This window comes from Streptomyces sp. NBC_00239 (assembly GCF_036194065.1).
GTDB lineage: Bacteria > Actinomycetota > Actinomycetes > Streptomycetales > Streptomycetaceae > Streptomyces.
This window is the reverse complement of the sequence record NZ_CP108095.1, coordinates 283,271-339,514: the sequence shown is the minus strand read 5'-3', so window position 1 is coordinate 339,514 and position 56,244 is coordinate 283,271. Positions and strand designations below refer to the sequence as shown.

At 70.6% G+C, this 56,244-nt stretch carries 47 protein-coding genes and 7 pseudogenes (2 of these 54 only partly in view); 20 read left to right on the top strand and 34 right to left on the bottom strand.

Annotation, left to right across the window (positions count from 1 at the left end; all coding sequences use genetic code 11):
• A protein-coding gene (locus OG764_RS01670) for a hypothetical protein (protein ID WP_328966550.1) crosses the window boundary here: on the bottom strand, positions 1 to 512 show its 5' portion. Its footprint begins 256 nt before the window's first position; 512 of the gene's 768 nt are visible here — the first part of the coding sequence; it begins with the start codon at positions 510 to 512; its stop codon lies beyond the left edge, outside the window.
• A 200-nt stretch (positions 513 to 712) separates the two neighbouring features.
• On the opposite strand from OG764_RS01670, the gene OG764_RS01665 reads away from it, so the two are divergent.
• Positions 713 to 3,364, top strand: a complete 2,652-nt coding sequence (locus tag OG764_RS01665; RefSeq protein WP_328966549.1) for a beta-propeller fold lactonase family protein — start codon at positions 713 to 715, stop codon at positions 3,362 to 3,364.
• 106 nt (positions 3,365 to 3,470) lie between these two features.
• Here OG764_RS01665 and OG764_RS01660 read toward each other — a convergent pair whose 3' ends face one another.
• Positions 3,471 to 4,124 (bottom strand): SDR family NAD(P)-dependent oxidoreductase, encoded by a 654-nt coding sequence (locus OG764_RS01660; protein ID WP_328966548.1) that lies wholly within the window; start codon positions 4,122 to 4,124, stop codon positions 3,471 to 3,473.
• A gap of 43 nt (positions 4,125 to 4,167) precedes the next feature.
• On the opposite strand from OG764_RS01660, the gene OG764_RS01655 reads away from it, so the two are divergent.
• Together OG764_RS01655 and OG764_RS01650 are read left to right on the top strand one after the other, a co-directional pair.
• Positions 4,168 to 4,539: a hypothetical protein gene (locus OG764_RS01655; protein ID WP_328966547.1), complete on the top strand. Its 372-nt coding sequence runs from the start codon at positions 4,168 to 4,170 to the stop codon at positions 4,537 to 4,539.
• Positions 4,540 to 4,783: 244 nt separating this feature from the next.
• Complete coding sequence (locus tag OG764_RS01650) at positions 4,784 to 5,752, top strand: hypothetical protein (protein WP_328966546.1); 969 nt, start codon at positions 4,784 to 4,786, stop codon at positions 5,750 to 5,752.
• A 76-nt stretch (positions 5,753 to 5,828) separates the two neighbouring features.
• On the opposite strand, the gene OG764_RS01645 is transcribed toward OG764_RS01650, so the two are convergent.
• A complete protein-coding gene (locus OG764_RS01645) occupies positions 5,829 to 6,068 on the bottom strand; it encodes a DUF6069 family protein (RefSeq protein ID WP_328972849.1) in 240 nt (79 codons plus the stop codon).
• 50 nt (positions 6,069 to 6,118) lie between these two features.
• Between OG764_RS01645 and OG764_RS01640 the strand changes: the two are divergent.
• The 4 genes and pseudogenes from OG764_RS01640 to OG764_RS01625 form a co-directional block, all read left to right on the top strand.
• Positions 6,119 to 6,334, top strand: a pseudogene (locus tag OG764_RS01640) (heavy metal translocating P-type ATPase); the annotation flags it as partial.
• Positions 6,335 to 6,441: 107 nt separating this feature from the next.
• Positions 6,442 to 7,230 (top strand): alpha/beta fold hydrolase, encoded by a 789-nt coding sequence (locus OG764_RS01635; RefSeq protein WP_328966544.1) that lies wholly within the window; start codon positions 6,442 to 6,444, stop codon positions 7,228 to 7,230.
• Positions 7,231 to 7,371: 141 nt separating this feature from the next.
• Positions 7,372 to 7,839 carry a MarR family winged helix-turn-helix transcriptional regulator gene (locus OG764_RS01630; RefSeq protein WP_328966543.1) on the top strand — a complete coding sequence of 156 codons (468 nt, stop codon included), beginning with the start codon at positions 7,372 to 7,374 and terminating at the stop codon, positions 7,837 to 7,839.
• Between the two features lie 12 nt (positions 7,840 to 7,851).
• The gene (locus OG764_RS01625; protein WP_328966542.1) at positions 7,852 to 8,370 is read left to right on the top strand and encodes an ArsR/SmtB family transcription factor; all 519 of its coding nucleotides are present in this window, start codon (positions 7,852 to 7,854) and stop codon (positions 8,368 to 8,370) included.
• 33 nt (positions 8,371 to 8,403) lie between these two features.
• Here OG764_RS01625 and OG764_RS01620 read toward each other — a convergent pair whose 3' ends face one another.
• The 5 genes from OG764_RS01620 to OG764_RS01600 form a co-directional block, all read right to left on the bottom strand.
• Positions 8,404 to 8,691: a carboxypeptidase-like regulatory domain-containing protein gene (locus tag OG764_RS01620; RefSeq protein ID WP_328966541.1), complete on the bottom strand. Its 288-nt coding sequence runs from the start codon at positions 8,689 to 8,691 to the stop codon at positions 8,404 to 8,406.
• A gap of 9 nt (positions 8,692 to 8,700) precedes the next feature.
• A complete protein-coding gene (locus OG764_RS01615) occupies positions 8,701 to 9,636 on the bottom strand; it encodes a trypsin-like serine peptidase (protein ID WP_328966540.1) in 936 nt (311 codons plus the stop codon).
• Between the two features lie 264 nt (positions 9,637 to 9,900).
• Complete coding sequence (locus OG764_RS01610) at positions 9,901 to 10,659, bottom strand: ABC transporter permease subunit (RefSeq protein ID WP_328966539.1); 759 nt, start codon at positions 10,657 to 10,659, stop codon at positions 9,901 to 9,903.
• Positions 10,656 to 12,122 (bottom strand): ABC transporter permease subunit, encoded by a 1,467-nt coding sequence (locus OG764_RS01605; protein WP_328966538.1) that lies wholly within the window; start codon positions 12,120 to 12,122, stop codon positions 10,656 to 10,658. The genes OG764_RS01610 and OG764_RS01605 overlap by 4 nt, the downstream gene beginning before the upstream one ends.
• A 62-nt stretch (positions 12,123 to 12,184) precedes the next feature.
• Positions 12,185 to 13,120, bottom strand: coding sequence for an ATP-binding cassette domain-containing protein (locus tag OG764_RS01600; RefSeq protein WP_328966537.1), 936 nt, complete (start codon positions 13,118 to 13,120; stop codon positions 12,185 to 12,187).
• A 175-nt stretch (positions 13,121 to 13,295) separates the two neighbouring features.
• Here OG764_RS01600 and OG764_RS01595 point away from each other — a divergent pair, with 175 nt between their 5' ends.
• The 6 genes and pseudogenes from OG764_RS01595 (at position 13,296) to OG764_RS01570 (ending at position 18,492) form a co-directional block, all read left to right on the top strand.
• A complete protein-coding gene (locus tag OG764_RS01595; protein ID WP_328966536.1) occupies positions 13,296 to 13,958 on the top strand; it encodes a response regulator transcription factor in 663 nt (220 codons plus the stop codon).
• Positions 13,955 to 15,106 (top strand): sensor histidine kinase, encoded by a 1,152-nt coding sequence (locus OG764_RS01590; RefSeq protein WP_328966535.1) that lies wholly within the window; start codon positions 13,955 to 13,957, stop codon positions 15,104 to 15,106. Before OG764_RS01595 ends, OG764_RS01590 begins: the two co-directional genes overlap by 4 nt.
• Positions 15,107 to 15,371: 265 nt before the next feature.
• Positions 15,372 to 15,927: pseudogene (locus tag OG764_RS01585) on the top strand (GNAT family N-acetyltransferase).
• A gap of 154 nt (positions 15,928 to 16,081) precedes the next feature.
• Positions 16,082 to 16,582 (top strand): carboxymuconolactone decarboxylase family protein, encoded by a 501-nt coding sequence (locus OG764_RS01580; RefSeq protein WP_328966534.1) that lies wholly within the window; start codon positions 16,082 to 16,084, stop codon positions 16,580 to 16,582.
• 272 nt (positions 16,583 to 16,854) lie between these two features.
• Positions 16,855 to 17,964 (top strand): peptidoglycan-binding domain-containing protein, encoded by a 1,110-nt coding sequence (locus OG764_RS01575; protein WP_328966533.1) that lies wholly within the window; start codon positions 16,855 to 16,857, stop codon positions 17,962 to 17,964.
• A 174-nt stretch (positions 17,965 to 18,138) separates the two neighbouring features.
• Positions 18,139 to 18,492, top strand: coding sequence for a hypothetical protein (locus tag OG764_RS01570; protein ID WP_328966532.1), 354 nt, complete (start codon positions 18,139 to 18,141; stop codon positions 18,490 to 18,492).
• A 518-nt stretch (positions 18,493 to 19,010) separates the two neighbouring features.
• On the opposite strand, the gene OG764_RS01565 is transcribed toward OG764_RS01570, so the two are convergent.
• From OG764_RS01565 to OG764_RS01550, 5 genes and pseudogenes are all read right to left on the bottom strand, one after another.
• Positions 19,011 to 21,728, bottom strand: a complete 2,718-nt coding sequence (locus OG764_RS01565) for a GDSL-type esterase/lipase family protein (RefSeq protein WP_328966531.1) — start codon at positions 21,726 to 21,728, stop codon at positions 19,011 to 19,013.
• A gap of 162 nt (positions 21,729 to 21,890) precedes the next feature.
• Positions 21,891 to 22,637 (bottom strand): annotated as a pseudogene (locus OG764_RS41660) (endonuclease/exonuclease/phosphatase family protein); the annotation flags it as partial.
• A 392-nt stretch (positions 22,638 to 23,029) separates the two neighbouring features.
• Positions 23,030 to 23,713, bottom strand: coding sequence for a hypothetical protein (locus OG764_RS01560; RefSeq protein WP_328966530.1), 684 nt, complete (start codon positions 23,711 to 23,713; stop codon positions 23,030 to 23,032).
• Positions 23,714 to 23,825: 112 nt separating this feature from the next.
• Positions 23,826 to 24,944, bottom strand: coding sequence for a methyltransferase domain-containing protein (locus tag OG764_RS01555; RefSeq protein WP_328966529.1), 1,119 nt, complete (start codon positions 24,942 to 24,944; stop codon positions 23,826 to 23,828).
• Between the two features lie 10 nt (positions 24,945 to 24,954).
• Entirely contained in the window at positions 24,955 to 25,119 is a 165-nt protein-coding gene (locus tag OG764_RS01550) for a hypothetical protein (RefSeq protein ID WP_328966528.1), read from the bottom strand.
• A gap of 541 nt (positions 25,120 to 25,660) precedes the next feature.
• Here OG764_RS01550 and OG764_RS01545 point away from each other — a divergent pair.
• Complete coding sequence (locus OG764_RS01545) at positions 25,661 to 26,143, top strand: DUF2690 domain-containing protein (protein ID WP_328966527.1); 483 nt, start codon at positions 25,661 to 25,663, stop codon at positions 26,141 to 26,143.
• 101 nt (positions 26,144 to 26,244) lie between these two features.
• Positions 26,245 to 27,345 (top strand): hypothetical protein, encoded by a 1,101-nt coding sequence (locus OG764_RS01540; protein WP_328966526.1) that lies wholly within the window; start codon positions 26,245 to 26,247, stop codon positions 27,343 to 27,345.
• A gap of 332 nt (positions 27,346 to 27,677) precedes the next feature.
• Here the strand turns inward: OG764_RS01540 and OG764_RS01535 are convergent, their stop codons facing one another.
• The 4 genes and pseudogenes from OG764_RS01535 to OG764_RS01520 all read right to left on the bottom strand — a co-directional run.
• Positions 27,678 to 29,309 (bottom strand): AbfB domain-containing protein, encoded by a 1,632-nt coding sequence (locus OG764_RS01535; protein ID WP_328966525.1) that lies wholly within the window; start codon positions 29,307 to 29,309, stop codon positions 27,678 to 27,680.
• A gap of 702 nt (positions 29,310 to 30,011) precedes the next feature.
• Entirely contained in the window at positions 30,012 to 31,088 is a 1,077-nt protein-coding gene (locus OG764_RS01530) for a tetratricopeptide repeat protein (protein WP_328966524.1), read from the bottom strand.
• Positions 31,085 to 32,488 carry an ATP-binding protein gene (locus tag OG764_RS01525; protein WP_328966523.1) on the bottom strand — a complete coding sequence of 468 codons (1,404 nt, stop codon included), beginning with the start codon at positions 32,486 to 32,488 and terminating at the stop codon, positions 31,085 to 31,087. The genes OG764_RS01530 and OG764_RS01525 overlap by 4 nt, the downstream gene beginning before the upstream one ends.
• A 164-nt stretch (positions 32,489 to 32,652) precedes the next feature.
• A pseudogene (locus OG764_RS01520) lies at positions 32,653 to 32,760 on the bottom strand (SMI1/KNR4 family protein); the annotation flags it as partial.
• Positions 32,761 to 32,776: 16 nt separating this feature from the next.
• Between OG764_RS01520 and OG764_RS01515 the strand changes: the two are divergent.
• Entirely contained in the window at positions 32,777 to 33,241 is a 465-nt protein-coding gene (locus OG764_RS01515) for a hypothetical protein (protein WP_328966522.1), read from the top strand.
• Positions 33,242 to 33,336: 95 nt separating this feature from the next.
• On the opposite strand, the pseudogene OG764_RS41655 reads toward OG764_RS01515, so the two are convergent.
• The 3 genes and pseudogenes from OG764_RS41655 to OG764_RS01505 all read right to left on the bottom strand — a co-directional run.
• Positions 33,337 to 33,801 (bottom strand): annotated as a pseudogene (locus tag OG764_RS41655) (alpha/beta fold hydrolase); the annotation flags it as partial.
• Between the two features lie 315 nt (positions 33,802 to 34,116).
• On the bottom strand, positions 34,117 to 35,031 hold the full coding sequence (locus tag OG764_RS01510) for an SDR family NAD(P)-dependent oxidoreductase (protein ID WP_328966521.1): 915 nt from the start codon (positions 35,029 to 35,031) through the stop codon (positions 34,117 to 34,119).
• A gap of 254 nt (positions 35,032 to 35,285) precedes the next feature.
• Entirely contained in the window at positions 35,286 to 35,591 is a 306-nt protein-coding gene (locus OG764_RS01505; RefSeq protein ID WP_328966520.1) for a hypothetical protein, read from the bottom strand.
• Between the two features lie 109 nt (positions 35,592 to 35,700).
• Here OG764_RS01505 and OG764_RS41650 point away from each other — a divergent pair.
• A pseudogene (locus OG764_RS41650) lies at positions 35,701 to 35,947 on the top strand (IS5 family transposase); the annotation flags it as partial.
• On the opposite strand, the pseudogene OG764_RS01500 reads toward OG764_RS41650, so the two are convergent.
• From OG764_RS01500 to OG764_RS01490, 3 genes and pseudogenes are all read right to left on the bottom strand, one after another.
• Positions 35,931 to 36,440: pseudogene (locus tag OG764_RS01500) on the bottom strand (HAD family hydrolase); the annotation flags it as partial. The pseudogenes OG764_RS41650 and OG764_RS01500 overlap by 17 nt on opposite strands.
• A gap of 121 nt (positions 36,441 to 36,561) precedes the next feature.
• Positions 36,562 to 37,443, bottom strand: coding sequence for a hypothetical protein (locus tag OG764_RS01495; RefSeq protein WP_328966519.1), 882 nt, complete (start codon positions 37,441 to 37,443; stop codon positions 36,562 to 36,564).
• A gap of 10 nt (positions 37,444 to 37,453) precedes the next feature.
• Positions 37,454 to 38,017, bottom strand: coding sequence for a papain-like cysteine protease family protein (locus OG764_RS01490; protein WP_328966518.1), 564 nt, complete (start codon positions 38,015 to 38,017; stop codon positions 37,454 to 37,456).
• A gap of 749 nt (positions 38,018 to 38,766) precedes the next feature.
• Here OG764_RS01490 and OG764_RS01485 point away from each other — a divergent pair.
• A complete protein-coding gene (locus tag OG764_RS01485; protein WP_328972848.1) occupies positions 38,767 to 41,313 on the top strand; it encodes an RICIN domain-containing protein in 2,547 nt (848 codons plus the stop codon).
• A gap of 142 nt (positions 41,314 to 41,455) precedes the next feature.
• Here OG764_RS01485 and OG764_RS01480 read toward each other — a convergent pair whose 3' ends face one another.
• The 7 genes from OG764_RS01480 to xylA form a co-directional block, all read right to left on the bottom strand.
• Positions 41,456 to 42,289 carry a hypothetical protein gene (locus tag OG764_RS01480; RefSeq protein WP_328966517.1) on the bottom strand — a complete coding sequence of 278 codons (834 nt, stop codon included), beginning with the start codon at positions 42,287 to 42,289 and terminating at the stop codon, positions 41,456 to 41,458.
• Positions 42,286 to 42,819: a SigE family RNA polymerase sigma factor gene (locus OG764_RS01475; protein ID WP_328966516.1), complete on the bottom strand. Its 534-nt coding sequence runs from the start codon at positions 42,817 to 42,819 to the stop codon at positions 42,286 to 42,288. Before OG764_RS01475 ends, OG764_RS01480 begins: the two co-directional genes overlap by 4 nt.
• Before the next feature lie 122 nt (positions 42,820 to 42,941).
• Complete coding sequence (locus OG764_RS01470) at positions 42,942 to 43,865, bottom strand: expansin EXLX1 family cellulose-binding protein (RefSeq protein ID WP_328966515.1); 924 nt, start codon at positions 43,863 to 43,865, stop codon at positions 42,942 to 42,944.
• A 163-nt stretch (positions 43,866 to 44,028) separates the two neighbouring features.
• Positions 44,029 to 45,264 (bottom strand): multiple monosaccharide ABC transporter permease, encoded by a 1,236-nt coding sequence (gene mmsB, locus OG764_RS01465; RefSeq protein ID WP_328966514.1) that lies wholly within the window; start codon positions 45,262 to 45,264, stop codon positions 44,029 to 44,031.
• 3 nt (positions 45,265 to 45,267) lie between these two features.
• Positions 45,268 to 46,815: a multiple monosaccharide ABC transporter ATP-binding protein gene (gene mmsA, locus OG764_RS01460; protein WP_328966513.1), complete on the bottom strand. Its 1,548-nt coding sequence runs from the start codon at positions 46,813 to 46,815 to the stop codon at positions 45,268 to 45,270.
• A gap of 102 nt (positions 46,816 to 46,917) precedes the next feature.
• On the bottom strand, positions 46,918 to 48,030 hold the full coding sequence (chvE, locus tag OG764_RS01455; protein WP_328966512.1) for a multiple monosaccharide ABC transporter substrate-binding protein: 1,113 nt from the start codon (positions 48,028 to 48,030) through the stop codon (positions 46,918 to 46,920).
• A gap of 413 nt (positions 48,031 to 48,443) precedes the next feature.
• Positions 48,444 to 49,616: a xylose isomerase gene (gene xylA / locus OG764_RS01450; RefSeq protein WP_328966511.1), complete on the bottom strand. Its 1,173-nt coding sequence runs from the start codon at positions 49,614 to 49,616 to the stop codon at positions 48,444 to 48,446.
• A 92-nt stretch (positions 49,617 to 49,708) separates the two neighbouring features.
• On the opposite strand from xylA, the gene xylB reads away from it, so the two are divergent.
• Positions 49,709 to 51,157, top strand: coding sequence for a xylulokinase (gene xylB, locus OG764_RS01445; RefSeq protein WP_328966510.1), 1,449 nt, complete (start codon positions 49,709 to 49,711; stop codon positions 51,155 to 51,157).
• The gene (locus OG764_RS01440; RefSeq protein ID WP_328966509.1) at positions 51,154 to 52,365 is read left to right on the top strand and encodes an ROK family protein; all 1,212 of its coding nucleotides are present in this window, start codon (positions 51,154 to 51,156) and stop codon (positions 52,363 to 52,365) included. The genes xylB and OG764_RS01440 overlap by 4 nt, the downstream gene beginning before the upstream one ends.
• Positions 52,366 to 52,394: 29 nt before the next feature.
• Here the strand turns inward: OG764_RS01440 and OG764_RS01435 are convergent, their stop codons facing one another.
• From OG764_RS01435 to OG764_RS01420, 4 genes are all read right to left on the bottom strand, one after another.
• Positions 52,395 to 53,837 carry a GH1 family beta-glucosidase gene (locus OG764_RS01435; protein WP_328966508.1) on the bottom strand — a complete coding sequence of 481 codons (1,443 nt, stop codon included), beginning with the start codon at positions 53,835 to 53,837 and terminating at the stop codon, positions 52,395 to 52,397.
• Between the two features lie 108 nt (positions 53,838 to 53,945).
• Positions 53,946 to 54,839, bottom strand: coding sequence for a carbohydrate ABC transporter permease (locus tag OG764_RS01430; protein ID WP_328966507.1), 894 nt, complete (start codon positions 54,837 to 54,839; stop codon positions 53,946 to 53,948).
• Between the two features lie 4 nt (positions 54,840 to 54,843).
• Positions 54,844 to 55,896: a carbohydrate ABC transporter permease gene (locus OG764_RS01425; RefSeq protein WP_328966506.1), complete on the bottom strand. Its 1,053-nt coding sequence runs from the start codon at positions 55,894 to 55,896 to the stop codon at positions 54,844 to 54,846.
• A 123-nt stretch (positions 55,897 to 56,019) separates the two neighbouring features.
• Positions 56,020 to 56,244: the 3' end of an ABC transporter substrate-binding protein gene (locus OG764_RS01420; RefSeq protein WP_328966505.1), read on the bottom strand. 1,137 nt of this gene lie beyond the right edge of the window; the window shows 225 of its 1,362 coding nt (coding positions 1,138-1,362); its start codon lies off the right edge, out of view; its stop codon occupies positions 56,020 to 56,022.

The window sequence follows — 56,244 nt, the reverse complement described above, 5'->3', positions numbered from 1 at the left end:
CGCGCGGCGAGGTCGTCGAAGGGCCGGTCGACCACGAAGGCCACGCACACCAGCTTGAAGGCCGTCTCCGACAGCTCCGGCGCGGGCTCCTCGACCATCTGGAGGTTCAGGCCGAGGGGGATCCGGCCCTGGGCGTCGGGGATTCCCGCCCCCACCGGATCCTTCCTGGTCACATCGGTGACCGTGGTCTCCACACCTCCGCGACCCGCCAGCAGCGTCAGATCGAGCCGGGCGTCCGCGTCCACCGCGGGGCCGGCCAGCGGCCACCGGGCCGACAGCCGCCACTGCCGGCCGCTCTGCATGTCGTACACCTGGGCGTCGAGCGGCTGGGCCGACACCGAGGTGGGCATGAGGGCGATCTGACGGGTCACCACGGCCGTCACGGGCCCGACCCTGGCCTCCTGGGCGGTGAACGCCGTCTCCAGCAGCCGGTCGCCCACCCCGGGGGTCAGCAGGGCACCGCACTCGGCCGCGTCGAGCAGACGCAGCAGGGTGCGGTCGCGGAACTGCATGCGTCGCCCTCCTTTCGGTCCTTCGCCGCTACGGTCCGGCAACGCTCGTCACCCGGCGAGTTCCCAGATACCAGGGGGCGTCCGGGTTGACGCCTGACGGGCCGACGGTTCACACGTCCTGGGCAATACGTCGGCCCGGGCGGCCGTACCCACCGCCGCGCCGACCGCAGCCGTGGCCGGGCAGGTTCCAGGGTGGGGGGATGGTCAACCAGAGCACCGCCCCGATCCCGCTCGACCTGCGGCCGTTCGACGTGGCGATGTCCGAGGACGGCAGCACGCTGTACGTGTGCAGCGGTGACGAGGCGGGCTGCGTCTTCCTCCTCGACACGGCCACCCACACGGTCCGCAAGAAGATCGACTGCCCCGACGCGAACACCATGGTGCTCGCCCCGGGCGGCCGCCGCCTCTACGTCACCAACCGGGAGGGGCAGGCCGTGACCGTGATCGACACCGCCCCCGGCGCCGAGAAGGTGACGGGCTCGATCGCGATGCCGGGCGTCCCCTTCGACCTGGCGGTCCTGTCCACCGGGACCCGCATCTACGCGGCCATCGACGAGCCCGCCTCGGTCGCCGTCATCGACACGGCGACGGCCAAGGTGATCCGCAGCATCCGGGTGGGCGACTCGGTCTTCGGCCTGGCCGTCTCCCCGGACGACTCACGGGTGTACGTGACGGACTTCGGAGGCGGCAACGACGGCGCGCTCCACGTGATCAGGACCGCCACCGACACCGTGGACGGGACACCGGTCCCCGTGCGGCCGTTCGCCCGGGCGGCGGCCGTCACCCCCGACGGCTCGCGGATCTTCGTGCTGGAGGGGCAGGACGGCACCGTCTCGGTGGTCGACGCCGCGAGTCGCACGGTGATCGACAGCATCCGCGTGGGGAGCTTCCCCAAGAACTTCCGCATGGACCCCGGGGGCAGGCGCCTCTACACGGGGAATGCGGAGGACAACACCGTTTCCGTCATCGACACCGGCACCCTCCGGGTGACCAGGACCCTGCTGGTCGACGGCCCCCCGGCCAACCTCGTCGCGACCCCCGACGGCCACCGCCTCTACGCCGCGGCCTTCCGCGAAAGGTCCGTGCTGCCCGTCGACGCCCGTACGGTCACCCTGCGCACGGGCAAGCGCCCCGAGGCGGCCCTGTTCACCGGCAACGGCCGGCTCTGCGTGACCAACCCCGGGGACGGCACGGTGACGGTGCTCCGCACGGAGCCGGTCGCGGTCACGGTCGGGCCCGAACCGGTGGCCGTCGCCGTGGCCGCCGACGGCAGGACGGCCTACGTGGCCAACGCGCTGTCGAACGACGTCTCCGTCATCGACACCGCCACCGACCGGGTGACCGCGACCATCGGGTCCGTCCCGGTCGGCCCCGCCGGCGTCATCGCCCTCGCCCCCGACGGCCGCAGGCTCTACGTGGCCGGCCCGGACCGGGTCACGGCCGTCGACACCACCACCCGCACCGTCGCCGCAACCGTGCCCGTACCGGGGCTGACCGGGATGGCCATGAGCCCGGACGGGCTGCGGCTGTACGTCACCGACGGGGACCGCCACATGTTCGTCCTGAGCACGAACCCCTTCGGGCTGCTCCCCGGCACGCCCTCGGTCCTCGGGGACAACCCGCTGTCCGGGGCCACGGACGTGGCCGTGACCAACGACGGCAGGCACGTCTACGTCCCGGACACCGCCGTGGACCGGGTCATGGTGATGGACACCACCACCCTCGCCCTCACCACGATCTTCCCGCTGGCGGGCGGACCCCGGTCCGTTGCCATGAGCCCGGTGGAGCGCCGGGCCTACATCGCCTGCGAGAACGCGGGCACGGTGGTGACCGTGGACACGAACAGCCACACCGTGGTGGGCCAACCCCTGCCGCTGCCCTTCGCCATCGGGGACCTCGCGATCAGCCGGGACGGCACCCGGCTGTACGCCCTCGCCATGTCCGGCCCGGCCGTCGTGGTCGTGGACACCGCCACCCACACCAGGCTGGAGGCCCTCCCGACGGGAAACGACCCCTTCGCCTTGGCCCTCGCCCTCACCCCCGACGGACGCCGCGCCTACGTGCCCCACGTGGACTCTTCCACCGTCACCGTGGTGGACACCAACACCACCCGGATCCGCCTCGGCGGGGACCCGACCGGCCTCGCCGCCACCTCCGGCGGCGACCTCGCGTACGTGGCCGTCCCCGCCTCGGGCACGGTGGCCGTGATCGACACCGTCACCGGAGCCACCGCCGGCCCCGCCATCCCCGTCGGCGGCCGCCCCAAGGCCCTCGCCCTCACCGCCGACGACAAGACCCTGTACGTGGCCGGCCCCGGCGCGGTCACCGTCGTCGACACCGCCACCCGCACGGTGCGGGGCGCCCCCATCCCGGTCGGCGACCTCCCCGAGGGCCTGGCCCTCACCACCGACGGCTCACGGCTGTACGTGGCGGACTCCGGGGCCGGCACGATCACCGTGATCGACACCGCCACCGCGGCGGTCACCGCCGTCATGCCGGCCGGAGTGGCCCCCCTGGACCTGGCCCTCACCTCCGACGGCGCCCGCCTCTACGCCGCCGACACCGGCGCCGACGCCGTCCTCGTCGTGGACACCGCCCAGCGCACGGTGGTCACCACCATCGCGCTGCCCGGCAGCCCCCACGGCCTGTCCCTCACCCCCGACAACCACACCCTCCTGGTCACGATCCCCTCGACGAAATCCCTGGCCGAGATCGACACCGCCACCCTCACCGTGCGGGGCACCCCCGTCCGGGTGGGCGGCTCCCCGCACGGCGTCACGGTCACCCCCGACGGCAGCCGCGCCTACGTCGCCAACGCGGCGTCCGACACGATCTCCGCCGTCGACCTGTGACACGGGCGACGGACCTCCTTCACCATGGTCGTTGGCAGGCGACTTGCGTCGCGCCGAGCCGGAAGCCGCCGCGGCTCGACTGCTCGGGTGATGGCCCCCGCGCACATCACCAGGGCACTTCGCCGGTGTCTGCGAAGAACCGGCCGGTCGGGCCGTCGTCGGGCAGGGTCGCGAGTTCGATGGCGATCGCCGCGCCCTGTTGGGGCGTGCGCACTCCGCGGAAGCCGTTGAGGTCGGTCGCGACGTAGCCTGGGCAGCCGGCGTTGATCAGGATGTTCGTGCCGCTCAGCTCGCGGGCGTATTGGAGGGTGACGGCGTTCAGGAACGTCTTCGACGGCGCGTACGCCACGGCGATCGGGCCCGTCGTATGCTCTGCGGCGGGTCCTGACTGCCGGGTGAGGGAGCCGACACTGCTGGACATGTTCACGATCCGTGGTGAGGCGGAGCGGCGCAGCAGCGGCATCATCGCGTTGGTGACGCGGATGACGCCGATCACGTTGGTCTCCACGACCGTCCGGATGGTGGCGGGATCGACCCGGGTGGGCTCCTGCGGCCAATCGCCGGTGATGGCGGCGTTGTTGACGAGGACGTCGAGGCGCCCGGCCCGTTCCTCGACCAGCCGTGCGGCGGCGGTCGCGCTCGCGTCGTCGGTCACGGGCATGACGTTCCACATCTGGCTGCCCGAGAACCAGCGGGTCTCACAGGGCCACCAGAACAGCTGGGTGCCGGCGGCCGGCGCGACGCCGTTGTTGTAGGGCATGGTCAGGCACTTGCCGTTGCTGGCCTTGATCCAGAAGTAGCCCTTGCCGTCGAACGTGTCCGGCTTCGTGGCCGTCGGCGCACGTGCCGCATCCGAACCCGTCCAACTGGCCCGGCTCTGCCCCGTCGTGGTCGCCGCGGCGGCGGACGGCGACCACGTCGCGGAGCGGATCCTCGCCGAGGCCGCCGACCTGTTGGCCGAAACCGTGGCGGCCCTCAGCCCCCGCCGGGGCGAACCCCTCGTCACGGTGGGCGGCCTGCTCGGCCCCGAAGGCCCGCTCCTGCCCCGCCGCACCGCCCGCGTCGCGGCCTGGGACCTGAGCCCGTACCCCGTCGCCAACGGCCTGCCCGGTGCCGTCGCCCTTGCCTGCTCGGGCATCCTCCGCGAGTCCGGCAGCCGTGGGCCGCGCCCGTGAGCCCTCGCGGCGGCCGCGGCGCCGGCGACCGGCTTGATGATGACGTGGACGGGCCTCGGCGGCATGTCCTCTCCAAGGATTCCGGCAGGCCGCCTGCATCAAGGCGCTCGGTGTGTCCCGGGCGCCGACTGCCCGTCCAGGCAACGTGCATGGCCATCCGCCTGCCCGTGCGACCTTGTCCCGCCCGTCGCCGCAGGAGTTGACTGCCCCGGTCGGAGACCGATGCGGGGAGGAAGAGGCGATCATGGCGAGGAACGCGACACGGCGCACGGGCCCGGTCGCCGCGCTGCTGGCTCTGGGCGTGCTGACGGCCACGCTCACCGGCGCGCTGACGGGCGTGGCGCCGACGGGCGCCGAGGCCGCCACGCAGGCGCCGGACACCGCGTACATGGCGTGGCGGGGGACCGGCAACGACCCGAGGATCTACTGGTCCCGCCTGGTGAACGGGCGGTGGACCCTCCAGCAGGGGTTCCCGGCCAGCACCGCCAGGGAGCCCGACCTCGCCTACCTCAACGGCCGGGCCTACATGGTGTGGCGCGGCTACGGAGCCGACAACCACATCTGGTGGTCGCGGTACGACGGCCAGCGCTGGAGCAGCCCGCGGCAGCTGGCCGACCGGCGCACCACCTACGCGCCGGCGGTCGGCGTGGTGAACGGTAAGCTGCTGATGGCCTGGCGCGGGGCCCAGCCCGACAACCACATCTGGTGGTCCACCTTCAACGGCACCTCCTGGTCCGCCCAGCGGGTCCTCGACGACCGGCGCGCGGTGGGGGCGCCGGCCCTGGGCTCGGCCAACGGCAGGCTGGTGATGGCCTGGCGTGGCGCGGGGACCGACGACCGCATCTGGTGGTCCACGTTCAACGGCACCTCCTGGTCCGGCCAGAGGGTCCTCGACGACCGGCGCACCGCCGCCTGGCCCACCCTGGGAACCCACGGCCGGACCCTGGTGATGGCCTGGCGCGGCACCGGACCCGACGACCACATCTGGTGGTCCACGTTCAACGGCACCTCCTGGTCCCCCCAGATGGTGCTGGCGGACCGGCGCACCGCGAACTACCCGGCCCTGGGCAGCGGAGCCGGCCGCCTGTACATGGCCTGGCGCGGCGCGGGGACCGACGACCACATCTGGTGGTCCTCGTACAACGGCTCCTCCTGGTCGGGACAGCGCGGCCTCGCGGACCGGCGGACCAGCGGATCGCCCGGGATGAGCTGAGGCCCGGCCGGCCGGAATCTCCGTACGGGTGATCACGTTCGGGGTGTCGTTCGTGGTCAGACCGGTAGCAGCAAGCTCAGCGGTGGCGGCGGTGGAGCTGCAGGGTGGTGACGACCGCCACGGCGAGGGTGATGTGCATGAGGGACAGGGCTGCGACGGTGCCGCCGTCGGCGCCGGACGAGAGCGGGCCGGCAGTCGGCAACAGTGCCAGCCCACCGCCCACGAACTGCGCGATCCGCAGGAAGACCGGCTTCCACAAGGCCATCAAGAAGGCAGCGCCTGTCCCGACGACCAGCGGGACGACGGAGGCGCCGATGACGCCCCGGACCGTGATCGGATGCTCGGTGCCGCCGTCGACGATGACGAGCGAGGCCCCGCGCGGCCCGGCGCCTGGTCGTGCAGAACCTGGTGATCGCTTCGGTGTTCATCTCCGCCCTGGTGATCTGGGACCTCGCCGGGCACCTGCCCCTCCCGCTCGGCGTCCTCGGCCACGAGGGCTCCACGGTCCTCGTCGGCCTCAACGGCCTGCGGTTGCTGCGCGAGGCCGCCTGGCAGCGGGCCGACCCGGCCAAGAGCGGGTAAGGAAAGCGCTCCACTCGCCTCGCCCTGTGCCCCTGAAGCTCCGGCAGCAGGCCCGCACCCGGGCCGCACGCCGCGACACCGTCCGCGGCCGCGCCTAGCCTGGTGTCATGGCAACGATGCAGGTTGGCGGGGTCGAGGTCGCCTACGCGCGCGTGGGTCACGGGCCGCCCCTGGTTCTCGTGCACGGAGCGGGCGTGGACGGCCGCATGTGGCAGCCGCAACTCGCGGGCCTGGAAGATGAGTTCACCGTGGTGGCGTGGGACGAGCCGGGCGCGGGGCGTTCCTCCGATCTGCCGGCCGGCTTCGGCCTGGCGGACTTCGCGCACTGCCTCGCCGCCGTGATCGAGGCGCTGAGGCTTGGCCCGGCCCACGTTGCCGGGCTCTCCTGGGGCGGGACGGTCGCGCTGGAGCTGTATCGCCACCGCCCGGAGCTGGTCAGGACGCTGATCCTGGCCGACACCTACGCCGGGTGGAAGGGCTCGCTGCCGCCGGCGGAGGTGGCGGCCCGCGTTGAGGGGGTCAAGCAGATGCTCGCGGTGCCCCGGGAGCGGTTCGATCCGACCTTGCCAGGGCTGTTCGCCGGTGACCCTCCCGCCGCGTTCGTGCCGTTGCTCGACGCGATGGACGACGACGTGCGGCCGGAAACCCTGGGAGCGGAGCTGTTCATCATGGCCGAAGCCGACCAGCGCGACCTGCTTCCCGAGATCACGGTGCCGACCCTGCTCCTCTGGGGCGAGCTCGATGTGCGGTCACCCATGACTGTCGCCCATGCGTTCGAGGATGCGATTCCGGACACCGAGCTTGTGGTGCTCCCCGGCGTGGGGCATGTCAGCAACCTCGAGACACCGGAGCGGTTCAACCGCGCCATCCGAGAGTTCTGCCGCGCCCACGCGTGATCGGGTCGAGGACCCTCCGTACGACGCCTCCCTACGACGCGGCCCAGGCTTGACCTCAAGGGGACTTGAGGTTTTACGGTCTCCGTACGAGCTGCGCGGCGTGCAAACTCAGCACCCGAACAGCCATGAGGAGGACATGCCATGACCACCCAGCAGATCTCCGATGCCGACCTCGTCGGACAGCCCGCTGCCTACTGGACCGGCGTCGCCTACGAGGCGCTCATCGCCTACACCCGCGCCCGCCAGGCTGAGAAGGGTTACACGCAGCCCCAGTTCTGGCTGCTGCGCAACCTGTCGGAGAACGACATCTCCCCTGATGGCCGGGGGATGACGCTGTCCGAGCTGCAGAAGGCCATGAGCTCCTACATTCGGCCCGAGGACGACTTGGCGGCGGAGTCCGCAGTGCTCGTGGAGCGCGGCTGGCTGACCCTGGATGCCGAGCACCGGCTGTGGCTTACCGAGGAAGGCGAAAAGGCCCGCGTCGACCTCGCCCGCAATGCACCCGCGATCCGCGCTGCCTTGCACGAGGGCATCGACGACTCCGAGTACATCACCACGCTGAAGGTGCTCCAGCGGCTGATCCGCAACGCGGGCGGGCCGGCCGCCTGAAACACGATTTGTGTGACCGACACCGACCCCGTACTGCGCGCACTCGCCCACCCTCTGCGGCTCCGGATGCTCAGCCTCATGTGGCCCGGGCCCATGTCGACCGCCGAACTCTCACGAGAGCTGGACGTCTCGCACGCGTTGGCCAGCCAGCATCTGCGGCGCCTGGACGCGGTGGGCCTGGTCGAGCTGGCGGAGGAGCGCGTTCGTCGCGGCGGCGGGGAGCGCCGCTACCGCACCGTCCAGGGCACGCCGTTGTCCGACCAGCTCGGCGGGACCCCGATGCTGGCCGAGATCATGGCGAACGCGCTCCGCGAGCGTGCCGGTCGCCGGCTCGAGCGGAGCGAGGGCGTGACCGTCGACGCCGAGCTGTGGGTGGACCCCGAGACCTGGCAGGACGTCCGTCGACGCCTCACCGAACTCGCCGTCGAACTCCACGAGGCCGCACGACCACCGCACGCGCCGGGCACGAACCCCCTGGGCGTCAGCGTGATGGCCTTCCCCTTGGAGGACGCGGCACATCCGGAGAGTTGAGCCGCCGAGGAGGCGGTTGTGTGTGGCGGCGGCTCAACCAAGCCGAAGCTCCGCTGAGGCCGGGGGCGTTCCTCCGGCGCTGACCTCGACCGAGGCCCGGGCGCTTCGTCCGTCGGCCGCCGTGCCCTGCACCGTGTAGACGCCCTCGGTGGACACGGAGAGCGAGAACCGGCCGTCGGCGCCGGTCAGGGCGGCGATGTCGGGGAAGGGCCCGGGTCCGTCGGCGATGGCGACGGCGACACCCGGCACCGGATCACCGTGCGCGTCGAGCACCGTTCCAGTGATCCGGTAGGCACGGCCGCCGCCACCGTCTGCGCTCATGGGCCGGGGTCACGCCTTCCAGAGCTGCAGGTTGGTGAAGACTTCCTTGGTGATGCGGGTTCCGGAGTTGACCGAGGCGCCGCCGTAGGCGTGGACCGCGATGCCGTACCGGGCGCCGTTGTGGATGTGGTAGACGGCGCTGCCGCTCTGCCCGCCGAAGGAGTCGATGTCATAGAAGACCTTCAGGGGGTTCACCGAGCTGATGCCCCGGCCGTCGTACCACTGGCTGCCCGTGGGCTTGTCGCCCGGGTATCCGGAGATGTTGGCGGAGGTCTTGAGGAGATCGGCATCCGGCCAGGCGCCGAATCCGAACCAGCCGGTGGTGGAGCCGAGTTCGGTGGGGATGATGATGGCGCCGTAGTCGAAGTTCTCGTCACCGCTGTTGGTCCAGCCGGTGACAGAGCGGAAGTTCGTGCTGGTGACGGAGCCGAAGGGCAGGGCGGTGCCGTTGCGGCCCGGCATGACCTGGATGCTCTTCACCCAGCCGTCCTGCCCGGGTACGCCGCTGTTCTTGATGTGCACGACGTGTCCCGCGGTGATCAGCGTGTGCGGCCCGATGAACCAACCGGTGCCGATCCACTGGGTGTTGTCGGCTGCGGTGATGAGCAGCGAGGCGTGGGCCCGCCACGGGTAGCTCGTGGTGTCCGTGATCTGGACCCGGTCGTCGCGAGCGTGCACCGTCTCCAGCATGTCCGGGGGCCCGAAGGACGCCTCCCCGATGTCGCGCAGCGGCGCCATGGGCGCCACCCACGTCTCGGCCGGCAATTCCTCGAACAGGCTGCGGGTGTGACCTGCCACCTGTTCCAGGCCGTCGGAGGTGAAGGCCGTGGGGGTGCCCTGCACACCCTCGGAGGGCCCTTCGAAGATCGGCTGTTCCGCAACGACGGTGGTCAGCTCCTCCGGCTGGTTGGATACAGCCGTGTGGGGACCGTTCGCGTTCGGCATGAAGACTCCTTGGGTGAGTCGCCTGAAGGCACGTGAAGGCGTTCGCGAAGGGGTCCCCACGACGCATGCACCTCAACGACACACCAGGTCTGAGCGCGCACCGTCCGGAAGGCGCCCCCACGACCATGTAAAGCCGATCCGCCGTTGATCGCCACGCGACGACCTCCGCCGTGCTGGATTCCAGGGCAGGCCGGCGCCCGCGGAGCGGCTGCTCAGCCGGCGCCACGGTCGACGGAGTCGTGACGCGGCAGAACCGGCCCCTGGCTATGCGTCGCGTGTGCGGAGCAGCAGGCCACCGGCTGTGAGTGCGGCGGCGGCCCACCCCGCGGTCACTCCGAGGCCGGCCCAGGGGCTGAGGGGCAGGCCGCCGAGATCGGTGGTGGCCTGGACGGCGAGCCCGGCACTCATCGGCCCGACCTGCTGGAGCAGACGCTGCCAGTCCGGATCACCGACGGTCTGGGAGACGATGGGGAGGATGTAGAGCAGGCCGAGGACGCCCCCGATGCCGGTGGCCGAGTCCCGCACGGCGGTCGCGACGCCGAAGCTCAGAAGGCCGATCAGAATCAGGTAGAGGACCGTCCCGAAGACCGCGCGCAGCGTCGGCCCGTCGGCCAAGGACAGGGCCTGGTCGCCGAGGTCCGGCAGGACGAGCCGCCCGGCGAGCACCGACCCGAGGACGGCGAGCGTCCCGCCGACGGCCACGACGCCGGTGAGCGTGATGGCCTTGGCCGCGAAGACGGTGGCTCGCCGCGGCACCGCCGTCAGGGTGGTGCGGATCATGCCCGTGCTGTACTCGCCGCTGATGATCAGCACAGCCAGCATGGCGACCAGCGCCTGGCCGAGGTAGCTGCCCGTGAGGGCGAGCCTGGTCGTGTCACCGCCGCAGCCACCGGCCGAGCAGTGCACCACCGAGGTCGCCACGGCACTCAGGGCCACCGTCGCCGCGACGGCGCCGAGCAGCAGCCACAGCGGGCCGGCGACGGTCCGCATCTTCGTCCATTCCGCGTGCAAGGCCCGTCTCATGCGTCCCTCCTGTTGAGGAGGACACCGGCCACGGCCAGGCTCACCGTGGCGTAGCCGGCCAGGACCGCGAACCCGGCCCATGGCGCCAGCGGGTAGTAGCCGTAGTAGGGCGTGTAATTGCTTGCGACCTGGCCATACGGCATGAGCGTCTGCTGGACGGCGAACGCCGCGCCCGGTGTCACCGTGGCCACTGTCTTCGACACGCTTGCGGGCATGAACGGGATGGCGATCAGGATGTAGGGGAGCACGATGGCCAGGACGACGGTGGTGACCGCGGCCGCACTGTGCCGGAGGATGGCGCCGACGGCCAGGGCCAGGACCGAGGCGGTCGCGAGCAGCGCCGCGGTGCCGAGCGCCACCCGCAGTTCGGTCGAGGACGACACCGGGAAGATGTAGACGCCGTTGTCCCGGGCGAGCCGCTCACCGAGCGGAGTTGCGAGGATCGCCCCCGCCAGCCCGGCGGCGAAGGTGACGGCCCACAACACGATCGCCTTGGCTGCCAGTACCCGGCTCCGCCTCGGATGCGCGGCCAGGGTGAGGTGGATCATCTTGTTCCGGTACTCCTCGGTGACGAACAGCGCCCCCACGACGATCACTGCGATCAGCGCGGCGAACGTGCCGGCGAGGACGTCCCGGAGGTGGCCGCCGGTCGGCAGGCTGTCGCGGACGGCGGGCGCTATGTCGCCGGCACCGGTCACCGTGAACCGGGCGTCGGATCCCAGATGCGAACCCGAGGCGTTCTCCGGGTACCCGGCGAAGCTGGGGGATTCGGCTCCCACCTGACCGCCCGTCCAGTGGCCACCGGCCCAGCCCCCCTGGGTACGGAGATCCCCGAAGGTGGCCGTGGACACACTGCCTGCCGTGCCCCCGCCGCCCACGGCCGGCGGAGAGGCGACGAACAGCCCGACCTGCGCGGTCGATCCGAGCCCGCTCACCTGCGCGGTGCCCACCTCGGTCCAATGCGTGCCGTCGGTGGAGGCGTAACCGGTGATCGTGTCGCCCGAGCGGTCCAGCCGCAGCCGGCGGGGGGACTCGGCCGAGACCGGACCGGGAGGTCCGGCCGTGTCGTTGACGTAACCGTCCTGCATCCGCACACCGTGGCTGCCGGTGACCATGATCGCCGCGTACGGCGATCCCTGGCGGGTGCTCTGCTTGATGATGAGCCCGGCCTTCGCCCACGGCACGCTGCCGGGCCGCAGGTCCCCGGGGCCCTTGGGGATGCTGCTCTCGAGCGCGGAGACGGAGACGGTGATGCTGCCGTTTCCGGTGAGCGGCTGGTGCACGAAGTAGAAGCTGTCGGTGACCGGCCCGCCGCCCGGCCCGATCGGCACGGATGGTGAGCCCTTCTGGTCGCCGCCCACCCCGACGAGGAGGGCGAACAGCACCATCATCAGTGCCGCCGCCATCATGCCGGTCACCCAGCCCCGGACCGTCCGGAACTTGGTCCATTCCGCGTGCAGCAAGGGGAGGAATCCGTCCCTCCCGACCCGTTCGCCGGGCCGGTAGGTCGTAATGGCAGGGGCGGTCACCGTGGTACCTCCGTGGGTGTCGCGGCGCGGAACTCGACCGCCTCGCGGGTGAGTTCCTGGTAGACGTCCTCGAGGGTGGCGCGGTGCGGGGATACCTCGGAGAACGGCACCGCGCTCTCGCTGAGCAGCGCCACGATCCGATCCGCCGGCATGTCGGCGACGGTGATGGTGTCACGGCCGGCGGCCGCCACGGTCGCGCCCGCATGGGCGAGCACCCGCATCGCGTGCGTGCCGGCCGTGGTCCGCAGGGCCACCCGGCTCCCGGAGGCGGCCGCGATCAGGTCGGCCACGCCGGCGTCGGCGATGGCCTTGCCGCGCCCGGCCACCACGAGATGATCGGCGGTGTCCTGTACTTCGCTCATCAGGTGGCTGGACACCAGGACAGCGCGGCCCTGAGCGGCCAGCGACCGCAGGAAGCCGCGCATCCAGATGATGCCGTCGGGGTCCATGCCGTTGAACGGCTCATCGAGCATGATGACCGGCGGGTCCCCGAGCAGGGCCGCGGCGATCCCGAGCCGCTGGCGCATACCGAGCGAGAAGCCGCCGGCCTTGCGCCGGGCCGCCGAGGTCAGGCCGACCTGCTCGATGACCTGGTCCACCCGCCGCGCGGTCAGGCCCTGCGAATGCGCCAGCCAGAGCAGGTGGTTACGAGCACTCCGGCCGGGGTGCAGCGCCGCCGCGTCCAGCAGTGAACCGATGTGACTCAGCGGGTGCCGAAGATGGTGGTACGGCTTCCCCTCGATCAGCGCGGTGCCCTCATCTACCGCGTCCAGGCCCAGGATCACCCGCATCGTCGTGGACTTCCCGGCCCCGTTCGGCCCCACGAAGCCGGTCACCACACCGGGACGGACGGTAAAGGACATGCCGTCGAGGGCCAGGGCGGCCCCATAGCGCTTGCGCAGCCCGGCGACGACGATCCCCGGGGCGCTCATCGCGGCGACCTCGCGGTTCGAAATGGATTCATGCCGACGGTTGTACGCCGCACCCGGTTGCAGCCCGGTCTCCGCGGCTGCGACCGGGCTGCGACCCGGTATCTGGCATCGTTGACGGCATGACACCTCGACCCGGCGGCCGTTCCGCCCGCGCGACGACCGGCGGTGAGCGGCGGTGAGGGTCCTCGTCGTCGAGGACTTCGAGGTCCTTGCCCGCTCCATCGGCACCGGGCTGCGCCGCGAGGGCATGGCCGTCGACGTCGTCTTGGACGGGACCGACGCCCTCGACCGCCTGGCCGCCACCCGCTACGAAGTGGTCGTCCTCGACCGGGACCTGCCCGGTGTCCACGGGGACGAGATCTGCCGGCGAATCGTCAACGACCGCTCCGATACCCGCGTGCTGATGCTGACCGCCGCCGACACGATCGAGGACCGTGTCGACGGGCTCAGCCTCGGCGCGGACGACTACCTGCCCAAGCCGTTCGCCTTCGCCGAACTGGTCGCCCGCGTCCGTGCCCTGGCCCGCCGGGCCAGCCCGCCGCTTCCCCCCACCCTCTCCTGCGGGGACATCACCCTCGACCCGGCCCGCCGGGTGGCGTTCCGCGCCGGCCGTCGTCTCGAGCTCAGCCCGAAGGAGTTCGCGCTCCTCGAATGCCTGCTCGCCTCACCCGGCCTGGTTCTGTCCGCCGAGGAACTTCTCGAACGCGTCTGGGACGAAGCGGCCGACCCCTTCACGTCCGCGGTCAAGCACACCGTGCACCGGCTGCGAGTCAAACTCGGCGACCCGCCGGCCATCGAGACCATCCGCGAAGGCGGCTACCGGATCGGGCCGGCATGACCAGCCCCCGGCCGCTGCCCAGGCGGTCCTTGCAGGCCCGACTCGCGCTCTTCTACGCCGCAGGCATCTTCGTCGCGGGGATCGTGGTCCTCGCCATCGTCACCCTCCCCCTGGTCGGCATCCAGTCAACCACTCCCGTCCACAGCAATGCGCCGGGCACGCTCACCGGCACCGGGCGCGGCATCGGCCCGCACCAGCTCCTCGTCGGCTCCGCCGTCGCGCTCGCCATCCTCATCCCCATCGCCCTGGCTGCCGGCTGGTTCGTCGCCGGCCGCTTCCTCCGGCCCCTGCGGGCCATCACCGCCACCGCCAAAGCCATCTCCGCCGGAAACCTCCACCAACGTCTCGACCTCGGGGAACCCGCCGACGAGCTGACCGAACTGGGCTACATCCTCGACGACCTCTTCGCCCGCCTCCAAGCCTCCTTCGACGCCCACCGACACTTCGTCGCCAACGCCTCCCACGAGCTGCGCACCCCCCTCGCCGGCCTGCGCACCCTCCTCGAAGTCACCCTCGCCGACCCCGACGCCGACACCGACACCCTGCGCTCGGCCTGCCAGGAGGCCCTCGGCCTCGGCGGACACCAGGAACGGCTCGTCCAAGCACTGCTCGCCCTGGCCACCAGCGAGCGCGGCCCCACTCGCAGGGACACCCTCGACCTGGCCCAAGTCGTCAAACGGGTGCTCGCCTCCCGCCGCGACCAAGCAGCACAAGGAGGCATCGACCTCGCCGAACACCTCACGCCCTCAGTGACGGCCGGGGACCCGAGTCTGATCGAAAGCCTCATCGCCAACCTCGTCGACAACGCCATCCGCCACAACCACCCGGACGGGCACGTACAGATCACCACTCACACCTCCGGCACGCAGGCGACCCTCACGATCACCAACAGCGGGCCGGTCATCCCCGACAACCAGATCCAGCGCCTCTTCCAACCCTTCCAGAGACTGGCCCCCGACCGGCACGGCCGCCGCGACGGCTACGGCCTCGGCCTCGCCATCGTCACCGCCGTCGCCCAGGCACACCACGCCACCCTCACCACCACCGCCCGCCCCGAAGGCGGCCTGACCATCACCGTCCGCTTCACACACCCATCCCACCCAAACCCCCCACATCAGCAGGACAACTACGCAAAACTCGCGACCTGACGCATACCGAGGTTCCACCAACCCCCCATGCATGCGCGTTGGACCTGAGCCTGCTACTCCGGGGGTGATGACCTTGTGGCGTCACCCACCCATGACCATCTGAGAGAGTTCTCCGTAGCCGCTTGAGATACGGGCCGTACTCGCCGATCGGCAGGTTCGGCCGGATGAATTCTTTTTCCCCGTCCGTCAGTTGCACTCGCCCCCGTCGCAGGAAGGGCGGTATGGCCGGTCGACAGCGTGGTGGAGTTCGCGTTGCCTGGTAGGCATGCCAGAGAGGCGAACCGACCGTCTTCTGCTCCGCCGGTGGCGGGAGTCCGACCGCGAGCCGTGGGCGGCGATGAACGCCGATCCCGAAGTCCGAGAGCACCTGGGGCCACTGCTGACGTGGCATCAGAGCGACGCCGCGATGAGACTGATGCAGGCCGAGTTCGATCATCGGGGTTTCGGGTGGTGGGCGCTCGAAGTCCGGGAGACCGGTGAGTTCGTCGGCCGCGCCGGCCTGGATGAGGTGGACGAGAACATGCCGTTTGCCGGGGTGGACGTCGGATGGCGGCTGTTGCGGTCGGCGGTGGGGGCAGGGGTACGCGACCGAGGCCGCCCTGGCCTGCCTGTCCTTCGCCTTCGGCACGCTCGGGCTGCCGGAGGTGGTTGCGTCGACGACCATCGGCAACCTGCGTTCTCAGGCAGTGATGCGCCGGATCGGCATGACCCGCGACCCCGCCGACGACTTCGAGGATCCGAGCGTGCCGGAAGGACCGCTCCGCGCGTGTGTGCTGTACCGGACATCCACGGAGATGCCCGCGGGCTGCAAGACCAGGTAGGGCTGTCTCCAGCCCGGATGTACCGGCCGGCTGGTAGACAGGCAGGCCCCTGGAGACGCCGGAAAATCTTCTTTCGGGATTCCGGTCACGTCTGCGTGCGCGCATCCGTCAGTGCTGTGAAGACGCCAACCAGACCGACGCGAAGGAGCACGCCATGACGAACACCCCCACCCCCGCACCCGTCTCGCGGATGGCCAACCCGGCCGAGTTCGTGCCGGAGGTGAACGACATCAGTGCCGCCCTCTTCCGGGCCACGGGCAACCGCTCGGTGCCGCGCACCACCATGAGTCTCGTGCACCTGCGTGCCGGACAGATCGTCGGCAACACGTACCTGACCATCCTGAACACCTCCTTCCTGCGTAAGGCCGGCGAGACCGAGGACCGCATCACCGCCGTTGCCTCCTGGCAGGACGCCCTGTGCTTCACCGACGCGGAGCGCGCAGCCCTCGCCCTGGTCGAGGCCACTCTCCAGCCGGCACCGCACGGCCAGGAGCGCGTGTCCGACGCCCTGTACGCCAAGGTGGCGAAGCACTACGACGACAAGGCGCTGGCCACGCTCACCATCGCGATCGGCCAGATCGGCTTCTTCGTCGCCCTGGCTCTCATCGGCAAGCCGCAGCCGGTCACCTCCCTCGCGGACGTGCAGTGGACCTGACCTGATGTGACGGCCAGCTGGGGGCGGTATCGGCGGGCTGTCAAAACCGGCCCGTTCCCTCGCCAGTCGACCATCGGCAGCGGGGGAGCGGGCCGCCTGCTTGTGCCGGTGGCCCCCGTCTGCCGCCTTCCACACAGGTCACACCTGGCCGCGAGCGCACTACGACGCTCCACGATCATTGCGGACCGACATGCCTACGGACCGCTGCCGACCCACAATGGAAAGCGGAAGGGCCGTGCTGCGCTGTGTCGTGGGCGCGGAAGGAGTCAGTCATGGCGCTGCTTTCCTCTGCTCGGTTCCGGGACGATCCCGTTCTCGAACGCATCGCTGCCCGGGATACGAGCGCCTACCTGAGACAGGGCCACCAGGGCGAGCACGTCACCACGATCCAGTTCGCCCTGATCGACCTCGGCTACGAGATTCCCGACGGGGCGACCGGCTACTTCGGCGGTCAGACCGCCGACGCGGTGAAGCTGTTCCAGGAGAGCCACGAGCTGGACCACGATGCGATCGTCGGTGCGGACACGCTCGCCGTCCTCGATGACGCGTGGGCCCTCCCCTTCGCCGACCGCAACGAGTGGCTCTCCTGGCAGGAGCGGCCGATCCCCGAGTTCAACTTCACGCGCAAGAACGAACTCGACCGGCAGACGCTGGGCAGTCTCTATGCCTTCAACCCGCTGGGCGCACCCCTGCCGCTGGAGTTCCAGGACGGCCTGCTGCTGGGTCTCGAGTGGCTGCTGAACCCGCGCGGTTCACCGGACGGCATGTTCACGCCTCCCGCCTCGTGGGGCGCGGGCCCGCTCGACACCTACCACTGCCATGTGGTGCTGGCGAAAAATCCCACGCCGGATCCCGCCTGGGGCGCGGTTCGGAGCCTGGCCGCCGGCGTACGCAACCGAGCGAGGCTCATGCAGCTCGTGGCCAACACGTCGGCCCCCATAGGCACACCCGCCTGGACCGAGGCCTACCGTGAGCTCCTGCTCGACCCCACATCAGCCGGCACCACACTCTTCGCGGAGGCCTACGCCGACGTGCTGAAGGAGGTGCTCCTCGTCGGCCGTGCTACGGGACAGTTCGCCTGGCTTCTCTGGCACACCTTCGAGGAACCCAGGTGGCGCCCGCCGGGCCTGACGTCCGACAGCCCCCAACGCTCGTGGTGGAACGCCATCGCCCCCTATCCGACGGATCTGACGCGTACCCCGTTCTCCGCCACGGAGGACGATGTCATCGCGAACACCGTGCCTCTCATCGACCTGCAATTTTTCATCGACCGCCAGCAACTCATCACGGTCCTGGGCCCCAGCTACGCCGAACCGGGCGCGATCGTCCACCTGGAAACGAACCGCATCGACGCCGCCGCGAAGGGCCTGCCCTATCCGTGACCCGTTCCATCAGCGTGGACCGTCTTCCGCGGTCGTCGGCTGTCGGCGTGATGGTGGGGGAGTCGCCCGGTTCGGGTCGCGGAAAGCGAGTATGTGCCGAGGGCACGTTGTGCCGTATGGTCCGACCTCCCGGTCCGCGGCACGCGCGGCCTGCATGAGAGAGCGACGACGCACATGACCAGCCGGCAAGCAACGACGACCCTGTGGCGCCCGACCGGCCCCATGGAGCTGGACCTGGTCCGTGAGCTGAACTGGCGTGCGTGGCCGCCCCGGTTGCCCGAGCAGCCGATCTTCTACCCGGTCCTCAACGAGGACTACGCGATCAGGATCGCGCGGGACTGGAACGTGAAGCACGACGGCGCCGGCTTCGTCACCCGCTTCGAGATCGACGCGGAGTTCGTGAGCCGCTACCCCGTCCAGCAGGCCAGCGGGCGGACGATCCTCGAGCTCTGGGTTCCTGCCGAGGACCTCGACGACTTCAACGCGCACATCGTCGGCGAGATCCAGGTGATCCACGAGTTCCACTGAGCGGGGGAGCGAGCCGCGAGCAGCGGGGGGCAGTCGATCGAGCCCATCACCGACTGCCGACAATGGCGTTCCCCGGCAAAACATCCATCGCTACAGAAAACCGACCCGCGGAATGGGGCCTTGAGCGGCCGATCTCGCAGGCTTGCATGGGATTTGACCTTGAGTCACCTGAGAGGCTGCCAGGTGGGCGTACAGGGATTATACCTCTCGTCGGCCGCGGAAAATCGACGTTCTGGAGTGCCGGGGGAGCCTGAGGCTTAGCGTTCTGGTTGGCCCTTCAGCGTCGCAGCTGGCCTCGATGCGCGTTCAAGTGCTCTGGCTGAGAAGGTTCGCCGGGGTGGCGCTCGCGAGGCAGGTAGCGGTTGGATGTTGGCGGTTGGATGTTGGCGACATCGAACCGGTGCGGGAGGCGTGGTGGCGGAGCCGGTCAAGGTCGGCAGACCTGCTGAAGCAGTCGTGTGCGGCCCCGGCGGGTGCCGGGGCCGGACACGGCTGCTTCGATTGGCTGTCGGTTCAGATCAGAGCCGGAAGGGGTTTCCTCCCTTCGCGGCGACGACGTACCAGGCGGTCGCACCAGTGTGCCGGGAGGCGTAGTAGCGGTCACCCTGCCCGGTGTCGAGGCCGTCGTGCGAGGCAGCGACGATTCCCGCTCGGTCGGCGTTCGGAGCGTATGCCTGAGCCTTCTGCAGCGTGGTGATCAGTTTCGCGGCCTTGTCGGAGTCCCCGGGGGCCTTACGCGCCTGGTAGGCGGCCAGCAGGTGCGCGGTGCCCTCGAACCAGACGCCGGAGGTGTCGACGGCGCTGAAGCTGACTCCGCTGAACATCGGCCGGCCGGTGGTGGGGTCGGTCGGCCCGTCGGTGGCGGCCATGCGCCCGGCGGTCCAGTCGACGGCCCGTCCGTAGGCGGGGTCGAGGGTGGCCAGGTAACTCCAGGTCTGGACGTCCTCGGGGACGGCGTCCTCGTTGACAGTGACCCCGTCCAGCCCGGTGCCGGTCCACAGGTGGTTGCCGTCGGCGCTGAGCATGGTCTTGACGAACGCGAAGGCGCCGTCCGAGCGGTCCTTCCAGACCTGGTCCCCGGTGAGCTGGTTCAGCATGGCGAAGAAGGCGCCGACGTCGATGTTGTGCTCGGTGGCCTTCCAGGTCCGCTGGACCATGCCGCTGCCGTCCTCCGCCGCGGAGGTGTCGGCGTAGCCGCCGGTGTAGCCCCCGGCGCCGCGGGTGTCGGCGGAGTTGGTCTGAATCCAGTTCGCGGCCCGCAGCGCTCCGTCGAGGTACGTTCTGTCGCCGGTGGCCTTGTACAGGTGGGCGAACGCCATGCCGGCCCAGGCCATGTTCCCGGTGTAGACCGACCAGCCGCCGATGTAGGGGGTGCCGACGGGGTAGTCCCGGCCGAGGGTGGTGACGAACGGGTCCGGCAGGTAGGAGGCCCGTATCCGGCCGTCGTTCACCGGGTCGTGGTCCTGGGCGTACAGCAGGCTGTTGCCCAGGACCTTGGCGTGGTCGAGGCCGTCGCCGGTGCCGTGCTTGAGGAGCGCGTAGATGGTCACGGCGTTGTCGTAGGTGAACGACGACTGGTAGCCGGCCGGTCCGAACGCGCCTCCGGGCCCGAAGAAGCCGCCCGTGTAGCTCTGGGGCAGGCTCAGCCTCATCGCCTTGTGGGCGGGAATGGGCGGGAGAGGAAGCTGCGGGAGGCCCGGAAGGGACGGAGGCAGCGGGGGCTCTTCGGTGCCGTCGTCCACGCGCACGAGGGAGCTGAACCGGTCCTGGGTGGCGGTGAGGAAGCCGACGGCCCGGTTGACCGAGTCGCTGGAGTAGTTCGGGTCGGACGAGACCGTCTGCACGGCGGGCTTCGACGATCCGGCGGAGGCGGTGCACCGGAACTCCCGGCCGCCGCTGCTGATCTGGTTGTCCGCCTGGGTCAGGCAGTCGCTGAGTGCCTGCTGTCCGTAGGCGTTCGGATGGATGGCTTCCTGAGTGTTGCCCTGAGCCCCGAAGTACCCCGGGAACCAGCGTACCCATTCGGCTTGCGCCGCCGGGAGCGGGTTGGCCAGGGTGTTGGCCGAGGTGGCCTGCCCGGCGCCGCTGTGACAGAGCTCGTGCCCGGCGAGCGCGTCCTGCATGTCGAGGAAGAAGGCGTCTCCGCGCCGTGCGGCGCTCCTGAGCATCGTGCTGACGGCGGGAATGATCTCATCCCTGGCCCAGGTGGCGTCCTCGTTGTAGAACGGGCATCCGCCCGACGTGTAGCGCTCGTAGGTCTCCGCCGGGTAGCGGTAGTGGGCGGGGTCGGCGATCGGGCCCGGGTAGGACTGGGCCACCAGGCGGTAGCTCCTGCTGTCGTAGCCCTGGAAGCGCATGGCGGCGTGGATGGCGTTCATCGCGCCCACGACCTTGTCCTCGACTCCGGGGATTTTTTCCCGGATCAGGCCGTCAACCCCTGCCGCCTTGCAGGACTTCATGTTGGTCATGAAGTTGATCCCGCACTGCTGCATGGCCCCGACGAGGTTCAGGTCGTTGCCTCCCACCGACAGAACGATGGTCTTGATCTGGTAGAGCTTCGCCAGCTCCTTCAGCTGCTCGACCTGCGGCTTCTCCCCCTTGAAACCGCTCTGGACCACGTGGTCCGTGGTCGCCCCCGAGCACGCCAGGTTGAACCGCCGCTCGGGCGGGATGCCGTCGATCTCGGCGCCGGCGATCTCCGACACGTCGGAGCGGTCACACCCGCTTCCCCCGTCATAGCCGCTGTCCCGGTAGACCCCTTGGAGGTCGTGCCGGCAGTTGCTCTCATCGGCGTTGCAGGCGAACGCGGCCCGGTCCGTGCCCCAGGCGGAGCCGCCGTTCCCGGTGTTCGCGTTCCCGGCCCAGCGGCCGGCCTCGCCCGAGATGTAGCTGTCACCCATCGCCACGATGGCCGTCGGCTTCTGCCCGACAGTCCAGGTCACGACGGCATTGTTGCCGACGCCGCCCTCACGGTCGATCCTGAACGTGGAATAGTCGCTGCCGAGCTCGTCGTAGCCGTTGGAGCCGATGAACGGGTTGTCCCAGTGCAGCTGCACCTGGCGGTTGTCATCGCTCATGGTCGAGCAGTTCTGGGTGACGTACCGGACCCTGCCCTCCGTCCCGGTGCCGATCCCCGAGCTCTCCGAGCCCCATGCCGCACCCTGGTTCCGGGCGATGCGATCGGGCGGGGCCGCGGTCCACATGCCGTGCGGCAGCTGCAGCCCGAGCCGGTCCAACGTCAGATCACAACCGGTGTGGTTACTGAAACGCACCCCTGTGCTGCGCGCGGCCGTGGAGGGCGGCGGTACGCAGGGATCGCTGTTGTCCGTGACTCCGAACCCTGCGCACGGAGGCTGGACAGCAGGGGAATTGAACTCCACCGGCCAGTGGTCGGATTCCAGGTTGGCCATCCGCGACACGCGGATTCCCCCTGCCGGCGGACTGCTCGATACGGCGTAGTCCAGTTCACTGTTCTCGTTGAGGTTTCTATCGTGGTGAGTGTATTCACCCGACCTCATCAGGGTGTTTCCGGGCGGCAGTGTCGGGAATGCGCTGTCCGGACCTCCAGGACCCTGGAGATTGTAGTTGAAGTCCCCGGCCACCACCCATTCCCCATTGGGAAGAGAGCCGCGCTCGCGGACTGCAGCCAAGGCGCGCTGTCGATCGTTCCCGCTGCCTGAGAATCCGTGAACACTGTAGAACGAGTCGTTGCCGACACGCACACCGATCAGCGGTCTCGGCTTTCCGCCGTCCGACATCGTGTCCGGCTGGACCACGAGCGGTTCTGGAACATTTCCCTTGAGCTGGTCCCGCCTGACCATGATGGCCATGTTGACCCGGCCGCTACCCGGATTCGGGTTCGTGTCGGTATGGATCCAGTAGAGGGTGTGGGTGGGCCGACCGGAGGTCCCGAAGTTGCATGCATACAAATTGATTTGATCTATCGCCGCCCTCCCCACCCCGTTGACATATTGAGTGTAGTGAGCGTCGATGGTTTGCACAGTGGTGCGGCCGTCACAGGAAGGGGGCATCGCGCCCGCCTCCTGCATCATGAGAATGGCATTCCGCGGCCCATACAACGAGCGGTCTTCGAAGAATCCCATGATATTGTCCAGCCACTTCGCTCCCCCGGCTGAACCTTGCATGTTCCATGTTGCGAACCTGTAGTCGTTGACGGCCGCGCGGGCAGGGGGTGCTGCGACCGCCAGTTGGACAAGTGTCAGGATCAGGGCGAGCGCGCATGTCGCCGCTGTCCAGCGTCTGCATGCCTCAGGAATTCTGATGGGTTTCACGTTTCTGTTTTGGTCGGTGGATCCGAATGGGTCCGAATGGGTCAACGGGGATGGCGGTCCCCCGCAGGGGTCGCGCGTACGAGCCCTCGGAGGCCGGGTTCGGGCGCGTAGGCGCCGCATGCACCGGCGACGGGCTGAGCAGGACAAAGCCTCGAGGCGTTCACACGGCCACATCCTGGCCGACTGCCCTTACGTGCGGCATACGTTTCGCTGACGCTCGACTGCGGTCCGGTTCGCACGGCCGATCAACGGGACGATTCCCCGGCCTTCTTCGTGAAGTGAAGCCATGCGCTGAGAGCTGCCTGCAGGTCTACCACTGCCCGCCGGTCGAGCGTCTCGCCCGCCTGGCCGACGTGCAACCTCACGCCTTGGCCGGTGACCGTCCAGCCCACCGGAGGCCGCTGCGGAGAGGTGATCGGGGAACCATGGGCGAGGGTACGCAGCATCGCTGCGACTCTCGGTGGGATCTCCCGGTCGCGGGGCGCCCAAGGGATGTTCGCAGGCCGGGTCGGCAGGCCGAGGGCGCGTCGGAATTCGTTGATGGCGGCGTCGAGGGACCGTGGCGTGTTCGGGGCCGTGCCGATGAACGCCTGGATCAGCTCGCGGTGCGGTGCCAGGGCATCCAGCGGAAGTTCGTCCACGTCCAGGCGGACGACGGCCGGCGGGATGAGGGTGCGGGTGAAGCCCTTCTTTGCGGAGGAAGCGTGGCGTTCCCGGAGGTCGGCGAGGGGGCGGGCCAGCGGGTGCTCGCCTGCGAAGAACGGGCTCCGGGTGGTCAGGGCGATCGACGGCTCCGGCGTGGACAGCCTCGCGGGCTTCCCGTACAGGCCGTGAGCGCGGTGCATGACACCTCGCGCGGTCACCAGCACCGTCACCTGCCGGCCGGTGGTGTCATTGCCCAGCCGGAACCCCACGACCAGCGTCGCCATCAGCCCGCCTTCCTCCGCTGTTTACGCAGCGCTAGCGAGTGGAAGCCTTCCGTCAGGGTCGAACCGACCACATCCGGGACGGATCGTGCTGGAGGAGTCGTCGCCGGTCGGTCTACTGCCGGTCGTCCCAGGGCCCGGAGTCGGCGGACCCGCACCACACGTATTGGCGGTCCCGGCCGACCGTCATCCCGAAGTCGAACAGGTCTGGCGACCCGTATTCCTCCCAGTGGTCCCAGGCCGCTTCGATCTCGGCCAGGAGGGGGCGGGGGCCGCCGCCTCGGAACTCGCGGTCGTTTCCGGACCGTACGGCCCAGGAGTGGTGGCCGTCGTGGGCCTCCACCGTGAACCCGTCAGGGGCGGCGGAGACGTTGATGCGTACGTCGGGGAGCGAGACGCGCAGGGCGAAGAGCAGGTGGGGGTCGCCGAGGAGCCGGGGGTCGCGGCGCAGCGTCCCGAACCCGCGCCCGGCGCTGTCGACGCTGTCGGCGCGGACTTGGTGGAAGGCGCGGCCCTGGTCGGCGCCGCGGCGCGGCATGAACATCGCGAGGCCCTGCATCCAGCCCGTGGCGGAGCGGCCGTCGTCGGCGACGGTGAGCGCGACGTGCCCCAGGCGCCCCCACGGGGTGACGATCCGGCCGCCGGGCCGGGTCTGCTCGACCCAGGCCCAGGGGATCCGGTCGACGGCGTAGGTGGACACCAGCCGGTCGTACGGGGCCTCGCCCGGCCGGCCGGCGTTCCCGTCGCCGACGTGGATGGCGACGTCCAGCCCGGCGCGTTCGAGGCGGTGGCGTGCGGCGGACGCGAGGCGAGCGTCGACCTCGACGGTCGTGACGAGCCCGGGGCCCGCCCGTTCGGCGAGGAGAGCCGCGTTCCAGCCGGCCCCGGTGCCCAGCTCCAGGACGCGCTGGCCCGGCTCCACCTCGAGCGAGTCGAGCATGTCCGCGACGACGGAGACGCACGAGAGGCTCGAGCTGGGCAGGCCGTCGCGTACCTGGGTGATCGTCGAGTCGTACGGGCCGCCGTAGACGAGCGCCGCCCACTCCTCGGGGCGCTCCGCGCGCTCGACGGGGACGTAGGCGACGCCGTTCCACGCCCAGAGTGTGCCCGGGGCGAACGAGTGCCGGGGGAGGGCCTCCAGGATGGCCCGGCGGACCCAGTCGGATTCCGTCGGCCACAGTCCCTGAGCGTCCATGGCCGCCGCCAGCGCGCGGTGACGGTCCTCGAGTGTCATGGGATTCCGGCTACTTGCGGCGCTTGCCGGTGCCATTGCCGTTGTCCGGGTTCGGTACCTGCCCGTCGGAGTTTCCGGGCGGCGGCGTACCCCCCGACAGCGGTGCGTCCGGCTTGGCGTGACTGCCGCCTCCGCCACCGCTGTTGTCCGCGTTGCCGCCCTTGTCCTTGGCCATGCCCCTGCTCCCCTCACGGGTGCGATGGTGGAACGAACCGCGGTGTCGTCGTCACCTCTCGGCGCGAGCCGACGCGTCCACCTCACCACACGCGGGGCCGGCTCCAGCCTGTACTTCCGGTACCTGCGCCAATCTGGCCGGAAGACAACTCTCGCGCGCCGCCCCGGCCATCGCGCCGCTCGGGCCACGGAGCTATCCGTATGGTCCAAGCCACCTACCCGGCTTGGGGCCGCGGAGCGCTGGGCGCGGCCGCTATGCGACCACGCCCAGCGCTGCTGGGGAACGCGGCTGGTGCCGTGGCCGGACCTGAAGGCCGGAGGCCCCGTTCCGGAGCGAGGGAGACGGTCTGGGGGGAGTTACCGTCCTGCAGGCCCGGCGGGCCGTGCACCCACACACGTCTTTGACCTGCCCGGACATCGGAGTCGGGGTGTGCGAGATCGTGCGGGAAGTGGTCGGAGGGTCGATGAGGGGGCTCCGGAGCGCCTTTGATGGCGGCACGTCGCGGTGATCGTGACGGCGGGATCAGAGGAGAGGAAGCGTCATGCTCACGAAGTCGAACAGCGCGGGTGCCGTGGTGCGCAAGCGGGTCGTGCGGTCGGGGCTGGCCGTACTGGCCCTGGCGGCCGGGATGTTGCTGCCGACGAGCGGTACGGCCTCGGCCGCTGCCACGGCCGGTTGCTACAGCCACGGGTGCGATGGCAAGGACCCGCAGGCCATGGGCTGCACGGACGGCAGGACTCTCGACACGAAGAGGGCTCGGGGCGGATCGCTCGTGGTCGAGTTGAGGGCCTCCTACGCATGCAACGCCGCCTGGGTGCGGTACTCGAACTACCACGGGTTCTCCGGCGCCGTGTACATCAAGTCGCTGAGCACGGAGGGCCTGGCGGCCCGAACGGAGCTGAAGGCGTACCCGCAGGAAACCGGCTGGACCGGCATGGTGTCGTTCTCCGACAACGTGATCGGCTGCCACACCGCCTGGTTCCAGGACGGCGGCTGGTGGACGGAGTGCACCGGGAACTTCTGACCCGCCGCGCCCGGCGCGCCGCCGCCGGCTCCGGGACGTTCGCGTACGCCGTCCCGGGCGTGCTCCTCGCTTCTCGCACATCAACCTTGAAATGAGCCCGCATGTACAACTGGTTTGTCACGGGACGCCGACGCAGACGTCGTCCCCAGCCGGCCGCGCTCGCGGTGGCCGTGGCGATGGTGAGTTCCCTGGTCGCCGTCGCGCCGGCCGCGGCCCGTACCGCGGCCGCACCGGCCGCCACCCCGGTGGCGGGCGCCGCGGCCGCCCCCGCCGCCGAAGAGCGGACCGCCGTCGCCCCGGCACAACGGGACGCGATCCTGCCGCGCGGCTGGCGGCGTTCGCAGGACCGGGCGTGGACGACGGCCGGTGATCCCACCGGCCTCCACCTGATGGTCGCCGACGCCAGGTCCGGATACGTGTGGCGGACCGTTGCCACCCTCGCCGAGCCGGGATTCGAGACCGACCTGTGGCTCGGCAACATGTGCTTCACCGGTTCGGGGCGCCGGGCCGTGGTCGTGTACGCGCCGCGCCAGTTCACCAACCGCGAGGACTCGGGCGGTGGCAGCCAAGCGGGAAGCGCGGCTTCCGAGCCGGCGGGCGATCAGGTGACGGCTTCCGCTCGCCGACCGTGGTGGCGGAATCCGGCCCTGACCGTCCCGGCAGCCGCCACGGTGTTGGCCGCTGTCATCGGGGCTGTGGCAGCCAAATGGCCCGTCCCGGACACGCCTCGGGCCACGCCCTCCAGCGTCGCCCCGAGCACGCGTGTACCCGCATCCGGTGCGGCCGGCACACCCGGTCCGACACCTACGCCTACGTCCGTCCCGCCGCAGCCCGGGGCCGATTCGCCGACCGTGCGACGCGCGCAAGATGACCTGTTGATCCAGGGCGGCCACAGGATCGAACTGGACGAGCTGTACGAGGACGCGCCGGAGTGGGGCTACGAGGCGACCATCTTTCCCAGCGACGTGTACCTGTCGCACGACGGGACGTTGTGGGTCGACTACCTGAAGGTGCAGGCGGCGCCCACCAAGGCGGCGTGCGAACAGCCCGGCTATCTCAACGGCCAGATCGCCGACGACGACGTCACCCAGGGCATGGTCCTGTGCGTCAAGAGCAGCGAGGGACGCTACGTCCGGGTGACCGTCGCGCAGGTCGACCGGAAGCTGCACACCATCCGCATCGACGTCCTCGTCTGGAAGTAGGGAGCACCTTCGCCTTGTCCGGGACCGCGCGGTCGAAGCGGACGCGGCCGAGGAGATTCCGGAATCCCCATCGCAGTCCCTTCCCGCTACCGGCCCGGGACGACCCGTGGGCAAGTAGCCAGCCCAGCCCATGGGCCCAGAGGCGATGCGCACCCCTTGACCTTCCGGCCGCTGCACCATTGCACGGTGCCTGTAGCCGGGCGAGGCGGAGTGGGCGCGCCGGGCATCGGGAAGGGCCCGCTGGAAGTGATTCCAGCGGACCCTTCCTGCCGGTCGGCCGGCGTGTGGGGGGAGACTGTGCGCGTCAGCGGGGACGGGCGGGGGACAGGAGGTCAGGGGGCCAGTGGCGGGGACATGGTCCAGACCGCCAGGCGGACCTTCGGCGTGCCGGTGTTTCCACCCGATCCGAAGCCGGTCGCGGGGAACTTGAAGTCGGAGCGGGCGAAGACGTCCCGGGTCGTGGGCGACAGCCACTTCAGGCCCATGTCGGTGGCCTGCGTGAAGGACACTCCGCCGTTCTCGGGGAGCACGGGGGGCTGGCGGACGCACCAGTTGGCACTCTTACGGAATGCTTCGCTTCGGTCGTCGGCGGCGATCTCCACCCGCAGCGCGCCCTGTTCGACCTCGCCGCTCCTGAGGTAGTAGCCGGGCCTGCGCACGGACTCGAAGGAGTAGCAGCCGGGCTCGCTCGCAAGGGAAGGCACGACAACCCAGGTGGCGTCCTGACGGTCGTTCAGCGAGCTGCTGCCCGAGAGGCGGCTCAGGACCGCCCTGCCGCCGTCCGTGCCGGCCTGGCGGGCGTACTCCACGCCGTCCCGCACCCTGAGGGACTGGCGCTTGAGCAGCTCCTGGGTGTCCGGCTTGAGGAACAGCGCGACGTCCTCATCGCTGCCGGCCAGCGCCTTCATGGCTGCCTCGGCCAGATTGGGGTTGACCCCGCTCTTCTGCGCGGCGGCCTGGATCTGCAGGGCGAGCTTGCGGTTCGCCGCCGCGAGCTTCTTGCGCCGGTTCTCGGCATCGAGCTTGTACGCGGCCTCGGCACCGGTGTGGATGTAGGCCTTCCACGCGCCGGGGTCGGAGCTGAGGGTGGCGCGCTGCCCTTCCGCGTAGAGCTCGGTCCCCTGGAGGTCGGCGGGGGAGAGGCGCAGCAACTCGCGGATGAAATTGTCGTCGCTCAGCTCGAGCATGGCCTGGGAGGGCGTAAGGCGGAAGAGGGCCGCGGCGTTCTTCCGGGCCGCGAGTTCCTTGAGGCGTTCGGCCTCCTTACGATTCTTCTCCTCCAGTTCCTTCAGCTCGTTGGCGACGTCCCGCTTGTGGGCCTCGCGGGCGCCGTTGAGGATGAACTCCCGCCAGTCCGCGGGCTCGCCGAGCAGCGCCTTCAGCGCCGCGGCCCGTACCTCGGGGCCGGAGGCCGCGTGCTTGGCGACGGACCGGACGAAGTTGTCGTCGGCGAGGGCCAGCAGCTCCGGGGTGCTGGGGATGCCGATGACAAGCAGGACTTGGGACTTGGCCAGCCTGGCCGCCCGCTCGGCCTCGGCCTTGTCCCGCTCGCGCTGCTGGTCGAGCCTGTACGCCTCGTGGATGCCGGAGACGATGAACCGCACGTGGTCCTCGGCCGAGGTGCTGGCCATCGCCCTTTCGGAGGCGGTGCGCACCGCCTCCAGCTTCTCACCCGTGTCGCTGGCCTTCTGCCACAGCGCGTGGATGAAGTCGTAGTCGCTGAGCAGGAGCAGGTCGGGGGCCGGGTCGAGACGGACCACGGCCGCGGCCTCGACGCGCTGGACATCGGTCGTCCCGATGCCCGCGGCGCGGGCCACGGCGTCCGATGCCGCGGCCCCGGGGGTGTGGTCGGCGACCGCGCTCGGCGCGACGGCGCCGGTGACGGCGGCGAGGGCGGTGGCGGTCACCAGGCCCCGTGTGACGATCCGCCGCATGCGTATGGAAGTGGTGTGATGGGTGTGCATGGTGGTGCGAAGACTCCTCTGCCGCCGGGAAACCGGCGGCTGGGCATGAGTATGTGAAAGTGACGGCAGGCGCTCTGCGGGAGTCCGGCAGCCGCGCGGGGCAGGCACACAGAAGGTGCACCGCGGTTCGCACGGCGCAGCACCTGATCCACCGTCGGGGCCGGAGGGCGCAGAGCCGGAACACGAATGCGTTCAGGCCGAGAGGCCTGCCGGCACCTGACGAGTCAGAGTGAAGAAGGGTGAGAGGGCGAGCCGAGTGAGGCGTTCATCGTGACGGGCGTGCTGCCGCGCGCCGCGGTCCGGAGAATCGCTCGGCAGCTCGGAAAGCCGCCCGGAAACACAGAACGCGTAGGCCTACGCCTCACAAATCCCCCTGCTGCACACATGAACACCTTCAGCGCCCGGTCCGCCAGGGCATTGCTGCCCGATCGGTCCCCTCCGGCACACTGCCAGGTCAGATTGGTCATTGGGACCATAACTCGCATTTGCCGAACAGTGCAAAGCCGTTTCTGACGCGGTGACACATCATCCACATGGTGTGTGTGCTTCCGTTTCCCCGCCGGCAGTTGGGCTCGCCCACCGGGGAAGGGCCGGGCCCTGGAACAGGCGAGGCGGTACGCGGTTGTTCGGATCCCGGACGTCGTCAGAGCTTCATGCCGAAGACCGAGCAGGACAGCGGGACAGCAGGACAGCGGGCGGAAGTCACCCGGTCTTCCTGCGGTCGTACGCCATGGTCGAAAGCGGCACCACCAGACCGGCCCAGAAGAGGACCTGGGGCACACCCCGATCGGTCCACGGAATCTGGGATATCAGCAGTGCGCAGAGCATGGTGCACGCGGCCTGTGCCAGGACGATCGGGGCCCAGCGGCCACGGCGTACGAGGGAGCGGATGTTGAGCTGCACCCCGGTACGCAGCCGGCGGTAGCGCAGCAGCGCGCCGAAGCCCCAGATCGCGGCCATGATCATCAGCACCCAGATCCGGTTGCCGAGCGGGACGGGCAGCTCCCGCAGGATCGGGTCCTTGGCGGTGGCGAAGAGGTCGATCATCGTTCCCGCAGCTGCCAGGCAGACCAGCGCGAGCCAGCGTGTACCCCGCAGCAGGCGGTACGTCGCATGGTCGAGGCCGCTGTGCAGCATCGGGGACTGCGGTGCGCCCGCCAGGCCCGCGGAGTACATGTCCGCGGCCCGGGCGGCCGGAACGTCGGGGCCGCTGGCCATCGCGTCGGTGTACATGGCCTGGGCCGTCTTGTTGGACGGGTCGAGGCGCAGCCATTCGACCAGGGCCTGCTTCGCGACGTCCTGACGCTGCGTGCGTACGGCTGTGAAGCACAGGGCCTGGTGGGCGTCGGGTTCGTGCGGGGCGAGGCGCACCGCCTCGTGGGCCGCCTCGTACGCCCGTTCGTGGTCGGCGGGCGGGGCCGTCGCATGGGCGACCAGCACCTCGGACAGCGCGAAATGCGCGGGCCACTTGTCGGGCGCCCTGCGCACGGCCTCCTCTGCCGCCTCCCGGGCCTCGGACTGCCGGCCCAGTCGGAGCAGCACCCGGGACAGCAGGATGAGCGCGCCGACGTGCCCGGGCGCGATCCGCAGCATCTCGGTGGCCGCCCGCTCCGCGAGCTCGTACTCGCCGAGCTTCTCGTGGGCGACGGCGAGCACCTGCCACGCCCATTCGTCGTCCGGCTCCTCGGCGAGGTGGGGGGCCAGCACGGCCTTGGACTCCTCGTACCGGCCCGCCTCCTGCAGCATGGCGGCGCGCCCCAGCACCGGATTCCCGTTCACAGCTTCCGCCTCTTCTTCAGGTAGGTCACCAGGTCGTCGTACATGCCACCCTCGTTGGCGAACATCGCCACGTTCCGCGCCGCCGCGAACCACGGTTCGGTCGACGGGACCACCGACTTCGCGGCGCCGAGCAGGTCCTTCGTTCCGATCATGCGGATCTGGCCGGTGCGTACCGAGTCGAGCAGCGCGTTCTCGGCCGCCGACTCGCACACGTGGGCCAGGTCCGCACCCGAGAGGCCGTCCGTCGCCTTGACGAGACGTCCCAGGTCGACGGCCTCGATGGGACGTTCGCGCAGGTGGTAGCGGAGGATCGCCTCCCGGGCGGTGGCGTCGGGCGGCAGGACGAGCAGCGTGCGGTCGAGTCGTCCCGGACGCCGCAGCGCGATGTCCACGTCCCAGGGGACATTGGTGGCGGCGAGGACGAACACGCCTTCATTGGCGGCGGAGTCGATGCCGTCGAGCTCGGTGAGGAGCTGGTTGACGGTGTTGCGCATGCCGCTGTGCTGCGTACGGCTGCGCTTGGCGCCGAGCGCGTCCAGTTCGTCGAGGAAGACGACACAGGGCGCCTGACGGCGGGCGGTCTCGAAGACCTGGTGCATGTTGCGTTCGGAGTTGCCCATCCACATGTCGAGGACATCGCTGACGGACACGGACAGGAAGTTCGCGCCGAGTTCGCCGGCGACGGCACGGGCGATGAAGGTCTTGCCGCAGCCGGGCGGCCCGTAGAGGAGGAGCCCGCCGCGCAGGCTCTTGCCGTACAGCCTGCGCAGTTCGGGGTTGCGCATCGGCGCGAGGAACGCGGCTTCGAGCCGGTCCTTGACCTCCTGCATGCCGCCGACGTCCGCGAGCCGTACGACGCCGGGAGCGGACACCTCCCAGGCGTCGGCGTTTCCGGGGTCGCCGCTGCCGTCGGCGCTGAGCGGGGGCTCGACGAAGCGGGGCTCGACGATGCCGTCGACCTCCTGCTCGGCCGCCCGCCAGTCGAATCCGGAGCGACGGGACGACTCTTCGGGGGCGGCGGCCGCCGGCTCCGACGTATCGGCCGGTTCGGCGGACGTCGCCGGTTCGGCTGCCGCGGCCGGACCGAGGGATGCTGCCGACTCGACGGACGACGACGCAGGATCAGCGACCGTCGACGTGTTCCGGGCCGCGGGCGCGGCCGCGGGCGCGGAGGAGGCCGGCAGGCCCATCGCCCGCACCATCAACTCCCGCGCCGCTCCGTCCCCCGGAGCATGCTGCAAGGCCGCCGCGGCCTCCGTCACTGCAGCGTCGTGCAGACCTGCGGACAGCAGCAACTCCGCGAGGTGCAGCCGTAGAGGGACGTCCTCGGGGGCAGCGGCCACGGCTGTGCGCAGGCTCTGCACCAGCGGGGATTCAGGGGCGGGAGACTCTTCGGGCATGATCCATGTTTACGCGGGACCGCCGACGGGAGTCCAGCCGGGGTGGTGTGCGGTGGATCACCGAGGTGGCCGAGAGCCGGCTCCGAGGCCGCACTTGACCTCCTGCAGGTCACCTGGAGGAGGCCCGTGCGCCTGTCCCGCGCGAGGTTCTCGGCGATCTCGCGTAGCAGTCCGTAGCACGGCGGACCGGCGCGCAGCCCGTCGCAGATCTCCGCCACGAACGTCCGGTACGGCTCCGGGAGGACGATGCGGTGCTCCGCCTCGAAACAGCGTCGGCATAATGGTTCCGTGGGCGCTGCGATCAGCATCTTCAGACTTTTCACCTACCGGCCGTGCGGGCACGAGCTGCTGGTACGCGTGCTCCGGCCCGCCGCCTCCAACGCCGTCCAAGGGGCGCTGGACGACGCCGACCGCGCCGCCGACTCGGCGACGGAGCGGCTGCGTACGGAGTGGGAGCGGGACGGTCTGGCGCCCGAATGCCCGGAGCGGCACACCTCCGACCTGGTGGCCGAGATGCAGGAGGCCCCGGTCGGCGAGGCACTGTACGGACCGGGTGGCCGTCGGCTTGGGGTGTGGGCGGCGGCGACGGAGTACGGGTCGCCGTGGATGGTTCTCGGCACCGCACCGACGGAGGCGGAGTTCTGGCAGCAGGTCCGGGAGGACCCGGACCTGCTCGGGCTCGGCCCGCTGGCACCCGCTGAACTGCACCACGTCCATTTCCTCACCGACGAGGACCGGGACGAGGACGCCTGAGGACTTGCACCGGTTCGGCGTGCCCCTGGGTGTATTGACCGCACCGGTAGGGTGTTGTTGCGATACTTCTGCCTGTCCGCGTCGTCGATGCAGCGAAACATGGAATGCAGGATGCGGTGCACCGCCGACCGGCGGGTGACTTTTGCACCCGGCCTGGAGCGAAGGATGGTGCCGACGCTCAATTCCGCGAACTCGTCCATCCGCTCGCCGTTCAGTAGATGGACGCTGCGCCGCAGATCCTCCCGGACATCGTCGGGGACCCACAGGAGCGGTCCCGCCAGGGCGATGCTGCGTACCGCCTCGGGATAGGTCTGGGCATAGCGGTAGGCGATGCCCGACCCGTACGAAGCGCCGAGCACGTGCACCCGCCGGTGTCCGGCCACCCCCAGCAGGTCCTGTAGCGCGGCCGCGAGGAAGTCCACGCCGTAGGAGGCGGGCAGCGTGTCCGCACCACCCCACCCGGGCAGGTCCACGGTGAACACGTGAAATTTCTGGGCCAGCACCGCTTCGAAGCGGCCCCATGTCGTCTTGCGCTGGAGGGCCCCGCCGATCAGTACCACCGTCCCCGCCGCGGGGGCGCGGTGCCATAGCGTACGCCCCTCGGACTTGTATCCGCCGAAGGCTGACACCACGAGCTCTTCGAAGGACAAGACGCTCTCCTGGTCGTGCGTACCTCAACGGCCCCTGGTGGCACCGACCGTGACCTCCAAGCCATCAGTGCAACGATCACGGCGGGAGTACCGTCACGCGGCCGGCGTGGACAAACACCTCTCCCGCAACGAGAGATCGGGCCGGGCGCACTTGTCGGTGCGAACTGCATTGCGTGAACGGGCCGCAGCGGTGCTCGCCGGGCACTGGAAACCTCTGCAGGTCCGTCAGCTTCCGCTTGCCTGCCCGACACGGGTGGGTGCAGCGGCAACAGGGGTGTGGAGGGCGGACAGACGGGTCTTGATCTGGTCGCTGAGCCACAGAGGCGCCGCACACTGCAGGGCGGCACCCAGGTGGGCGTCGACGCCGACGGTGTATCTGCGACGCGGGCGCGGGACGACGAGGGCCTTGGTGATGGTGCGGGCCACCGGCTGAGGGCCGCCTGCCGACTGATGGATGCGGGAGAAGAGGTTCGAGGCTCGGTCAAGGACGTCGGCGTCGGCGAGTCCCGCGCTGAGGGAGGAAAGGTCCTCCTGGGCCCGGTCCCAGAACGGGGTCGCGACGGTGCCGGGTTCGACGAGGACCACCCGAACACCGTGGCGGCGGGTCTCCATGCGCAGGCTGTGCGTTGCCGCGCTGAGCGCGTGCTTGCTGGCCGTGTACCAACCGTTCATCGGTGAAGGGATCCGCGCGCCGGCGGAAGAGACGATCACGATCCACCCCCGGCCCCGCCTTCGCATGGCGGGCAGCACCAGCGTGCACATCCGCAGCGTTCCTACGACGTTGACTTCCAACACCTCGCGGATCCGGTCTTCCGGCAGATCGGTGATCCCACCCGTCAGCGGCATGCCGGCGTTGGCCACCAACGCGTGAGGGCCACCATTGGTGAGGCTGGCCGCTCTCGCGACGGCCTCCTGACACGACGCCGGGTCGGTGAGATCCATGACCACCGCGTCCAGCGTCAGGCCCTGAGCGTGGGCGTTGCGGACCAGCGCGTCAGCCTTCTCCTCGGAGCGGGCCGTCCCGATCACCTGTCGGCCCTCGCGGGCCAGCTGCAACGCAGTCGCCAGCCCGATCCCGCTGGCCGCACCCGTCACCAGCACACTGACCGGCCAAGCACTGCCGTGCGTCCGCTCCGACACAGCTGTCTCACTCCAGAGGTTTGCCAGTGGCCGTCCCACCGTGAACCGGCTTCTGAACAGTCCCCGGACCCGGCCGGGTCGGTGGTGGGGCGCGCCATCGGTGACAACGCACTCGTGCCCTCCCGGTCACGCCCCGCCCTCACCGAACTCGCCGCGGACACCAGCCGTCCGGCCCGTGCGTTCACCCTGCGCCGCCTGTACTGAGCGCCCCTCGTTCGGCTGGAGCGTGAGAGGCGGGGGAATGCTGGTGGGCCTCAGCGGGAGGCCTGTTGGTTCCTCCGGGCGGTCAGCTGGCCCTGGACATAGGCGTCGGTATCCGGCGTGTAGGGGCCGCCGTGGTCGTAGAGCAGGTCGGTGATGCGCTGCCATTCGGCGACTTCGGCGCGGACCCCTGTGTCCGTCTCCGGCTTGCCTGAGGTCTTCTCGGCCGCCTTGAGTGCCTCGGCGGTCTGGTGGTGTGTCATACCCGTCGCCCGCCGGCGTACCCGGTCCCGGGCCGCTCGCTCCTCGGAGGTCGGCACGTGCGGTTCGGCTGCCGGCGAGGTGTCGTCCTGGCTCATGGGTGGTTGGCCTCCCGTCAATGGTCCGGCTCACTCTGTCATTTACCTTTCGATACCCTCGCGCCGGCCCCCTATTACCCGTAGCGGGAGCGTGAGACACCCGGAGCCGGTTCGCAGACGTGGCATCCGCTGCACCATCCCGGACAAGGCCGACCAGGCCCGCAACCGAATGAAAATCGGCTCCCGCGGCGGCCGTCCGCCGAAGTTCGACCCGGAGGACTACCAGGCCAGGCACGCGGTCGAGTGCGGCATCAATCGCCGCAAGGGGCACCGCGCCGTGGCCCACGGGGTACGACAAGCTCGCTGTCCACTACGAGGCGACCGTCCTCGTCGCGGCCGTCAACGAGTGGCTGTGACCAAGCCGCTCAAGAAGGGCAGCACGCCCCGCAGGTCGTCGTCGTCCACCGTGACGGTCGCCGCCGCCCGCGCGCCTGCCGAGGCGTTGAACCCCACACTCAACCCGACGGATGCGAACAGCGGCAGGTCGGATCGGCTGTCCCCGACAGCCCCGCATGAGCGGGCAGCCACCCCCAGCTCTCGCGCCTGCTCGAGGGCGAGATCTCGCTTGTCGTACTCATCGAAATGACGGGCGACCCGACCCGTGAACCGGCCGTCGGTGGTCTCCAGCCGAGGCCCGCTGAACGCGTGGAACCCGAAGCGGTCGGTCAGGTAGCTGCCGACCGGTGACCAGGCGAGCGGTGCCAGTACGGGCACCAACCCGTTCTGCCGGCACCAGGCCACGGTCTCTGTGATGCCTGAGACCAAGGGAAGTTCGTCGAGCCAACCGGAGACCTGTTCTTCGAGCACGCCCGCCCAGCCCGCGGCATCCAGCTCGGAGACTTGCCGGTTGGGCGCAACCGATAGTCCCTGCGATGGCCGGACCGTCGTGGCGGTCCCAGCCGGACCGCCTCCTCGCTCCGTCCCCGGCTGGCTGCCGGGGACGGACCGAGGAGGCGGTCCGGGGTTGGGCTCAGTGGGTGCTCGCGCGCCGGCGCCGGCGGAGCACGACGGCTCCGCCCGCGAGGGCGAGTGCCGCGCCGGAACCGCTGGCCAGGAGCAGGGTCGAGGGCGAGGCGTCGTCCGCCTTGCGCGGGGTGCCGTAGCCGCTGGAGTAGCCCTTGGTGTCGTACTCCGAGCCGGGGAGCTTGTCGGCGTAGCGGGCCTTGACCAGTTTCTGGTAGTCGCTGAGCGACACCGATGCCTGGCCGCCCAGTCCTTCCCGGGCCTGGTCGTTGAGAGGTTCGACGGTGGTGAGCTTGAGCTGGTACCAGCCGCGGATCTGCGGCTCGGTGAAGACCAGCGTGCCCAGAGTGGCCTTGCTGGCGTATGCGGCGTCGCTGTCGCCGTCGCGTACGGCCGCCAGGTGCCAGCCGCCGCCCTGGGTGGGGGCGAGCATGACGGTGGCGTTGCGGCCGTTGACGGTGGTGCTCAGCGAGGAGACCAGCTGCGTCAGCCTGATCGCCTCGGTGGGCAGTGGCTGGGCAGTGCCCGCGACGAACCCGGGGGTGACCTCGTTCCGTGCCACCGGGTCCTTGATCGTGAAGACGGGGAGGCCCTGGCACGGCTCGGCCGTTTCGGGGATGGTCTGCACAGGCCCGCCCGCGCTGCCGGTGGGCACCGGAGTGCGCAGGAAGCGGCAGACGGCATTGCGGACGTCGGTGGACTTCACCGCGTCGAGGGCGGCCTGGTAGTCGGGGATGTCGGCCGGGAGAGGGTCCTTCGCCGGGGCCGCGTGCGTCGGACCGACGACGGACAGCAGTGCGGATGCACCCAGTGCGAGGACGATGGACAGGCGGGAGAAGCGAGAGGCCGCCCGCTTGCTGGACATTTCGGTGCCGCTGGTGTCGCGCATGTCGCCTGCCTTAGCGGGAGATACCGATGCGGGAATGGGTCCACTTGGACGAGCTGTTGCTCACGTAGTCGTTGTAGTTCCACCACGTGTACGTGGTGGTGTCCGGCCACGGGTCGGCCACGGCGATCGTGCTGTTCGACGTGTCGAAGCCGTAGACCACGTTCATGTGGCCGCCGCCGGACGTCCACCCGATGCGGGCACCGATCGGCCGGGCCGCCTTGACGTCGGTGTACACCTGGTTGAACGTGGCCGCGCTGCTCAGGCCCGAGCCGGTGTGGGCCAGGCCGAGGCTGCTCCAGCCCCTGGCCATGTCGTCGAGCGTGGCGGGCTGGTTGTTGCAGCCGTAGTAGGGCTGAGCCCGGTTGCAGAAGTCCGTCTGTGTTGAGCCGAAGCCCTGGAACTTGGCGATGGTCAGCCCGGAGGCGACCCAACACCACTGGGTCTTCTCCTGCTTCAGCATGCTGATGGTGTCCTGAGCCGCTTCCGCGTGAGCCGTGCCTCCCGCGGCCGCGAGCGATCCCAAGGCGGCCAGCGCGATCGCCGACGCCGTGGTTCCGTACCTGAACCTGCCCATTTTCCTGCCTTCCCCTGATTGGGTACAACGAGATGAACGGGGCAATCTGGCAGGAATATGACAGCGCATCATGTCCGAGGCACATAGGGGTCGTGCAGGAAATTGCCCCCTACGGACTATTCGTCGGGTAATCAGGCGATTCTGGCGCCTACGGCCCACGTCCACCTGCCGAAGCGGATTGTGATGCTCACAACCGGCCCGCCTTCGCTCGCCGTCGCCGCACCCGCCCGGCCTCTCACCGATACTGCGACAGCCCGCGCGAGCGTGCGAGGGCGGTGGATCTTCGCGGCGGCGGCCGCCGTCAGTCGCCCTGGGCCTCGCGGGAGGCGCTCGTTGCAGGCCCGCGCCCGCATCCGGGCGGAGCCGCCGGCCACCGACAGCACGAGGCCCCGGGCGTTGACGCCCGGGGCCTCTCAGTGCACTTCGCTTGACCATCCGGCTCAACGACCGACTGCCCCCGAGGTCACGCCCATTCCAGGCCCAGTGCGGAGGACTTCGGTGGGCGGCAACCTTCTTCGGGGCTGTGGCGACTCACAGGCGACACGAAGACGATCACACCCGCGGATCGTCCGATCACACCGCCGCATGCCGCTGCGCACCGCCGACCGAGCGGGTGCGCGAGGCAGGGCCGGAGCAAGGAGCCCCCCATGAACGAGACGGATCCCACCGCGCACCGTCGCGGTCGGCGCACGCACGCCGCCGGTGGCGAGCGACGTACGCGTGGACGCCACCGCCGGCGCTGGACATCGATGGGTCTGGTGCTGGGCGTACCCGGGGTGCTCGGCCCCTACCTGCTGTTCGTGCAGGCCGACTCGGAGGCCGCGACGTTCGATTCCGGCGGCTACTACGAGGTGGTGTCCGTGCGCAGCGGGAAGGTGCTGGGCGTGCCCGGGGCGGACACAGCGGACGGCGCCTGGACACGGCAGCAGAGCCGCGTGGCCGGTGCCGCGAGTCAGCAATGGCGGCTGAGGCCGACGCGGGACGGCTACTACGAGCTGGAGAACCGCAGCAGTAAGAAGGTCCTCGGTGTGCGAGGTGCCTCCAGGCAGTCGGCGGCGGCCGTCGAGCAGCAGTCCGACCTCGGCGCCTCCGCGCAGCAGTGGAAGATCGAGGAGGTCGGCGGCGCGGCGGTGAAGTTCGTCTCCCGGAGCAGCGGCTTGGTGCTGGACGTGTGGGGCGGCTCCACCGGCGACGGCGTGCCGCTCATCCAGTACGCGGACCGGGGCAGCACCAACCAGCGGTGGAAGCTCGTGAAGGTGGGTGGCCCGGGCAGGTACACCTGGCACAACGCGCAGATCGTCGGTGGCGGGTTCGTCACCGGGCTGGTCTTTAACCCCGCCCGCAAGGACCTGCTGTACGCGCGGACCGACATCGGCGGCGCGTACCGTTGGGACGCGACCGCCGCCCGGTGGACCTCCCTGACCGACTGGATCGGCGGAGGCGACTGGAACCTGCTGGGGATCGAGAGCGTGGCGACCGACCCGGTCGATCCGAACCGCCTGTACCTCGCGAGCGGCACCTACACCAACGACTGGGCGGGCAACGGCGCGATCCTGCGCTCCACCGACCAGGGCAGGACGTTCCAGCGCACCGACCTGCCGTTCAAACTGGGCGGCAACGAGGACGGCCGGTCCATGGGCGAGCGGCTGGCGCTGGACCCCTCCGACCACGGCACGCTCTACCTGGGTACCCGCAAGAACGGGCTCTGGCGGAGCACCGACTACGGCGTGACATGGAGTCAGGTCGGCAGCTTCCCCGTGAAGGACGGGGCGAGCAGCGGAGTCGGCCTCTCCTTCGTGACCTTCGGCCCGTCCGGCAGCCGGACGATCTACGTCGGGGTGGCCGACAAGACCACCTCGCTGTACCGATCCACCGACGGCGGCAGCACCTGGCAGGCCGTGCCCGGCCGGCCCACGGGGCAGCTGCCGCAGCACGGTGTGCTGTCCGGCGACGGCTCGCTCTACCTGACGTACACCAACGCGCCGGGCCCGAACGGCGTGACGGCCGGTTCGGTGTGGAAGCACACTCCGTCCACCGGGGGCTGGAAGAACATCTCGCCGTCCAGCGGCGGTTACGGCTTCGCCGGGCTGGCGGTCGATCCGCAGCGCCCGTCCACGGTCATGGTCACCACGCTGGACCGGTGGTGGCCCTCGGACGAGATCTACCGGTCGGCCGACGGCGGCGACTCCTGGAAGGCGCTCGGCGCGACCTCGGTCCGGGACAACTCCGCAGCGCCCTACGTGGGCACCGGCATCGGTCACTGGATGGGCGCCCTGGCCATCGACCCCTTCGATTCCGGGCGCGTGCTGTACGGCACCGGGTCGGGGATATGGGGCAGCAACGACGTGACCGCGGCGGACACCGGGCGGGCGACACACTGGACCATCCCGGCCAAGGGCCTGGAGGAGACCGCGACTCTCGGACTGATCAAGCCCCCCGGTCTTCCTCTGATCAGTGCGCTCGGCGATGTCAGCGGGTTCCGGCACGAGGACCTCACCAAGGTGCCCGCCAAGGCGCTGTCCGGACCGCTGTTCACCAACACCACGGGTATCGACTTCGCCCAGTCGAAGCCGCAGTTCATGGTGCGGGTCGGTCTCGGTGGTGAGCAGCACGGGGCCTACTCGACCGACGGCGGAGTCGACTGGACACCCTTCCCCGCAGCGCCGGTGCGCGACGCGGGCGGCGGTTCCGTTGCCGTCTCGGCGGACGGCGCCGCCGTGGTGTGGGCCCCCGATGGGCAGGTCCCGTATTCCTCGACCAACCGCGGTTCGGCCTGGACGGCGGCCTCCGGTCTGCCCAAGGGCACGGCCGTGGTGGCCGACCGTTCGGCGGCGAACACCTTCTACGCCCTCGGTGGCGGCACCCTGTACGCCAGCACCGACGGCGGGAAGAACTTCACCGCCCGGGCCACGGGCCTGGGCGGCGGGCAATTGAGGGCGGTTCCGGGCCTCGCAGGTGACCTGTGGATCGCCGGCGGGGGCAACGGACTCCTCCACTCCACCAACGGGGGGAGGAGCTTCGGCAAGCTCGGCGCCGTGGAGCGGGCGAGCGGCGTCGGCTTCGGCAAGGCGGCCCCGGGTGCCGGGTACCAGGCGCTCTACCTCTCCGGGCAGGTGAAGGGGGTCATCGGGCTGTTCCGTTCCACCGACGGCGGCTCGGTCTGGGTCCGGATCAACGACGACCGGCACCAGTTCGGTGGCAGCGCCATCAGCGTCATCAGTGGCGACCCCGACGTGTACGGGCGGGTGTACCTGGGCGGCTACGGCCGTGGCGTGGTGTACGGCGACCCGTCCTGATCGCTTCGGCCCGTGGGCGTGCGGCGGCCGGCGCCGTTCTGCCCACGGGCCGGGGGGAGCGGGGCCACGCGCCGCTCGGCGAGGGTCCGGCAGGCCGCGCGCAGGTGCGTGGGCGGTTTCCGACCCCGCTGCGCGCACGGCCTCATCGTGCCGGGGTGAAGCCGCCCCGGACCGAGAGGGCGCCGCGGGGACCGTTGGCGTCGATGCGGTAGCCGTCGTGCCCGGCCTCGCGCTCGCCGGCGGCGTGGTTGTACTGGCCGGCGAAGATGTGCTGCCCGGCCGGGACCGTACGGCCCGGCTTGAGGATCCAGCGGTAGACCAGGGCCGCACCTTCGTCACGGACGGCGACGGTGAAGTCGTCCGCGGGCAGTGTCCGCCAACTGCCGGTGTTCTGCACTCCGCCGGTCTGTGTGATGCGCAGTTCCACGGTGAGTGCGGTGAGCGGCTGGGTCGTCCTGAGGGTGATGTCGGCCTGCGCCCAGTAGGCGTTGCTGCTCGGGTTCACGGAGCCTGCCGACGACAGAGGGCCGTCCTGAACGTGCGCGCTGCCGGGCCGGGACGAGTCGGCGCTGCCTGACGGCGTGGGGCCGGGGCTCGTCGAGGGCGAGCGGTCCGGTGTGGTCGGGCCGCCGGCGGCGGGCGCCGACGGCGTCGGGCGGGCCGTCCCGGACGCGGACGGCGCGGACGATGCGGAGGGTGCGGAAGGTGTGGACGGTGCGGCGGGGGTGACCGAGACGGTCGGCCGGGCCGGCGGTGACCGGACGATGGCGGCGACGGCGAAACCACCGACCGCCAGGGTGCCGACCGCGGTGAGGGAGGCGAGCGCGACCCTGGGCCAGGGCCTCGCGCCGGACGGCTCGCGGCGGCGGCCGGGGGCGCCGGACATGCCGCGTTCCACGCGTGCCAGGATCCGGGCGCGGTCGGGCTGGTGGGCCTCGGCGGCTGCCCGCAGCCGCCCGTTGAGCTCCTCGTTCATCGGCTCCTCCTCCCCGCCAACAGTTCCCCGGCTGCTCCAGTGGTGCCCAGCATCCGTTCCAGTTCGGCCATTCCCTTCGAGGTCTGGCTCTTCACCGTACCGACCGATATTCCGAGTGCCAGCGCGGTGTCCTTCTCCGACAGGTCGAAGGCGTGCCGCAGGACCACGCACGTCCGCTTCCGGAACGGCAACCGGGCGAGAGCGGTCCGCACGTCCACCACGGCGGCCACGTCCGTACCGTGCGACGGCTCGGCACCGCGGGACCAGAACAAGGCGATCCGGCGGCGCTCGCGCACCGCGCTGCGGATCCGTGACCGTGCCAGGTTGGCGACCACGCCGCGGGCGTACGCGAGGGGGTGCTCGGCTTGGCGCAGCCGGTCCCAGCGCTGCCACAGCGCGATCAGGGCGTCCGCGGCCAGATCGTCGGCACCGTCTGCTTCGCCGGTCAGCAGGTGTGCGAACCGGGCGAGTTCGGCGTAGTGGCGTTCGAAGAAGTCGTGGAATTCCGCGGACGCGTCATCGAGGACCATGTCCGGCGGTCGCCCCTTTCGCAAATGTGTTCGTTAATTCGGGCGGCAGCGTATCAGCGCCCGGTACCACTCAGGACACTCCGATCCGCCGCACCGGAGCCGCCACCCGGCTGCGGCGCGGTTCAGTGCGCGGCGAACTGGACCCGGGTCGGTTGTGCGACGTTCGGCAGCAGCGCGGTGCCCTCGACGATCAGCCGCTCTCCGTGGATGTCGGTGATCCTCATCGCGCCGCCGCACCCCCTGCCGTCGGGGGAGAGGAAGTAGTTGTAGTCGGTGCGGGGCAGTCTCCGCCAGCCCTTGGCGGTGCGTACCTCAAGCCGTGCGACCGGGTTGCGGTGGTCGATCACCTGGATGCCGCACCAGTGGGGGCTGGACCCGGTCTTGTACCGGATGGAGATCGTGCCGGACGTCTTGGGGCTCAGCAGGCGCCAGGTGATGGGGATGCGGCCGACCTTGGGATCGGCCAGTTTCGCGAAGGCCTGTTGGCTGAGGTCCAGTTGCCCGGGTGCGCAGGGCAGTGGGCATTCGTTGGTGATCCGGACCGTGATCGAAGCGCCGTTCGCGGCGCGGACGCGCACGTACGCGCCGCACGCCCTGGACGACTCGTAGTCGGTGGTGTTCATCGCCGCGATCATGAGGTCGTCGCTCGGGCCGAACAGGCAGGCGCCGTTGCCGTCGCCGGCGGCGTAGGCGGTGGCGACACCCCTGTAGGTGGTCCCGGGCTGGATGCGTCCTGCCGACGGTGCCGGGGTGGACGCCGCCGGTGGGGTCGTCTTCGCCGAGGGCTGTGGCGTCCCCGCGGTGGTCGTCGCGGTGGCCGCGCTCGGGGTCGCCGCGGCATGCGGGCTGTCCGTGGGGGGCGCGGGGCTCGTCGGGGCCGAGTGCGGTGTGGCTTCCACCTGGGTGGCGGCGGGGGCGGCCGCCACGTCGGTCCGGGCCCCGGCCTTGGTGCCGGCCCCGGCCTTGGCCTCGGGGCCGGGGGACATGGCCGTCACCAGGCAGAAGAGGACGCCCGCGGCGGTCAGTGTCACTGTCGTACCCAGCATCAGCCTGTGTCGACGCCTGCGCTGCCGCGCGGCCTGCCGTGCAGTCTTCATGTCGGTCCGTTCGAAGATTCGAGTCGAGGTGCACTGCCTGGTCGCCGCAGGATGCGAAAAGGTTGCCGACGACGGGAAGCGGACGCGCGGCGGGGGAGGGGCGAGGACACCGTCAGGCTCCGGCCTTGCGCTTGTTGTAGACGTCGAAGCCGACGGCCGCCAGCAGGACCAGGCCCTTGATCACCTGCTGGTAGTCGGTACCCACGCCGACCAGCGACATGCCGTTGTTCAGCACGCCCAGCACCAGACCGCCGGTGAGCGCTCCGATGACGGTTCCCACACCGCCGCTCGCGGAGGCGCCGCCGATGAAGGCGGCGGCGATCGCCTCCAACTCGAAGTTGATGCCGGCCTGCGGCGTACCGGCGTTGAGCCGCGCGGCGAAGACCATCCCGGCCAGGGCCGCGAGGACGCCCATGTTCACGAAGGCCAGGAAGACGACCCGCTTGCTCTTCACCCCGGACAGCCGCGCCGCCGCCTCATTGCCGCCGATGGCGTAGGTGTGCCGGCCGAGGATCGAATTGCGCATCACGTACCCGAAGCCGACCAGCAGGACGCCGAGGATCAGCAGAACCACCGGCACCCCCTGGTAGCTGGCCAGCAGCAGCGTGAAGGCCACCACGGCCGCGCTGATCGCGCCGAGCTTCACGAGGAACAGCCCGGTCGGGAGCGGTTCCAGCCCGTACGAGGCGGCCCGCCGCCGTCCGCGCACCTCCTGGAGGATCGCGACGGCCAACACCGTGAAGCCCAGCAGGAGAGTGAGGTTGTGGTAGTCGGTGGCGGGGCCGACCGCGGGAAGGAAGCCACTGCTGATGTTCTGGAAGCCCTTGGGGAACGGCGCGACCGACTGGCCCTGCAGGAGGATCTGGGTGCCGCCGCGGAACAGCAGCATGCCGGCCAGCGTGACGATGAACGAGGGGATCCCGAGATAGGCGATCCAGAACCCCTGCCAGGCTCCGGCGAGAGCCCCGATCAGCAGTGCGGCCACCAGCGCCACCGGCCAGGCCATCTTGTGCTCGACCATCATCACCGCCGCGGCCGCCCCGACGAAGGCGGCGAGCGACCCGACCGACAGGTCGATGTGCCCGGCGATGATGACGATCATCATGCCGATGGCCAGGATGAGGATGTAGCCGTTCTGCTGGATCAGATTGGTGATGTTGAGCGGCTGGAGCAGGATGCCGTCCGTCCAGAACTGGAACAGCAGCACGATCAGCGCCAGCGCGAGCAGCATCCCGTACTGGCGCAGGTTGCCGCGCAACGCTCGGGCCAGTACGGCACCGGCCGACGGCCGTTGGCCGGTCCCCGGTGCGCGGGGCGTGGTGTCCGGGGTGGTCTTGGTCTGGGCCATGCCTCACACCTGCTTGTCGGGGGATGCCGCACTCATGGTCATGAGCCGCATGAGGGATTCCTGGGTGGCGTCCGCGCGGGTGACTTCACCGGTGATCCGGCCTGCGGCCATGGTGTAGATCCGGTCGCACAGGCCCAGGAGTTCGGGGAGTTCGGAGGAGATGACGAGTACCGCCTTGCCCTCGGCGGCGAGTTCGGCGATGACGGTGTAGATCTCCGCCTTGGCACCGATGTCGATGCCCCGGGTGGGCTCGTCGAGGATCAGCACCTGCGGCTCGGCGAAGATCCACTTGCTGAGGACGACCTTCTGCTGGTTGCCGCCGCTGAGCTTGCCGGTCTCCGCGAACACCGAGGGGGCCTTGATGTTCATGGTCCGCCGGAACGATTCGGCGATCCGTGCCTCCTCGTGCCGGTCGACCCAGCCCCGCCTGGCGACCTTGCCGAGGGCGCTCAGCGAGATGTTCCGGCTGATGTCGTCGTTGAGGTTGAGGCCGAGCTGCTTGCGGTCCTCGGTCACGTACGCGATGCCGTGTCCGATCGCCTCCGGTACCGTCCGGGTGCGGATCTCCCGGCCGTCCAGCCGCACCCGGCCGCCGGTCCACCGTCCGTACGAGCGGCCGAAGACGCTCATGGCCAGTTCGGTGCGGCCGGCGCCCATGAGGCCGGCGATGCCGACGATCTCGCCGCGACGGACGTTCAGCGAGACGCCGTCGACCACCTTGCGGCGGTGGTCGATCGGGTGCCGGACGCTCCAGTCCTCGATCTCGAAGGCGACCTCGCCGATCTCCGGTGCGCGCTCGGGGTAGCGGTGTTCCAGGTCGCGGCCGACCATGCCGCGGATGATCCGCTCCTCGGAGATGCCCTCGGGACCGATCGCGATGGTCTCGATGGTCCGCCCGTCGCGCAGGATGGTGACGCTGTCGGCGACCCGGGCGATCTCGTTCAGCTTGTGCGAGATGAGGATGCAGGAGATGCCCTGGGCTTTGAGTTCGAGGATCAGGTCGAGCAGCTTGCGGCTGTCCTCGTCGTTCAGAGCGGCAGTCGGCTCGTCCAGGATGAGGAGCTTGACCTTCTTGGCGAGCGCCTTGGCGATCTCGACCAACTGCTGTTTGCCCACGCCGAGATCGGCGATCCTGGTGTGCGGGCTCTCGGCGAGTCCGACCTGCCGGATCAGTGCGGCGGCGTGGGTCAGCGTCTTGTGCCAGCTGATGACGCCCCGGCTGGCGTGCTCGTTGCCGAGGAAGATGTTCTCGGCGATGGACAGGTAGGGAACCAGCGCGAGTTCCTGGTGGATGATCACGATGCCGCGCTGCTCGCTGGCCCGGATGTCCCGGAACCGGCAGGGCTCGCCCTCGAAGTAGATCTCGCCCTGGTAGCCGCCGTGCGGGTGGACCCCGCTGAGCACCTTCATCAGGGTGGACTTGCCGGCGCCGTTCTCACCGCAGACGGCGTGCACCTCGCCGGCCGCGACGGTCAGGTTGACCTCGGAGAGGGCCTTGACGCCGGGAAACGTCTTGCTGATCGACCGCATCTCGAGAACGGGTCGGGCCATGGTTGTGCATCCGTATCGTCGGGGCGGTGCGGTGCCGGGCGGTCTCCCGGGCGCCGCACCGCCGGTTCGGCGTCGCCGGACCCGTCGGGCGGGCCCCGTGGGCTACTTGAGCTGGTCCGCGGTGTACTGGCCGCTGTCCACCAGGACCTTCCGGTAGTTCTCCTTGTCGACGCTGACCGGCTGGAGCAGCTGCGCCGGTACGGTCTTGACGCCGTTGTCGTACTGACCGGTGTCGTTGACCTCGGGCTTGCCGCCGGTCAGCAGCGCGTCGCCCATCTGGACCGCGGCCTTGGCCAGTTGGCGGGTGTCCTTGTAGACGGTCTGGGTCTGCTCGCCCGCGATGATCGACTTCACCGAGGCCAGCTCGCCGTCCTGGCCCGTGACGACGGGCAGTGGCCGGCCGGCGCCGTAGCCGACGCCCTTGAGCGAGGAGATGATGCCGATCGAGATGCCGTCGTACGGCGAGAGCACGGCGTCGACGCGGGCGGCGGTGTACGACTTGCTCAGCAGGTTGTCCATCCGGGACTGGGCGAGACCGCCGTCCCAGCGCAGTGTGGCGATCTGGTTGAGGGAGGTCTGACCGCTCCGCACGACCAGCTTCTTGTTGTCGATGTACGGCTTGAGGACGCTCATCGCGCCGTTGTAGAAGAACGCGGCGTTGTTGTCGTCCGGTGAACCGGCGAACAGCTCGATGTTGAAGGGGCCCTTGCCGTTCTTGATGCCGAGCTTGTCGACGATGTAACTGCCCTGGAGGACACCGACCTTGTAGTTGTCGAAGGTCGCGTAGTAGTCGACGTTCCCGGTGCCGCGAATCAACCTGTCGTAGGAGATGACGGGGATGTGGGCGTCGGCGGCCTTCTGTAGCACGTTCGTGAGCGAGGAGCCGTCGATGGCGGCGATCACCAGTAGCTTGGCGCCCTTGGTGATCATGTTCTCCACCTGGGAGACCTGGTTCTCCACGACGTTGTCGCCGTACTGGAGGTCGGTCTTGTAACCCTTGGCCTGGAACTCCTTGACCATGTTGGTGCCGTCGTTGATCCAGCGCTCCGAGGACTTGGTCGGCATCGCGATGCCGATGAGGCCGCCCTTGGCGTTCCCGCCGGCCGCTCCGTCGCCGGCTCCGTCGCCCGCCGCCGTTCCGTTGGCGCTCTGGCCGCAGGCCGCCAGCGACAGCGTCAGACCCAGGGCGACAAGGCTCGCTGAAAGCTTCCGCACAGTTCCTCCAGTGGTGTTCCGCGACCGGCACGGTGCGACCCGGCTGGGACAACCGGAAGCGGTCGAGCGCGGTCGGCCGGGAGTCGTTTCCTCGCGCTGTGCGAAGTCCGGGTTCGCAGCGGCTCCGGCCTGGCGATACCTGAGTGTTAACGCTCACAAGAGTGTCGTCAAGAGTCTGTTCGGATCACTGTCGGGGCAACGGCGGTGCAGGGGATCGGCCTCCTCTGCGGGGCGCCTCCGCATCGGCACGTCAGGTCCGCCGTTGACTCGGCATGACGTTTGTTAACGCTCACACCGCTGCGCTTCGCCGAGAGAGGCCACCCGGGAACGGCGCGAGGCCAGGTCTCCTGGTGGTCGCCTCGTGGCAGAGCCGGCACGTGGAACGTCACGGCCCGGCGCCCGGGTGCTCCGGCTCAGCGGGCGCCGAGGAGGTGTTCGAGGGCGAGCTGGTCCAGCTGTTCGAAGGCCATGCCGCGGCGGGCGGCGGCATCGACGTCGAAGTCGTCGAAGGCGGACCGGTCGGCCAGGAGCCCGGCCAGGCCGTCCTCGGCCGTGGGGAGGGCGAGTTCGGGCAGCCTGGAGGCGGCGAGCGCGGCCTGGACCTCCGGATCGGACCGGAAGGCGCGGGAGCGCTGCGCCAGGAGCAGGTAGTTGCGCATGCACGCGGCCGCCGAGGCCCAGACGCCGGCCAAGTCCTCCGTGCGCGGCGGCTTGAAGTCGAAGTGGCGGGGGCCGTCGTAGCCCGCCGACTCGAGCAGGTCGACCAGCCAGAAGGCCTGGCGCAGGTCGCCCGCGCCGAAGCGCAGGTCCTGGTCGTACTTGATGCCGGTCTGGCCGTTGAGGTCGATGTGGAACAGTTTGCCGTGCCACAGCGCCTGGGCGATGCCGTGCGGAAAGTTCAGCCCGGCCATCTGTTCGTGGCCGACCTCCGGGTTGAGGCCGACCCGCTCGGGCCGCTCCAACTCGTTGATGAACGCCAGGGCGTGGCCGATCGTGGGCAGCAGGATGTCGCCGCGCGGCTCGTTGGGCTTGGGTTCGATCGCGAAGCGCAGGTCGTAGCCCTGGGTCTCGACGTACTCGCCCAGCAGGTCGAAGGCCTCCTTCAGTCGGTCGAGGGCGGTGCGCACGTCCTTGGCCGCGCCCGACTCCGCGCCCTCGCGGCCGCCCCACGCCACGTAGACCGAGGCGCCGAGTTCCACGGCCAGGTCGATGTTGCGGATCGTCTTGCGCAGCGCGTACCGGCGTACGTCCCGGTCGTTGGCGGTGAAGGCGCCGTCCTTGAACACCGGGTGGGTGAAGAGGTTGGTGGTGGCCATCGGCACCTTCAGCCCGGCCGTGTCGAGTGCGGTGCGGAAGCGCTTGACCGCCTGCTCGCGGGCGGCGTCGCCGGCGGCGAAGGGGATCAGGTCGTCGTCGTGGAACGTGACGCCGTAGGCGCCGAGCCAGGCCAGTCGCTCCACGGTCTCGACCGGGTCGAGGGCGGGCCGGGTGGCGTTGCCGAAGGGGTCCCGCCCCTGCCAGCCGACGGTCCACAGGCCGAAGGTGAACCTGTGCGCGGGGACGGGGACGAGCGGGTCGCTGGTCATGAGGCGCTCCGGATCAGGCCGAGGTCTATTTGTAATGGCGAAAAACAAATTAGTATGCCGAGACGCCAGAAGGAACCCCACCGGAGGAACGCATGTCCGCACAACGTGTCGTGATCGGTGTCGACAGCTCGACCCAGGCCACCAAGGCACTCGCCGTCGACCTGGAGACCGGCGCCGTCCTGGGCGAGGGCCGCGCCGCGCACGCCGTCAGCGCGGGCGCCGGCCGCGAGAGCGATCCCGAACAGTGGTGGCGGGCGTTCGGGAAGGCCGTGGCGGGCACCGGCTGGGCGGATCGCGCCGCCGCCTGCTCGATCGCCGGCCAGCAGCACGGCCTGGTCACCCTCGACACAGCCGGCGAACCGGTGCGCCCGGCGCTGCTGTGGAACGACGTCCGCTCCGCCCCGCAGGCCGCCGAACTCACCGCCGCCTTCGGCCCGGCAGAGCTCGCCCGCCGCACCGGCAGCGTCCCGACGGCCGCCTTCACCTCCGCCAAGTGGGCCTGGCTGCGCGCGAACGAGCCTGCCGCCGCCGACCGCGTCGCGGCCGTCCGCCTGCCCCACGACTTCCTGACGGAGCGGCTGACCGGCGAGGCGGCGACGGACCGCGGGGACGCCTCGGGAACCGGCTGGTGGGGCCCGGACGGCTACGACCAAGAGGTCCTCGGCCGGATCGGACTCGACGCCGAGCTGCTGCCAGAGGTCCTCCCGCCGGGCGCCCGGGCGGGCCTGGTCCGAACCGGGATGCCACTGCGCGAGGGCGCGCTGATGGCCACCGGGACCGGCGACAACATGGCCGCCGCCCTCGGGCTGGGCCTGACCCCCGGACGCCCGGTGCTGAGCCTCGGCACCTCCGGCACCGTCTACGCCGTCGGCCGGACCCGGCCCGCAGACCCCAGCGGAACCGTCGCCGGCTTCGCCGATGCCCTCGGCGGCTGGCTGCCGCTCGCCTGCACGCTCAACTGCACCGTCGCCGTCGACCGCTTCGCCGCCCTCGTCGGCCGCGACCGCGAGGACGTCGAGGCGGGCGGCACGGTGGTGGTCCTTCCCCATCTGGACGGCGAGCGCACTCCCGACCTCCCGCATGCTTCCGGCCTGGTCCACGGCCTGCGCCACGACACCACACCGGGACAGCTTCTCCAGGCCGCCTACGACGGCGCCGCCCACGCCCTGCTCGCGGCCCTGGACGACGTACTGCGCGCCGGAGGCGAGAACCCGGCCCCCGACGAACCCCTGCTGCTGATCGGCGGCGGAGCCCGCGGCCCGGCCTGGCAGCGGACCGTCCTGCGGCTGTCCGGCCGAGCCGTTCAGGTGCCCGCGGCCCGGGAACCGGTCGCGCTCGGGGCCGCCGCCCAGGCCGCCGCACTGCTCACCGGGGAGACCGCCGACGCCGTCGCCCGGCGCTGGCGGACCGCCGAGGGCCGGGTACTGGAGCCCGTACCCCGTGACGACGACGCGCTCGAACGGATCACCAGTACGCTGCGGCGGGCGCGTGCCTTGCAGGAGGTGCCGCCGGAAGCGCGACAGGGAGGACCGGGTCGATGACGGTGATCGGCAGGGCGGGCGGGGGTGTGGAGACCGCACCCGCCTCGCAGCAGGGGATGCGCCGGCAGAACCTCGCGGCGGTGATCGGCGCGGTCGCCGCGCACGGCCCGCTCTCGCGGGCGCACGTCGCCGGGCACACGGGCCTGACCAGGCCGGCCGTCTCCTCCCTGGTCGACGAGCTCATCGGCCGCGGCGCGCTGACCGAGACGGACACGACGCCCAGCGGACGCGTCGGCCGCCCCGGACGGGCACTGGCCTTGAACGACCGGGGTCCCGCGGGCCTCGGCCTGGAAATCGGTGTCACCCATCTCGCGGCGTGCATCGTGGACCTGCGCGGCGAACCCCGGGTGTGGCGCCGGGTGGAGCGGGCCAACGCGAGCCGGCCCGCCGGGCAGGTACTGGCGGAGGCCGCCGCGCTGGGCGCTGACGCGGAGGCCGAGGCCGCCACCCTCGGCCTGCACGTGGAGGGCCGCGTCCTGGCCGTGCCGGGGGTGGTACCGAACGACCCGGGTGGGCTGGTCGCGAACGCCCCCAATCTCGGCTGGCAGGCCGTCCGCCCCGCCGACCACTGGCCCGACCCCGACACCGTGCCCGTGCCGGAGAACGAGGCCAACCTCGGGGCGCTGGCCGAGCAGTGGCACGAGGGACACCCCGCCGAGACCTTCGTACACGTCTCCGCCGAGGCCGGAATCGGTGCCGCACTGGTCGTCGGCGGGCAGCTGTTCCGCGGCGCCCGCGGCTTCGCTGGCGAACTCGGCCACCTGCCCGTCCACCCGGAGGGCGCCCGCTGCGCCTGCGGGGCACGCGGCTGCCTGGAGCAGTACGCGGGCGAAGCGGCCGTGCTGCGCGAAGCCGGGCTCGCGCACGTCGGAGACCCGGTGGCCCTGCTGGCCGAGCGGGCAGACGCCGGGGACGCGGCGACCCTGCGCGCCCTGGACCGCGCAGGACGGGCCCTGGGTCTCGCCCTCACCTCGGCGGTGAACCTGATCGACCCGGACGGCGTCGTCCTGGGCGGCGCCTACGCCGAACTCGCCGACTGGCTCATCCCGTCCATCCGCGCCGAGCTCGCCGCCCGCATCACCGTCCGGCCCTGGACCCCGGAGGCGGTACGCCCCTCCGCCCTGGGGCGCCGCGGACCGGTGCTGGGTGCGGCATGGTCGACCGTCCGACAGATCATCGCCGACCCCACCCGCCTGGCCATCCGCTAGCGCCGTGGCGGGAGGGTCCCCGTGCCCGGCTACGCCTTCCCAGGAGCGTGCAGCTGTCCCGTCCGGGCCACGCGGGAGTACCAGTGCGCGCTCGATTTGGGAGTGCGCTTCAGGGTGTCGTAGTCGACGTGGATGGCGCCGAACCGTTTGGCGTATCCGTACGCCCACTCGAAGTTGTCGAGCAGCGACCAGAGGAAGTAGCCGCGCACGTCCGCCCCGGCGGCGATCGCCCGGTGCACGGCGTCGAGGTGGGCGTGGACGTAGGCGGCGCGCTCGGGGTCGTGGACCGTGCCGTCGGCACCGACCTCGTCCTCGTAGGCGGCGCCGTTCTCACTGACCACGAGCGGCAGCCCGGGGTACCGGGCGGCGGTCCGGGTCAGCAGGTCGTAGAGGGCGCTCGGGTCGACCGGCCAACCCATTGCCGTCCGTTCGCCCGGTGCCCGGTGGAAGGCGACGTCGTCCGCCCCTGGCCAGGGGGAGTACTCGCTGTTGCCGTGCCCGTCGTCCTGCGGTACCCCTTCGCCCTCCGCTGCGTGCGAGACGACCGTCGGGGTGTAGTAGTTCACGGCGAGCAGGTCCAGGGGCTGGTGCACCGTGGCGCTGTCGCCGTCGCGGACGAAGGACCAGTCGGTCAGGTGCGCGGTGTCCACCAGCAGGTCCTGGGGGTAGCCGCCCTCCAGCATCGGTCCCAGCCAGATCCGGTTGCCCACGGCGTCGATGCGGCGGGCCGCTTCCCGGTCCTCCGGTGAAGAGGTCAGGGGGCGGACCTCGTGGAGGTTGAGGGAGACCGCGAGCTGAGCATCGGCGGGCAGCGCTGCCCGCAGGGCCTGGACGGCGAGGCCGTGACCGAGGTTGAGGTGATGGGCCGCGCGCAGGGCGGCGACCGGGTTCGTGCGGCCAGGGGCGTGGACGCCGGAGGCGTAGCCGAGGAACGCGCTGCACCAGGGCTCGTTGAGCGTGATCCAATGCTTGACCCGGTCTCCGAGGGCATCGCCCACGAGGCCCGCGTACTCGGCGAACCGCTCGGCGGTCGAGCGCTCCGGCCAGCCGCCCGCGTCCTCCAGGTCCTGCGGCAGGTCCCAGTGGTAGAGGGTGAGCGCGGGTGTGACGCCCGCGGCGAGCAGCTCGTCGACGAGCCGGCGGTAGAAGTCCAGGCCCTTCTGGACGGCGGGGCCCCGGCCGGTCGGCTGTACGCGTGACCAGGACACGGAGAACCGGTAGGCCCCCAGGCCGAGTTCGGACATGAGACGGACGTCCTCGGGGAACCGGTGGTAGTGGTCCACGGCCACGTCACCGGTGTGGCCTTCGAAGACCTTGCCCGGGGTATGGGAGAAGGTGTCCCAGATGGACGGGGTCCGGCCGTCCTCACGGGCGGCGCCCTCGATCTGGTACGCGGCGGTGGCCGTGCCCCAGAGGAAGTCGGGCGGGAAGGTGCGGGTGGCGGTGAGGGGCCGGGTCTCGGACGCGGTCATAGGAGAGCGCTCCCAACGCAGGTTCGGATGAAGTCGTGCCGGATGTAGCGGTGCCGGAAGGCGGGGGGCGAACAGACCGACGGGTCGGCCGGTCCTCGACGGACGCCGTCAGTTCTTGACGGCGCCGGCGGTGATGCCGCCCACGATGTGCTTGCCGAGGACGGCGAAGACCAGCAGCAGGGGCACCGTGGATATCAGGGCGCCGGTCAGCACGACGGCCTGATCGACCGTGTGGTTTCCCGCGCCGAGGCCGGCCAGGGCGACTTGCAGGGTCGGATTCCCGTCCGGGGTCAGCGCGATGAACGGCCAGAAGAAGTCGTTCCAGGCCTGCACGAAGACCAGCATCCCGAGGACGGCCATCGCGGGGCGGGCCACCGGGAACACCACGTGCCAGATGATGCGCAGGCTGTGCGCGCCGTCGATGCGGGCCGCCTCCACCAGCTCGGCCGGCAGCGCCTCGATCAGGAACTGCCGCATGAAGAACACGCCGAAGGCCGCGACCAGCGAGGGCAGGACGACCGCCTGGAGCTGGTCGACCCAGCCGAGGTCGGTGATGATCTGGTACAGCGGGATCACGCTGAGCTGCGGCGGGATCGTCATGGTGGCCACCACCAGCGCCAGCATGGCGCCCCGACCCTTGAAGGGCAGCCTGGCGAAGGCGAAGCCGGCCAGGGTGGAGAACAGGACGGTGGACAGGGTCACGAGGCCGGCCACGATCGTGGTGTTGACCAGTGCCTCGCCCATGTCGACCTGGTTCCAGGCGAAGGAGAGGTTGTCGAACAGCCGGGGGCCGGGCAGCAGCGGCGCCGGGGCCTCGACCACGCGCTCGCCCGAATGGGAGGCGGCGACGAGGTTCCAGTACAGCGGGAACAGGGACATGAGGGCGGCCAGGCCGAGCAGGACGTAGGTCAGCGGTCCGGCGTGGTGCTGGCGGCCGGCCGACGGGCGAAGGCGCCCGGTGCGCGGCGCCGTGGAGGTGGTCGTGTCGAGTGTGCGGGTCACGGGTTCAGCTCCCCGCCTTCGTGCGGATGCGGCCGGCGCGGTTGCGGTTGCGGTTGCGGTTCGAGCGGGAGACGAGGGTCTGGAGGCCGCCGATGAGCAGGAGGAGCAGGAGCATGACCCAGGCGATGGCGGATGCCTGGCCCAGCGCGCCGGTCACCCACCCCTTCTCGTACATGAGCAGGCTCAGGGTCTGGAACTGGTTGCCGCTCCCGCCGCTGATGCCGACGCTGCCGCCGAACAGCATGGGCTCGCCGAAGAGTTGGCTGGCTCCGATGGTGGAGACGATGATCGTGAAGAGGATCGTCGGCCGGATGGAGGGGATGGTGACGCTGAGGAACTGGCGCCAGCGGGTGGCTCCGTCCAACGCGGCCGCCTCGTAGAGGTCCTGGGGTACGGCCTGCATGGCCGCGAGGTAGATCAGTGCGTTGTAGCCCGTCCACCGCCAGGTCACGATCGTCGAAATCGCGATCTGGGCGGGCCACTTGGAGGACTCCCAGGCGATCGGGTCGAAGCCCGCCCAGCCCAGGACCGTGTTGATCAGACCGTAGTCGGTGTTGAAGAGCTGGGCGAAGACGAGCGTGGCCGCGGCGATCGAGGTGGCGTACGGGGCGAGGATCGCCACGCGGAAGAAACCGCGCCCGCGGAGTTTGTAGTTGAGCAGATGCGCCAGGCCGAGGGCCATCAGCAGCTGGGGGACGGTCGAGATCACACCGATGGTGAAGGTGTTGGCGAGCGCGTTCCAGAAGAACTCGCTGGTCGCCAGTGAGCTGTAGTTCTCCGTTCCCTTCCACTGCGCGCTGCCGCCGAGTTCGACCCGGTGCAGGGAGAGCCAGCCCGTGTAGATCAGGGGGAAGAGGCCGAAGGCGGCGAAGGTGAGGAAGAAGGGGGCGATGAAGACGTACGGGACCGCCTTCAGGTCGAGGCGGTAGAGCGTGCTGCGCCAGCCGCTCCGGCCGGAGGGCCGCGGCCCGGGGGAGTCGGGGCCGGCGCCGGAGCCCGGGGCTTGTGCGGCGGGGGGCGCGGAGCCGCCACCCGTCGCCCGTACGGAGGTGGCCACGGGGGCTTCCTTCCAGGTCGATGCGTGCAGTGATGCGGTGACGCGATGGTGCGGACGGTCGGACGGCCCGCCGTCACCCGCGGGGGAGGCAGCGGGTGGCGGCGGGCCGTCACACTGCCCCCGTTACTGGTCGATCTTGTCGTCGACCAGCTTCTTGACGTTCTCCCAGGCCTTCGCCGGGTCGGTGCCGCGCTGCTCGATGTCGAGGATGCCGTTGTCGGTGAGGAAGGTCTTCACCTGGCCGTCCCAGCGGCTGATCGGGGCGGGCGTGATGCCGGCCGCGGCCTGCGAGTAGATCTTGCCGACCGGGGTGTCACCGAAGTACGGCAGCTTGGCGTCCTGAACCGC

What these genes read in the sequence shown, in the direction of transcription:
- OG764_RS01480 (WP_328966517.1), bottom strand. Translation starts at nt 42,289, where the DNA reads ATGAACGAGGAGCTCAACGGGCGGCTGCGGGCAGCCGCCGAGGCCCAC.
- OG764_RS01600 (WP_328966537.1), bottom strand. Translation starts at nt 13,120, where the DNA reads ATGAGCGCCCCGGGGATCGTCGTCGCCGGGCTGCGCAAGCGCTATGGG.
- xylA (WP_328966511.1), bottom strand. Translation starts at nt 49,616, where the DNA reads ATGACCAGCGACCCGCTCGTCCCCGTCCCCGCGCACAGGTTCACCTTC.
- OG764_RS01555 (WP_328966529.1), bottom strand. Translation starts at nt 24,944, where the DNA reads ATGACACTCGAGGACCGTCACCGCGCGCTGGCGGCGGCCATGGACGCT.
- OG764_RS01610 (WP_328966539.1), bottom strand. Translation starts at nt 10,659, where the DNA reads ATGAGACGGGCCTTGCACGCGGAATGGACGAAGATGCGGACCGTCGCC.
- OG764_RS01505 (WP_328966520.1), bottom strand. Translation starts at nt 35,591, where the DNA reads ATGAGCCAGGACGACACCTCGCCGGCAGCCGAACCGCACGTGCCGACC.
- OG764_RS01435 (WP_328966508.1), bottom strand. Translation starts at nt 53,837, where the DNA reads ATGACCGCGTCCGAGACCCGGCCCCTCACCGCCACCCGCACCTTCCCG.
- OG764_RS01620 (WP_328966541.1), bottom strand. Translation starts at nt 8,691, where the DNA reads ATGAGCGCAGACGGTGGCGGCGGCCGTGCCTACCGGATCACTGGAACG.
- OG764_RS01550 (WP_328966528.1), bottom strand. Translation starts at nt 25,119, where the DNA reads ATGGCCAAGGACAAGGGCGGCAACGCGGACAACAGCGGTGGCGGAGGC.
- OG764_RS01470 (WP_328966515.1), bottom strand. Translation starts at nt 43,865, where the DNA reads ATGCTGGGTACGACAGTGACACTGACCGCCGCGGGCGTCCTCTTCTGC.
- OG764_RS01580 (WP_328966534.1), top strand. Translation starts at nt 16,082, where the DNA reads ATGACGAACACCCCCACCCCCGCACCCGTCTCGCGGATGGCCAACCCG.
- mmsA (WP_328966513.1), bottom strand. Translation starts at nt 46,815, where the DNA reads ATGGCCCGACCCGTTCTCGAGATGCGGTCGATCAGCAAGACGTTTCCC.
- OG764_RS01590 (WP_328966535.1), top strand. Translation starts at nt 13,955, where the DNA reads ATGACCAGCCCCCGGCCGCTGCCCAGGCGGTCCTTGCAGGCCCGACTC.
- xylB (WP_328966510.1), top strand. Translation starts at nt 49,709, where the DNA reads ATGTCCGCACAACGTGTCGTGATCGGTGTCGACAGCTCGACCCAGGCC.
- OG764_RS01575 (WP_328966533.1), top strand. Translation starts at nt 16,855, where the DNA reads ATGGCGCTGCTTTCCTCTGCTCGGTTCCGGGACGATCCCGTTCTCGAA.
- OG764_RS01475 (WP_328966516.1), bottom strand. Translation starts at nt 42,819, where the DNA reads ATGGTCCTCGATGACGCGTCCGCGGAATTCCACGACTTCTTCGAACGC.
- OG764_RS01560 (WP_328966530.1), bottom strand. Translation starts at nt 23,713, where the DNA reads ATGGCGACGCTGGTCGTGGGGTTCCGGCTGGGCAATGACACCACCGGC.
- OG764_RS01535 (WP_328966525.1), bottom strand. Translation starts at nt 29,309, where the DNA reads ATGCACACCCATCACACCACTTCCATACGCATGCGGCGGATCGTCACA.
- OG764_RS01440 (WP_328966509.1), top strand. Translation starts at nt 51,154, where the DNA reads ATGACGGTGATCGGCAGGGCGGGCGGGGGTGTGGAGACCGCACCCGCC.
- OG764_RS01545 (WP_328966527.1), top strand. Translation starts at nt 25,661, where the DNA reads ATGCTCACGAAGTCGAACAGCGCGGGTGCCGTGGTGCGCAAGCGGGTC.
- mmsB (WP_328966514.1), bottom strand. Translation starts at nt 45,264, where the DNA reads ATGGCCCAGACCAAGACCACCCCGGACACCACGCCCCGCGCACCGGGG.
- OG764_RS01660 (WP_328966548.1), bottom strand. Translation starts at nt 4,124, where the DNA reads ATGCCCTACAACAACGGCGTCGCGCCGGCCGCCGGCACCCAGCTGTTC.
- OG764_RS01540 (WP_328966526.1), top strand. Translation starts at nt 26,245, where the DNA reads ATGTACAACTGGTTTGTCACGGGACGCCGACGCAGACGTCGTCCCCAG.
- OG764_RS01665 (WP_328966549.1), top strand. Translation starts at nt 713, where the DNA reads ATGGTCAACCAGAGCACCGCCCCGATCCCGCTCGACCTGCGGCCGTTC.
- OG764_RS01650 (WP_328966546.1), top strand. Translation starts at nt 4,784, where the DNA reads ATGGCGAGGAACGCGACACGGCGCACGGGCCCGGTCGCCGCGCTGCTG.
- OG764_RS01495 (WP_328966519.1), bottom strand. Translation starts at nt 37,443, where the DNA reads ATGCGCGACACCAGCGGCACCGAAATGTCCAGCAAGCGGGCGGCCTCT.
- OG764_RS01490 (WP_328966518.1), bottom strand. Translation starts at nt 38,017, where the DNA reads ATGGGCAGGTTCAGGTACGGAACCACGGCGTCGGCGATCGCGCTGGCC.
- OG764_RS01630 (WP_328966543.1), top strand. Translation starts at nt 7,372, where the DNA reads ATGACCACCCAGCAGATCTCCGATGCCGACCTCGTCGGACAGCCCGCT.
- OG764_RS01635 (WP_328966544.1), top strand. Translation starts at nt 6,442, where the DNA reads ATGGCAACGATGCAGGTTGGCGGGGTCGAGGTCGCCTACGCGCGCGTG.
- OG764_RS01485 (WP_328972848.1), top strand. Translation starts at nt 38,767, where the DNA reads ATGGGTCTGGTGCTGGGCGTACCCGGGGTGCTCGGCCCCTACCTGCTG.
- OG764_RS01615 (WP_328966540.1), bottom strand. Translation starts at nt 9,636, where the DNA reads ATGCCGAACGCGAACGGTCCCCACACGGCTGTATCCAACCAGCCGGAG.
- OG764_RS01570 (WP_328966532.1), top strand. Translation starts at nt 18,139, where the DNA reads ATGACCAGCCGGCAAGCAACGACGACCCTGTGGCGCCCGACCGGCCCC.
- OG764_RS01525 (WP_328966523.1), bottom strand. Translation starts at nt 32,488, where the DNA reads ATGCCCGAAGAGTCTCCCGCCCCTGAATCCCCGCTGGTGCAGAGCCTG.